This is a genomic window from Enterococcus sp. UD-01 (genome assembly GCF_044909655.1).
Classification (GTDB): Bacteria; Bacillota; Bacilli; order Lactobacillales; family Enterococcaceae; genus Enterococcus_L.
Window position 1 is genome coordinate 173,014 of sequence record NZ_JBIYEU010000002.1, and the last position, 57,671, is coordinate 230,684.

55 protein-coding genes (2 of these 55 only partly in view) are annotated in these 57,671 nt (G+C 37.4%); 43 read left to right on the forward strand and 12 right to left on the reverse strand.

The annotated features are described in order from the left end of the window. A protein-coding gene (locus ABH902_RS03190; protein ID WP_404589149.1) for an SNF2 helicase associated domain-containing protein crosses the window boundary here: on the forward strand, window positions 1–594 show its 3' portion. It extends 2,598 nt beyond the left edge of the window; 594 of the gene's 3,192 nt are visible here — the last part of the coding sequence; its start codon lies off the left edge, out of view; it ends in the stop codon at window positions 592–594. 111 nt (window positions 595–705) lie between these two features. On the opposite strand, the gene ABH902_RS03195 is transcribed toward ABH902_RS03190, so the two are convergent. Continuing rightward, a complete protein-coding gene (locus ABH902_RS03195) occupies window positions 706–1,416 on the reverse strand; it encodes an HAD family hydrolase (RefSeq protein WP_404589150.1) in 711 nt (236 codons plus the stop codon). A 217-nt stretch (window positions 1,417–1,633) separates the two neighbouring features. Beyond that, a complete protein-coding gene (locus ABH902_RS03200; RefSeq protein WP_154778400.1) occupies window positions 1,634–1,843 on the reverse strand; it encodes a DUF378 domain-containing protein in 210 nt (69 codons plus the stop codon). A 747-nt stretch (window positions 1,844–2,590) separates the two neighbouring features. Here ABH902_RS03200 and ABH902_RS03205 point away from each other — a divergent pair. Beyond that, a complete protein-coding gene (locus ABH902_RS03205) occupies window positions 2,591–4,306 on the forward strand; it encodes an ABC transporter ATP-binding protein (protein WP_404589151.1) in 1,716 nt (571 codons plus the stop codon). Between the two features lie 53 nt (window positions 4,307–4,359). Here the strand turns inward: ABH902_RS03205 and trpS are convergent, their stop codons facing one another. Further along, entirely contained in the window at window positions 4,360–5,370 is a 1,011-nt protein-coding gene (gene trpS, locus ABH902_RS03210; protein ID WP_404589152.1) for a tryptophan--tRNA ligase, read from the reverse strand. Window positions 5,371–5,734: 364 nt separating this feature from the next. On the opposite strand from trpS, the gene spxA reads away from it, so the two are divergent. The 4 genes from spxA (at window position 5,735) to pepF (ending at window position 10,149) form a co-directional block, all read left to right on the forward strand. Further along, the gene (gene spxA, locus ABH902_RS03215; RefSeq protein ID WP_010760718.1) at window positions 5,735–6,133 is read left to right on the forward strand and encodes a transcriptional regulator SpxA; all 399 of its coding nucleotides are present in this window, start codon (window positions 5,735–5,737) and stop codon (window positions 6,131–6,133) included. A 226-nt stretch (window positions 6,134–6,359) separates the two neighbouring features. Then, window positions 6,360–7,010 (forward strand): adaptor protein MecA, encoded by a 651-nt coding sequence (locus ABH902_RS03220; RefSeq protein WP_404589153.1) that lies wholly within the window; start codon window positions 6,360–6,362, stop codon window positions 7,008–7,010. Between the two features lie 110 nt (window positions 7,011–7,120). Further along, entirely contained in the window at window positions 7,121–8,296 is a 1,176-nt protein-coding gene (locus ABH902_RS03225) for a competence protein CoiA (protein ID WP_404589154.1), read from the forward strand. 35 nt (window positions 8,297–8,331) lie between these two features. Then, window positions 8,332–10,149, forward strand: coding sequence for an oligoendopeptidase F (gene pepF / locus ABH902_RS03230; protein ID WP_404589155.1), 1,818 nt, complete (start codon window positions 8,332–8,334; stop codon window positions 10,147–10,149). A gap of 59 nt (window positions 10,150–10,208) precedes the next feature. On the opposite strand, the gene ABH902_RS03235 is transcribed toward pepF, so the two are convergent. Beyond that, window positions 10,209–10,859: a ClpXP adapter SpxH family protein gene (locus ABH902_RS03235; RefSeq protein WP_404589156.1), complete on the reverse strand. Its 651-nt coding sequence runs from the start codon at window positions 10,857–10,859 to the stop codon at window positions 10,209–10,211. Between the two features lie 109 nt (window positions 10,860–10,968). Next, window positions 10,969–11,562 carry a CYTH domain-containing protein gene (locus ABH902_RS03240; RefSeq protein WP_404589157.1) on the reverse strand — a complete coding sequence of 198 codons (594 nt, stop codon included), beginning with the start codon at window positions 11,560–11,562 and terminating at the stop codon, window positions 10,969–10,971. A 204-nt stretch (window positions 11,563–11,766) separates the two neighbouring features. Between ABH902_RS03240 and ABH902_RS03245 the strand changes: the two genes are divergently transcribed. Genes ABH902_RS03245 through mgtE form a run of 4 tightly spaced genes read left to right on the forward strand, consistent with a single transcriptional unit; the run spans window position 11,767 to window position 15,532 of the window. After that, window positions 11,767–12,453, forward strand: coding sequence for a GTP pyrophosphokinase family protein (locus tag ABH902_RS03245; protein ID WP_404589158.1), 687 nt, complete (start codon window positions 11,767–11,769; stop codon window positions 12,451–12,453). 1 nt (window position 12,454) lies between these two features. Further along, window positions 12,455–13,252 (forward strand): NAD kinase, encoded by a 798-nt coding sequence (locus ABH902_RS03250; protein ID WP_404589159.1) that lies wholly within the window; start codon window positions 12,455–12,457, stop codon window positions 13,250–13,252. A 6-nt stretch (window positions 13,253–13,258) separates the two neighbouring features. Then, a complete protein-coding gene (locus ABH902_RS03255) occupies window positions 13,259–14,146 on the forward strand; it encodes an RluA family pseudouridine synthase (RefSeq protein ID WP_404589160.1) in 888 nt (295 codons plus the stop codon). 24 nt (window positions 14,147–14,170) lie between these two features. Continuing rightward, window positions 14,171–15,532: a magnesium transporter gene (gene mgtE, locus ABH902_RS03260; RefSeq protein WP_404589161.1), complete on the forward strand. Its 1,362-nt coding sequence runs from the start codon at window positions 14,171–14,173 to the stop codon at window positions 15,530–15,532. 130 nt (window positions 15,533–15,662) lie between these two features. Here the strand turns inward: mgtE and ABH902_RS03265 are convergent, their stop codons facing one another. Further along, window positions 15,663–16,295: a copper homeostasis protein CutC gene (locus ABH902_RS03265; RefSeq protein WP_404589162.1), complete on the reverse strand. Its 633-nt coding sequence runs from the start codon at window positions 16,293–16,295 to the stop codon at window positions 15,663–15,665. Window positions 16,296–16,421: 126 nt separating this feature from the next. Here ABH902_RS03265 and ABH902_RS03270 point away from each other — a divergent pair, with 126 nt between their 5' ends. Then, complete coding sequence (locus ABH902_RS03270; protein WP_404589163.1) at window positions 16,422–17,279, forward strand: methyltransferase domain-containing protein; 858 nt, start codon at window positions 16,422–16,424, stop codon at window positions 17,277–17,279. Between the two features lie 234 nt (window positions 17,280–17,513). Further along, window positions 17,514–18,020 (forward strand): tRNA (uridine(34)/cytosine(34)/5-carboxymethylaminomethyluridine(34)-2'-O)-methyltransferase TrmL, encoded by a 507-nt coding sequence (gene trmL / locus ABH902_RS03275; protein WP_404589164.1) that lies wholly within the window; start codon window positions 17,514–17,516, stop codon window positions 18,018–18,020. 80 nt (window positions 18,021–18,100) lie between these two features. Here the strand turns inward: trmL and ABH902_RS03280 are convergent, their stop codons facing one another. Next, window positions 18,101–18,481, reverse strand: coding sequence for a VOC family protein (locus tag ABH902_RS03280; protein ID WP_404589165.1), 381 nt, complete (start codon window positions 18,479–18,481; stop codon window positions 18,101–18,103). A gap of 184 nt (window positions 18,482–18,665) precedes the next feature. Between ABH902_RS03280 and ABH902_RS03285 the strand changes: the two genes are divergently transcribed. From ABH902_RS03285 to ABH902_RS03300, 4 genes are all read left to right on the forward strand, one after another. Then, the gene (locus ABH902_RS03285; RefSeq protein ID WP_404589166.1) at window positions 18,666–19,295 is read left to right on the forward strand and encodes a histidine phosphatase family protein; all 630 of its coding nucleotides are present in this window, start codon (window positions 18,666–18,668) and stop codon (window positions 19,293–19,295) included. A 34-nt stretch (window positions 19,296–19,329) separates the two neighbouring features. Continuing rightward, complete coding sequence (locus ABH902_RS03290) at window positions 19,330–21,912, forward strand: ATP-dependent RecD-like DNA helicase (RefSeq protein ID WP_404589167.1); 2,583 nt, start codon at window positions 19,330–19,332, stop codon at window positions 21,910–21,912. Window positions 21,913–22,067: 155 nt separating this feature from the next. Continuing rightward, complete coding sequence (locus ABH902_RS03295; RefSeq protein WP_404589168.1) at window positions 22,068–22,829, forward strand: carbonic anhydrase; 762 nt, start codon at window positions 22,068–22,070, stop codon at window positions 22,827–22,829. 101 nt (window positions 22,830–22,930) lie between these two features. Further along, window positions 22,931–24,049: an aminotransferase class I/II-fold pyridoxal phosphate-dependent enzyme gene (locus ABH902_RS03300; RefSeq protein ID WP_404589169.1), complete on the forward strand. Its 1,119-nt coding sequence runs from the start codon at window positions 22,931–22,933 to the stop codon at window positions 24,047–24,049. Between the two features lie 55 nt (window positions 24,050–24,104). On the opposite strand, the gene ABH902_RS03305 is transcribed toward ABH902_RS03300, so the two are convergent. Then, on the reverse strand, window positions 24,105–25,064 hold the full coding sequence (locus tag ABH902_RS03305) for a diacylglycerol/lipid kinase family protein (protein ID WP_404589170.1): 960 nt from the start codon (window positions 25,062–25,064) through the stop codon (window positions 24,105–24,107). A 195-nt stretch (window positions 25,065–25,259) separates the two neighbouring features. Here ABH902_RS03305 and ABH902_RS03310 point away from each other — a divergent pair, with 195 nt between their 5' ends. Together ABH902_RS03310 and ABH902_RS03315 are read left to right on the forward strand one after the other, a co-directional pair. After that, the gene (locus ABH902_RS03310; RefSeq protein ID WP_404589171.1) at window positions 25,260–25,766 is read left to right on the forward strand and encodes a QueT transporter family protein; all 507 of its coding nucleotides are present in this window, start codon (window positions 25,260–25,262) and stop codon (window positions 25,764–25,766) included. 147 nt (window positions 25,767–25,913) lie between these two features. Continuing rightward, complete coding sequence (locus tag ABH902_RS03315; protein WP_404589172.1) at window positions 25,914–27,119, forward strand: aminoacyltransferase; 1,206 nt, start codon at window positions 25,914–25,916, stop codon at window positions 27,117–27,119. A gap of 104 nt (window positions 27,120–27,223) precedes the next feature. Here the strand turns inward: ABH902_RS03315 and ABH902_RS03320 are convergent, their stop codons facing one another. The 4 genes from ABH902_RS03320 to ABH902_RS03335 are packed head-to-tail and all read right to left on the reverse strand — an operon-like array spanning window position 27,224 to window position 30,203. Continuing rightward, the gene (locus ABH902_RS03320) at window positions 27,224–27,868 is read right to left on the reverse strand and encodes an ECF transporter S component (protein ID WP_404589173.1); all 645 of its coding nucleotides are present in this window, start codon (window positions 27,866–27,868) and stop codon (window positions 27,224–27,226) included. A 16-nt stretch (window positions 27,869–27,884) separates the two neighbouring features. Then, the gene (gene coaC / locus ABH902_RS03325) at window positions 27,885–28,427 is read right to left on the reverse strand and encodes a phosphopantothenoylcysteine decarboxylase (RefSeq protein ID WP_404589174.1); all 543 of its coding nucleotides are present in this window, start codon (window positions 28,425–28,427) and stop codon (window positions 27,885–27,887) included. Next, window positions 28,424–29,194, reverse strand: coding sequence for a phosphopantothenate--cysteine ligase (gene coaB / locus ABH902_RS03330; RefSeq protein WP_404589175.1), 771 nt, complete (start codon window positions 29,192–29,194; stop codon window positions 28,424–28,426). The genes coaC and coaB overlap by 4 nt, the downstream gene beginning before the upstream one ends. 16 nt (window positions 29,195–29,210) lie before the next feature. Beyond that, window positions 29,211–30,203: an oxidoreductase gene (locus tag ABH902_RS03335; protein WP_404589176.1), complete on the reverse strand. Its 993-nt coding sequence runs from the start codon at window positions 30,201–30,203 to the stop codon at window positions 29,211–29,213. Window positions 30,204–30,412: 209 nt separating this feature from the next. Between ABH902_RS03335 and ABH902_RS03340 the strand changes: the two genes are divergently transcribed. The 25 genes from ABH902_RS03340 to ABH902_RS03460 all read left to right on the forward strand — a co-directional run. Then, window positions 30,413–30,907, forward strand: a complete 495-nt coding sequence (locus ABH902_RS03340; RefSeq protein ID WP_404589203.1) for an aromatic acid exporter family protein — start codon at window positions 30,413–30,415, stop codon at window positions 30,905–30,907. Between the two features lie 250 nt (window positions 30,908–31,157). After that, window positions 31,158–31,700, forward strand: coding sequence for a helix-turn-helix domain-containing protein (locus tag ABH902_RS03345; RefSeq protein ID WP_404589177.1), 543 nt, complete (start codon window positions 31,158–31,160; stop codon window positions 31,698–31,700). A gap of 15 nt (window positions 31,701–31,715) precedes the next feature. After that, on the forward strand, window positions 31,716–32,801 hold the full coding sequence (locus tag ABH902_RS03350) for an ABC transporter ATP-binding protein (protein ID WP_404589178.1): 1,086 nt from the start codon (window positions 31,716–31,718) through the stop codon (window positions 32,799–32,801). 11 nt (window positions 32,802–32,812) lie between these two features. Next, the gene (locus tag ABH902_RS03355; protein ID WP_404589179.1) at window positions 32,813–33,619 is read left to right on the forward strand and encodes an ABC transporter permease; all 807 of its coding nucleotides are present in this window, start codon (window positions 32,813–32,815) and stop codon (window positions 33,617–33,619) included. Continuing rightward, on the forward strand, window positions 33,616–34,452 hold the full coding sequence (locus tag ABH902_RS03360) for an ABC transporter permease (RefSeq protein ID WP_404589180.1): 837 nt from the start codon (window positions 33,616–33,618) through the stop codon (window positions 34,450–34,452). Before ABH902_RS03355 ends, ABH902_RS03360 begins: the two co-directional genes overlap by 4 nt. Then, window positions 34,449–35,522 carry a PotD/PotF family extracellular solute-binding protein gene (locus ABH902_RS03365; RefSeq protein ID WP_404589181.1) on the forward strand — a complete coding sequence of 358 codons (1,074 nt, stop codon included), beginning with the start codon at window positions 34,449–34,451 and terminating at the stop codon, window positions 35,520–35,522. The genes ABH902_RS03360 and ABH902_RS03365 overlap by 4 nt, the downstream gene beginning before the upstream one ends. Window positions 35,523–36,016: 494 nt before the next feature. Next, the gene (locus ABH902_RS03370) at window positions 36,017–37,000 is read left to right on the forward strand and encodes an ABC-three component system protein (protein WP_404589182.1); all 984 of its coding nucleotides are present in this window, start codon (window positions 36,017–36,019) and stop codon (window positions 36,998–37,000) included. Then, window positions 36,984–37,214: an ABC-three component system middle component 6 gene (locus ABH902_RS03375; RefSeq protein WP_379946660.1), complete on the forward strand. Its 231-nt coding sequence runs from the start codon at window positions 36,984–36,986 to the stop codon at window positions 37,212–37,214. Before ABH902_RS03370 ends, ABH902_RS03375 begins: the two co-directional genes overlap by 17 nt. After that, complete coding sequence (locus ABH902_RS03380) at window positions 37,205–38,938, forward strand: DUF2326 domain-containing protein (protein WP_404589183.1); 1,734 nt, start codon at window positions 37,205–37,207, stop codon at window positions 38,936–38,938. The genes ABH902_RS03375 and ABH902_RS03380 overlap by 10 nt, the downstream gene beginning before the upstream one ends. Before the next feature lie 208 nt (window positions 38,939–39,146). Further along, window positions 39,147–41,813 (forward strand): SpaA isopeptide-forming pilin-related protein, encoded by a 2,667-nt coding sequence (locus tag ABH902_RS03385; protein ID WP_404589184.1) that lies wholly within the window; start codon window positions 39,147–39,149, stop codon window positions 41,811–41,813. A 21-nt stretch (window positions 41,814–41,834) separates the two neighbouring features. Continuing rightward, window positions 41,835–42,155, forward strand: coding sequence for a hypothetical protein (locus ABH902_RS03390; protein ID WP_369964530.1), 321 nt, complete (start codon window positions 41,835–41,837; stop codon window positions 42,153–42,155). Between the two features lie 16 nt (window positions 42,156–42,171). Further along, entirely contained in the window at window positions 42,172–42,576 is a 405-nt protein-coding gene (locus ABH902_RS03395; protein WP_369964531.1) for a DUF961 family protein, read from the forward strand. An 81-nt stretch (window positions 42,577–42,657) separates the two neighbouring features. Next, window positions 42,658–44,004: an FtsK/SpoIIIE domain-containing protein gene (locus ABH902_RS03400; RefSeq protein WP_379946910.1), complete on the forward strand. Its 1,347-nt coding sequence runs from the start codon at window positions 42,658–42,660 to the stop codon at window positions 44,002–44,004. Window positions 44,005–44,433: 429 nt separating this feature from the next. Next, window positions 44,434–45,735, forward strand: a complete 1,302-nt coding sequence (locus ABH902_RS03405; protein WP_369964533.1) for a replication initiation factor domain-containing protein — start codon at window positions 44,434–44,436, stop codon at window positions 45,733–45,735. A 12-nt stretch (window positions 45,736–45,747) separates the two neighbouring features. After that, a complete protein-coding gene (locus ABH902_RS03410; protein ID WP_369964534.1) occupies window positions 45,748–46,233 on the forward strand; it encodes an antirestriction protein ArdA in 486 nt (161 codons plus the stop codon). Beyond that, window positions 46,230–46,592 carry a hypothetical protein gene (locus ABH902_RS03415; RefSeq protein WP_369964535.1) on the forward strand — a complete coding sequence of 121 codons (363 nt, stop codon included), beginning with the start codon at window positions 46,230–46,232 and terminating at the stop codon, window positions 46,590–46,592. The genes ABH902_RS03410 and ABH902_RS03415 overlap by 4 nt, the downstream gene beginning before the upstream one ends. A 19-nt stretch (window positions 46,593–46,611) precedes the next feature. Continuing rightward, window positions 46,612–47,631, forward strand: coding sequence for a conjugal transfer protein (locus ABH902_RS03420; RefSeq protein WP_369964536.1), 1,020 nt, complete (start codon window positions 46,612–46,614; stop codon window positions 47,629–47,631). After that, window positions 47,632–47,955 (forward strand): TcpD family membrane protein, encoded by a 324-nt coding sequence (locus tag ABH902_RS03425; protein ID WP_369964537.1) that lies wholly within the window; start codon window positions 47,632–47,634, stop codon window positions 47,953–47,955. It abuts the gene before it with no gap. A 2-nt stretch (window positions 47,956–47,957) separates the two neighbouring features. Then, a complete protein-coding gene (locus tag ABH902_RS03430; RefSeq protein ID WP_369964538.1) occupies window positions 47,958–48,644 on the forward strand; it encodes a TcpE family conjugal transfer membrane protein in 687 nt (228 codons plus the stop codon). Window positions 48,645–48,657: 13 nt separating this feature from the next. Then, the gene (locus tag ABH902_RS03435) at window positions 48,658–51,180 is read left to right on the forward strand and encodes an ATP-binding protein (RefSeq protein WP_369964539.1); all 2,523 of its coding nucleotides are present in this window, start codon (window positions 48,658–48,660) and stop codon (window positions 51,178–51,180) included. Window positions 51,181–51,195: 15 nt separating this feature from the next. After that, entirely contained in the window at window positions 51,196–52,977 is a 1,782-nt protein-coding gene (locus ABH902_RS03440) for a CD3337/EF1877 family mobilome membrane protein (RefSeq protein WP_369964540.1), read from the forward strand. Next, window positions 52,964–53,992 (forward strand): lysozyme family protein, encoded by a 1,029-nt coding sequence (locus ABH902_RS03445; protein WP_369964541.1) that lies wholly within the window; start codon window positions 52,964–52,966, stop codon window positions 53,990–53,992. Before ABH902_RS03440 ends, ABH902_RS03445 begins: the two co-directional genes overlap by 14 nt. A 233-nt stretch (window positions 53,993–54,225) precedes the next feature. Continuing rightward, entirely contained in the window at window positions 54,226–55,059 is an 834-nt protein-coding gene (gene licT / locus ABH902_RS03450; protein WP_404589185.1) for a BglG family transcription antiterminator LicT, read from the forward strand. Between the two features lie 122 nt (window positions 55,060–55,181). Then, a complete protein-coding gene (locus ABH902_RS03455; RefSeq protein WP_261998620.1) occupies window positions 55,182–57,140 on the forward strand; it encodes a beta-glucoside-specific PTS transporter subunit IIABC in 1,959 nt (652 codons plus the stop codon). Next, window positions 57,137–57,671 carry the 5' portion of an ADP-ribosylglycohydrolase family protein gene (locus tag ABH902_RS03460; protein WP_369964544.1) on the forward strand. 473 nt of this gene lie beyond the right edge of the window, so 535 of the gene's 1,008 nt are visible here — the first part of the coding sequence; its start codon is at window positions 57,137–57,139; the stop codon falls past the right edge of the window. The genes ABH902_RS03455 and ABH902_RS03460 overlap by 4 nt, the downstream gene beginning before the upstream one ends.

The following is a 57,671-nucleotide window of genomic DNA, read 5'->3' on the forward strand; positions in this document are numbered from 1 at the left end:
ATTTTAGCGGGACTGACTCGCTTGAGACAAATCTGTTGTGATCCGCGGCTGTTTGTGGAAGATTATACTGGAGGCTCCGGAAAGCTGGAGCAAGTGAAGGATTTGCTAGTCGCAGCCAAAGAGAACAAGCGGCGAGTGTTGCTGTTTTCACAGTTTACCAGTATGTTGTCGCTGATTGAAACAGAATTACATGAGCTTGGCTTGGAAACCTTTTATTTGAGAGGCAGTACCAAACCTAAGGAACGCATGGCAATGGCGGATGCATTCAATAATGGCGAAAAGGATGTCTTTTTAATTTCGCTGAAAGCTGGCGGAACTGGATTGAATTTGACCGGGGCGGATACCGTAATTTTATATGATCTTTGGTGGAATCCGGCAGTGGAAGAGCAAGCGGCCGGACGTGCACATCGAATCGGTCAAAAGAATGTGGTCGAGGTTTGGCGCATGATTGCTGAAGGAACGGTTGAAGAAAAAATGGATTCTTTACAGCAGGAAAAACGTGAGCTTTTCCAGAAGGTAATTCAGGGAAGCGAAGAACAACTGGCTAAATTAACAGAAGACGATATTCGGACTATTTTAAGTATTGGAGAATAAAAAGCGAGTGGGCGGGACAAAACTGTTTTTAGTTTTGTCCCGCCCACTACTTGTGAATAACCGGTGGCTGAGGAACCTAAACGACTTTCGGCTCAATCTCCTATTAAATTTTTATGAAAGCAGATTTTGAATGGCTGGCAATAATCCGTCAAAAGAGCGTACTTCTTTTAAATGACAGGCAGTTTCATTTTCCGGCATTTTTCTTAGGCGATGATTAAACCATAGAGATTTCCAGCCGCCATTTCTAGCTCCGACAATATCATTTTCAAAGCTGTCGCCTACATAAAGAGTATGTTGAGCGTCCATATTGAATTCCTTAGCAGCAAGCTCAAAAATTTCTTTTTCCGGCTTTTGGAAGCCAGTGCTTTGGGAAATAATAATATTGTTCGTAGGGATCCAATCCTCTAAACGAAGCTGTTTAACTTTCTTATATTGATGATCGGTAGGACCATTTGTAATAATGCCCATAGGTATTTTTTGTTCTTTTAAAAAGTTCAAGACTTTTTTCACTTCAGAGTGCATGGTGATATTATCCAATTCATGCTCGTAAATTTTTTGAAAAATTAAGCCGTCCTCTTGTGAAACAGTTGAATAATTTAAGTCCTTTAAGGATTCATCGATCCGGTAGTAACGCATATATTCCAGTGTCCATTCATTAGCCATCACTTTTGGAAACGTGACATCGCTATGATGACGAAAACGAATATAAAGCTGATGCATATCTTCATTTTTCACACAAGGAAAGACTTGATTTACTGCATTTTTAAACGGTTGTTGCTGGTCATAAATAGTATCATCCACATCAAAAACAATTGTTTTCATTTAACAAACTGCACTCCTTAGTAATTTTCACAAAAATTTTCTACATCCGTTTCCATTGTAGCGAATTATTTCACAAATGAACAGAAAGAAAATTTTAATGTAAATTAGAAAGACTACTCTCTTAACGAGCTGAAAGTATTGCAGAGCAACCTCACTTGTGATGAATTAAACAGAATAATCCAAAAAAAAAGACTCTTTGCAGAGTCTTTTCAGGTTTTTAAGCTTGATCACGATGAGAAATAAGAGTGAAAAATTTCAAGCAATATACTGCGGCGATACCTACAAGAATGTAGATAATTTTAGCTAAAATAGAGGTTGAACCGCCGGCAATTGTAGCTACTAAATCAAATTCGAATAAACCGACTAGCAACCAATTTAAACCACCAACTATTAACAATATCAATGCAACTGAATCTAATGCTTTCATCATTGTTTCCTCCTTTCAAAAGTAGAATTAAGTATAAAATGGATAATAAATAAAAGCAAAAATTTAGATTCTTTTTGTTAGAAAATACAAATATTAGTTGATAATATTTGCATTTTTCGGATAAGCTAGACATAGAATCATATGGATGTAAAAAGGGTTTATCAGAAAACTATATAATTAAAATTACAATTTAAATAATATTTTTTTACCATATTATTTGTAGTTTTGAGTAAAATAGTGTAGATTAAAGGTAGTTAATTTCATGAATATTTTAAATAAGCATTTTTATAAAGTGTAAGCGAAAGATAAAAAATAGTTTTGATTTGAGTCATTTATCGTTTTTTTTTTGTATAGTCTATTTAATAACTATTATTATCTTCAAAAAAGTGTTATCGAATGTAGTTTTTTGAAGTAGCAAAAAAATACTACATTTAGTATAATAAAAAAAGAAACACCGACAAAGCCTATCTTCCCCAAGAACTAAGCTAGATATCGGTGTTTTTATGATGTACATGTATATATATAATTTAGCAAAATAGGAAATTGTTTTCAAGTAAATGCCCTTTTTTTTATAGGTATTTAACTAAGTTGTTTTTGAAAATTTAGAAATGTTTTATATAATTCATATTTGTATATATAATTATGACCAGTTGACTGTTTGCAACGGTTTTTTTGTTTTTCAGTAAGCTTTACAGCAACTTATTTTTTTGCTTATAATGTAGGAAGTATGCATTAGAGGGGGAAACTATGTTAAAACGTTTTTTTAGTTATTATCGTCCGTATAAGCACTTATTTATTTTAGATTTTGGTTGTGCGGTTATAGCCGGATTATTAGAGCTGGCTTTTCCAATTGTGGTCAATCAAGTGATTGACAAAATCATGCCAAAAGGTAATTTTCGTTTGATTGCTTTAGCATGTGTCGGCTTGCTTTTTTTCTATGTATTGAATACTATTTTACAGTATATTGTGGTCTTTTTTGGGCATAAGCTAGGCGTAAATATTGAAACAGATATGCGACGGGAGTTGTATGGACATTTACAGACGCAGCCCTTTGAATATTATGATAATCAAAAAACAGGGAAGCTGATGAGTCGCTTAACAACTGATTTATTTGAAATTTCTGAGGTGGCTCACCATGGTCCGGAAGATGTTTTTATTACTGTGATGACTTTAGTTGGATCGTTTCTTTTGATGCTGCGGATTCACGTGAAATTAGCATTGGCAACCTTTGTTTTACTGCCGTTTATCACAGTTGCACTGGTCTTTTTTAATAAAAAGATGACTAAAGTAAATACGAAAATTTATGATAATCTCGGTGAATTTAATGCGGGGGTAGAAGCCTCTGTCAGTGGAATTCGTGTGACGCAATCTTTTGCCAATGAAGCGTTTGAACGGAGACGGTTTGAAGGGCTGAATCAAGCGTATCGACAATCAAAGATTCTTTTTTATAAAGTCATGGGGATTAGTTCTGCTTATAATTATTTTTTGATTCGTTTGATTAATTTGTTTACCTTAATTTTCGGCGCGTATTATACGATGAAAGGTGAAATCACCAACGGCGATTTTGTTGGGTTTATATTGTTGGCCAATGTTTTTGTACGACCAATCGAAAAGGTAAATAATATGATTGAAAGCTATCCAAAAGGAATTGCCGGCTTTAAACGCTTTACAGAAGAAATTGATAAAAAGCCTGCTATTCAGGATAAGCCTAATGCGGTGACAGTGGAGCATTTGACCGGAGCAATTCACTACAAGGATGTATCCTTCGCCTATGCGGATTCTACGAAGGTGTTAAATCACATTGACTTGCAAATTGTTCCTGGCGAAACAGTGGCTTTTGTCGGGCAAAGCGGTTCCGGAAAAACCACCTTATGTAATTTACTGCCGCGGTTTTATGAAGTATCCAACGGAGAAATTACAATTGATGGGATCAATATTCAAGACATGACATTAGCTTCTTTAAGAAGTCAAATTGGGATTGTGCAACAGGATGTGTTCTTATTTCCGGGCACGATCCGGGAAAATATTGCATACGGTAAACTGGATGCTACTGAAGCTGAAGTTCAACAAGCTGTGAAGCTGGCTCACTTAGAAAAAGTGATCGAACAAATGTCTGACGGTCTGGATACAATGATCGGAGAGCGAGGAGTGAAGCTTTCCGGAGGGCAAAAGCAGCGCGTGGCGATCGCACGGATGTTTTTAAAAAATCCGCCGATTTTAATTTTAGATGAGGCAACGTCTGCCTTGGACACTGAAACGGAACAAGTGATCCAAGAATCTTTAAATTCATTAGCTAAAGGTAGAACTACGATGATCATTGCCCATCGTCTAGCAACGATCAAGCATGCGACTCGGATCATAGTAGTCAGCGACAAAGGCATTTTAGAAGAAGGCACGCATGAAGAATTACTTGCAAAGGGCGGGCATTACCGGCGTCTGCATGATGCACAATTTAGAGATTAAAAAAAGCAAGGATCGAATAAAAGTCAGCTGACTTTTATTCAATCCCTGCTTTTTTATCTGCGTTTTTTGCGACCTAGTCCAACTGCATTTTTCATGCGTTGTAAGGTTTTGTTTGCTACTAAACGAGCTTGTTCTGCGCCGTTGTCAAGAATGTCATCTAATTCATCAGAGTTAAGCAGCTGATTGTAGCGTTCTTGAATCGGTGCCAATAATGCCACCACTGCTTCAGCTAAATCGCCTTTAAAATCACCATAGCCTTTTCCTTCATAAGCTGTGACCAATTCATCAATCGAACGCTCGGTTACTGCTGAAAAAATACTTAACAGATTTGAAATTCCCGGTTTGTTTTCCGGGTCATATTCAATAATTCCGGTAGAATCCGTGACCGCTGACTTGATTTTTTTACGAATAACGGCGGGTTCGTCCAGCATTGAAATAAAGCCTTTCGGATTACTATCGGACTTGCTCATTTTACTTGTCGGATCTTGCAAGCTCATTACCCGTCCGCCTTGTTCGGGAATTTTAACCTCAGGCATTACTAGAATCTCCTGATTTTTTTGCGCATAGCGTTTATTAAAACGTTCAACAAAGTCTCTGGTTAATTCTAGATGTTGCTTTTGATCATCGCCGACAGGTACTAAGTTTGCGTTGTATAAGATAATATCACCAACCATTAAAGGAGGGTAAGTCAAAAGACCGGCGCTGACCCCTGTGCGGCCGTTTTTTTGTGATTTATCTTTGAATTGAGTCATGCGCTCCAATTCGCCGATTGTCGTATTACATTGAATAATCCAAGCTGCTTCAGCATGTGCTGATACTTCAGATTGAATGAAAATGGTTGCTTTTTTTGGATCAAGTCCGACTGCTAGATACAGAGCCGCTAATCCGCGAATCTGTTGTCTTAATTTTTGAGGATCCTGTGGCACAGTGATAGCGTGTTCATCAACGATACAAAAATAACAGGTATACTGATTTTGTAAAGCTACAAATTGTTTCATTGCGCCGATATAGTTGCCAATTGTTGGTATCCCGCTTGGCTGTATGCCAGAAAAAATAGTTTCCATAAGTAGACCACCTTAAATATTTAATAAAAGTCATTGTTACTATTATACAGCTAAAAATAAAAAAAAACAGACTTATGCTGAAAAAAACTAAAATGTCAGAATTTTTGAACTAGTACAGATGGCCCTTTTGTGCATATCTGTATTATTTTTTTATTATGAATTATAATTGTTAGTAAATGAATAGAAAAGCGTTCTGTCTCTTTTTTATCTAAAAAAAAACAAGTACAATTACCAAAAACTATGAAATATTTTAAAAAAGAGCTAGTATTTTTAATCAAAATTGGTTATACTTAGAACAGATAGGAAAACAGTTCGTTTTCCTGTTTCAAAAAAGTGATGAAAATCACACAAAGGAGTGATGCACATGTTGACACTTTATACTTCCCCAAGTTGTACGTCTTGCCGCAAGGCTCGTGCGTGGTTGCAAGAACATGAAATACCTTTTAAAGAAAGGAATATTTTTTCAGAACCACTAAATATTTCTGAATTGAAAGCGATCTTGCGAATGACAGAAGATGGAACTGAGGAGATCATTTCTACTCGTTCTAAGGTTTTCCAAAAACTTAATATGGATTTGGATGAACTTCCACTGCAAGACTTGTTAGAGTTAGTAAAAGAGAATCCTGGATTGTTGCGTCGACCAATAATGATTGATGAAAAAAGATTACAGGTTGGTTTTAATGAGGATGAAATTCGTCGTTTCTTGCCTCGTGGTGTTCGGCAGTTGGAATTGCGTCAAGCACAATTGATGGCGGGTTTATGAAATTGAACATGTAGAACCTTTGTCTTTGTGACAAAGGTTCTCTTTTTTCTTTAAATAAAAGTAGCAGCAAGCAAGAAAGTAGGCAGTAAAAGCAGGTGGTTATGAATTAATTAAGAGCCGATTTTATTTGCAAATATTATTACTTTTTCCTTTACATTTGGTGTGATTCCGCTACAATGTACGTAAGAATAAGTTTCCTGATAGAGCAAAAGTGAGGTGTAGCGACATGGAAATGGAACATATCAATGAAAATACCATACGAGTACTGATTGGCAATGAAGACTTAGCTGACAGAGGAATTACTTTTTTAGATCTGCTTGGCAATCACAAAGAGGTAGAGAACTTTTTCTACAGTATTTTGGAAGAAGTTGATGTGGAGGATGAATTTCAGGGCAGTGAAGCTGTTACCTTTCAGGTTCTGCCAAAAAGTGACGGGTTAGAACTATTTATCAGTAAAAATGCATCGATGGAAGATGTGTCAAATTTTGAAGGATTCAATGACTTAAATGCTGAAGAAGTGAGTAATTTAATCCGTAGACAAATCGAAGATGATTTTGCTGATGAACCGCAGGAGCTTTCTGATACTTCAGTGAAGAACTTAGTTTTTGAGTTAAATGACTTCGAAGCGATGGTTCAACTGGCAAATCAAGTAAATTTACAGTCTGTAATAGCAAATCTATATACATTTAAAGGCAAGTATTATTTGCAAACTATCTTTTTAATGGATGAGCTCGGTAAAAACACAGTAGAAAATGAATTAGCACAGTTATTAGAATTTGCTGATTTATCTACAGTTACACCGGAAACGTTGAATGAGTATGGTACTTGTATTATGGAACGCAACGCATTGGAACTAACACAGTATTACTTTGATTAAGCCTCTAAATATAAAAAGCATCAGTCTGAGATAAACAAATTTTTGTTTATCTCAGACTTTTTTAATGTTTTTTTGTAAAGAATGCGTAGCTTATTAATGAGGTGAGAAAAATGTTGAATGCTTATTCAAGTAATAAAAATAGCGTTACTCTTTTGGCTATGCCTTCTGAAGCTATAGAAGCATTAAAGAAAGACAAATACTTTTGCCCAGCCTGCAAGCAGCCGGTATACATAAAGAATGGTCGTATCAAGCTGCCGCATTTTGCTCATTTTGCGGAAAGTAGCTGTAGCTTTTATACAGAAGCTGAAACCCAAGAACACTTAGCTTTGAAGCTGATGTTTGCTAACTGGTGTGAGCAGCAGCAGCTTCCTTATGAGGTAGAAAAATTTTTGCCGGCGTTAAATCAGCGGCCGGATCTTTTAATAGGGAATTTAGCCATTGAAATTCAATGCAGTCCGCTAAGTATACAGCGTTTGATTGAGCGGACCAAATGCTATCAAGAACATGGCTATCAGCCGCTTTGGATTTGTGGAAAAAAATTAAGTGTCACTTACAATAAATTAAGTGAACTTACGAAAAATCTTTGTTATTATAGCGAAAAATTAGGTTTTTATTTATGGACGGCAGATGTTGAAGAGAAAGAATTGATTCTTTTTTATCATTTGGAAGAGGACTGGTCAAAAAAGCTGTATGCAGCTAAAAAGACATGGAAGTTTTATCAAAAAGACCTTTTGGCTATTTTTAATTATCCATCACGTGCGATGCTGCACCTGCAGAGAAAACATGAGAGTGGTCATTTAGTTAAAGCCTATTACGGTGAACTTGAAAAAAGACTGATTCGTAGAGATGAAAGAGTTAGAAGTGTACAGTCGGTATTATATAACAAGCAGCTCCATATTTTAAATTTGCCTTATTGGTTTTATGCGCCCGGACTGAATGTTTTTTGCTGCAGGCATTCCGATCTTTTGTTTAAGTACAGAATTTGGACAGTTGTCCGGTTTTTTGATCAGAATGTTGTTTGCGCCGCAGAGCTTTTAGCGGCTTTGAGAAGTGAAATTCAGCAGGCACAGGAATTATTCTATCCTTTGCCGAATATAACAGCTGAACAGCTGCAGGAGTACTGTCTGCACTATTTAATAAAAAGCCTGATTACCTGTGGTCATTTAAAAAGGCAGACACAGGATTGGATTGTCACAATATCAAGTGATACAAAGCTTTTAGATCAGGTGGAAAGATTCATAAATAAGTGTGTAATCAGTGCTACTCCAATAAAAAATGTGATATGATAAACTATAAAAGAAAATATAAAGGAGCGGGTGTAATGAGCGAAGCAAAACAATTACCAGAACGTTCGAGTTTACCAAGAGAAATGACTTGGGATTTAACTAAAATATTTAAAGACGATGAAGCTTTTAATGATGCTTATCAAGTACTGGCGGATGAACTGAAAGAAGTCAATAGCTTTAAGGGGACTTTAGCCAAAGGAAGCGCTGCTTTTTTACGTAGTATTGAAATGCTTTTAGATGTGTACCGCAAAATTGAAGTGATTTATGTCTATGCCCATTTGAAAAATGATCAGGATACTTCTAATCCTGATTACCAAGCCTTATATGCACGGGCAAGCACGTTATTATCGCAAGCAAGTGAAGCTGTTTCGTGGTTTGAACCGGAAGTTCTTTCGTTAAGCGATGAAACCGTTTGGGGGTATTTTGAAGAGAATCAGCAGCTTGAAGTATACCGTCACTTCATCGAAAATATTTTAAGTGAGCGTCCGCATATTTTGTCTGCTGAACAAGAATCGTTGTTGGCCGGTGCAAGTGAAATCTTTGAGGCATCCAGCAATACGTTTTCAGTCTTGAATAATGCAGATTTAAAATTCCCGGTAATTAAGGATGAAAAAGGCGAAAGCATTCAGTTAACTCATGGTGTTTACGGTCAATTAATGGAAAGTACCGATCGGTCTGTCCGAGAAGCAGCATTTAAGGGCTTGTACTCTGTTTATGAGCAATTCAAAAATACTTTTGCCCAAACCTTAAGCTCGCATGTGAAAGCTCATAATTATAAAGCAAAAGTACGTCATTATGATTCAGCTAGAGCGGCGGCTTTAAGTGGCAATCATATTCCTGAAAGCGTATATGATACATTGGTGGAGGTCGTGAATAAAAATTTGCCGTTGCTGCATCGTTATGTGACGCTTAGAAAACGATTGCTGAAGGTAGAAGAGCTGCATATGTATGATATGTATACGCCGATTTTAGGAGAAGCCTCTATAAAATATTCTTATGAAGAAGCGCAGGAAAAAGCTCTGGCGGCTCTACAGCCGATGGGTGAGGAATATCTAAAGGTTGTCAAAACCGCCTTTAATGATCGCTGGATTGATGTTATTGAAAATCAAGGCAAACGCAGCGGTGCCTATTCTTCTGGTGCTTACGATACTGCCCCTTATATTCTGATGAACTGGCATGACAGCTTGGATCAGCTCTTTACGTTAGTCCATGAAATGGGGCATAGTGTTCATAGTTATTTTACGCGCAATAATCAGCCATATGTTTACGGTGATTATTCAATTTTCCTTGCAGAAATTGCCTCCACGACAAATGAAAATATTTTAACTGAGTATTTATTGGAAACGGAAAAGGATCCGCGCGTCCGTGCGTATATTTTGAATCATTATCTTGATGGCTTTAAGGGAACGATTTTCCGCCAAACGCAATTTGCGGAATTTGAACATTTTATCCACACTGAAGATGCTAAGGGAATCCCATTGACGAGTGAATATTTAAATGAACAATATGGTCAATTAAACGAAAAATATTATGGTCCAGAAGTTTCAAAGGATCCTGAAATTACGTTGGAATGGTCACGTATTCCACATTTTTATTATAATTATTATGTTTACCAATATGCAACAGGCTTTTCAGCTGCTTCTGCTTTAGCCAAAAATATTTTAGCTGGGGAACCGGATGCCTTAACGAATTATTTGACGTATTTAAAATCCGGCAGCAGTGATTTTCCAATTGAAGTAATGAGAAAAGCCGGTGTAGATATGACGCAACCAGAGTATATCGAAGATGCTATGGCTGTTTTCGAAGCTCGATTGCAAGAATTAGAAGAATTAGTTGCAACCTTAGAAGGTTAAACAAAAACACACTCAAAACATTCAGTTTTGAGTGTGTTTTTAATATTCGCTTTATCATCTTAAAGTAGATGTAAATGACCATGGGGGACACGTTGTTCCTTAAGATGGTTTCTTTTAAATTCCTTGTGAAAATATTGAAGGCTTTCTTCAGAGGTTTCACAAAGCTGTTTTATTTCATCCATTGATTCGCAATCTTCAACTAAAACGCCGAAGTCCCGATCACAAGTATAGTTAAAAACTACTGCGGAAGGATGTGTTACGATATTCATCTCTCGAGCAATTTGTTGATCGGTTTGAAAAGATTCTTTGACAAATTCAGATTGACGATCTGCGATGAACATATCTAAATCTCCACCAGCTTCAACAACAAGCTGTTCTGCTAAGTCAGAGGAGTAAGGAATTTTGTCAATTGCTACTGCTTGTTGCAGGCCTAGCAAAAGATGACGTCCTTTTTTCTTTCCTTGTAATTGCGCTGCTTTGTAATCTAAAGCGGCAGAGTAGACATCTTCGAACAATTGGTTGCGTTGTTTAATATCGTTAGCTGGTATATTAAAACGTTTAAGCAAATGGTTAATCGTTTGCATATTGACCAATGGAATAAAACGAAACTGAATCTTTTTGTTTTCAGTTTCAACTAATTTTAAAATATCCTTTTCTACGTTGAGACAAATGCCCCCTAAAGGATTAACGAACAGATAGATTTCAATCATTCATACTTCCTCCAATTTGACTCTGGTTACGACTAGACATCATTTCCTCAACTAAGTGTTCCTAATTTAGCAGAAAAACTTGTAAAAATGAAATGATTTGTTTTTTACATTATAATTTCTTAATGTTTTCATTTGAGCTTAGCATCATTCGCTGGATTTTGTTTGGAGACGGAGTTTCTTTGATGTTCAAAGTATCTAATAAAAAGAGAAATTCCTTTCTACCAACAATGGCGTCAGCCACTTCTAATTCCAGCTCAAAATCATGCTCTTGATTGTACCAACTTTCATCTAGCGCGAGTAAACCTTGGGGAAGTTTTTTTTCTGCTCGTTTCGTTGTCAAGCTGCCAATTAAATGTAAATTATCTTTATCGATACCTAGACTTTTCAGCTTACCGTATACATTGCCATGATCCAAAAGTGTCTGAGTTGCAACGATTTGCTGTGCTGTTTCAACGGACAATGAATCATTAATTTCCAACAGGCCATCTGCAGCCGGAATCTTTAAAGTAATTTCAGCATTATTTGCTAGTGTTCGAACTCTTAAGCCAAAACGCTTTTCTCTCAACTGGAAGTCAGCTGAATCGAAATAGTAATTGTTTTGGGTGAAAAAATCTGTTTCTTTTAAATGAAAGTAGCTCACAGCATGCGAAAATTCAGTCGCAGTTAATAACGTCTTAAATTCGATCTCTAAATTCTCGCTCACTGATTTTGGACCCACTTTCTTTAATTTAATTCAATTTTTACATACTTTACCCAATTACGTCAAGAAAAGTGAACTGGAGGTTAAAAAATGCCAATTGTTGCAAAAAATGCAACAATTTTGCAAATTGCCCTATATTGCCCTATTTTTCCCTGCTCTATGGTAAAATAAGCTGTGAATCAAATTCAAAGAAATAGAGGGATAAGGATGGAGAAAGAGTGGGAGCTTTTTCTGGCACCGTATGAACAGGCTGTTGGAGAAATGAAAGTTAAATTGCGCGGTATCCGCAAGCAGTTTCGAGAACAAAACAAGCATACGCCTATTGAGTTTGTAACTGGACGTGTGAAACCGGTTGACAGCATTCTAACCAAAGCGGCATTACGGAATATTCCTATTGAGCGTTTGGAAGAAGAGATGCAGGATATTGCTGGACTTCGAATTATGTGTCAGTTTGTGGAAGATATTCACCAAGTCGTAACGATTATTCGTAATCGAAAAGATTTGCAGATTATTCAAGAACGTGACTATATTACTAATAAAAAAGAAAGCGGCTATCGTTCCTATCATTTAGTTATCGAATACCCGGTTCAATTGATTTCCGGAGAAAAGAAAATTCTTGCGGAAATTCAAATTCGGACGTTGGCGATGAATTTTTGGGCAACGATAGAGCATTCGTTAAATTACAAATATCAGGGTGTTTTTCCTGAAGAAATGAAAGAACGGCTGCAGCGTGCTGCAGAAGCGGCCTATCTTTTAGATGAAGAAATGTCTACGATTCGTGAAGAAATCCAAGAAGCACAGCATCTTTTTTCTCACGGCCGCGGCAAATCTAAGGATAATTATTATCAGAAGATAACGGATAAGAATGAATGGTCAGAGGAACGGGAGGAGTAAAATGAAGGTTGCAATTGTTCATAATCATGAACGAAAATCAAATGAGGTTACAAAACATTTACTCCAGCTTTTAGAAGCCAATAATATTGAAGTCAATGAACAAAATCCTGAATTAGTCATTTCAGTCGGCGGAGATGGCACTTTGTTATCTGCGTTTCATCGTTTTAGCCACCGCTTGGATCAAGTAAGCTTTTTAGGTGTACATACTGGACATTTAGGTTTTTACACGGATTGGCGGGATTATGAACTGGAAGAGCTGGTACAGAGTTTGTTGATTCATCAAGAAAAAAGCATCAGTTATCCACTGTTGGATGTAAAAATCAGCTTTCGTGATAATAAGCCGGACAAGCATTTTTTGGCATTGAATGAATCGACGATTAAGCGTGCGAATCGGACAATGGTTGCGGATGTTTTCATAAAGGATGAGCTATTTGAACGCTTTCGGGGAGATGGTCTTTCGGTATCAACGCCGACAGGTTCAACGGCTTACAATAAAAGTATTGGCGGCGCGGTGATTCATCCTAGTATTAATGCGTTTCAATTAGCAGAAATTGCGTCTTTGAATAATCGGGTTTTCCGAACGCTCGGCTCACCGATTGTGATTGCTCATACTGAGTGGGTGGAAATCAAGCTGCAGGCAAGTAATGATTACTTAATTACGGTAGATCAGCTGGATATTTATCAAGATGATATTGATTCTATTTATTATCGGATTGCGGATGACCGTATTCATTTTGCCTCCTATCGACATATGCATTTTTGGCATCGGGTGAAAGATGCCTTTATAAGTGAGGATTAAAATTTCATGGAATTTAGTTGGACTGTGGCTGAAAAAGAAGCACAGCAGGTGAAGTATTTTTTAAAAGAGCAGGGCATCTCCAAAGGACTTTTAGCGAAAATTAAATTTCAGGGCGGACGGATTGAAGTCAACGACCAGAAAGAAAATGTATTGTATAAAGTCAAAGCTGGCGATCGGGTGACGATTACCATACCGGATGAAGGAGAGCATGAAACACTTTTAGTGGATGATCAGCCGCTCGATATTGTGTTTGAAGACGAACATTATTTAGTGGTAAATAAGCCGGCTGGAGTGGCATCTATTCCAGCGCAATATCATCCGAATGGAACGATGGCCAATCGAGTAAAGGCCTATTACAAAGCCCAAAACTACCGTAATCAGGTGATTCACATTGTGACGCGTCTGGATCGTGATACAACCGGCTTGATGCTGTTTGCTAAGCATGGCTTTGCTCATGCACTGTTGGATCAGGAGCTGCGTAAAAAAGCGGTGACAAAGATGTATCAGGCAATTGTGGGCGGCGCCATTCATAAATTGCAAGCGCACGGTGAGATCAATGGTCCTATCGGCCGAGATGAAACCTCTTTGTTAAAGCGGACTGTTTTAGCCAGCGGTAAAGAAGCTAAAACAGAGTACTGGCTGCTGCAAGCAAAAGCGGATCGGGCGCTTGTGAATATACGCTTACATACTGGAAGAACTCATCAGATTCGTGTGCATTTTGAAGCGTTGGGTTGTCCGTTGTTTGGCGATGAGCTGTATGGTGGCACACTGGAGCGGGGGATTGAAAGGCAGGCACTGCATTGCTGGCAGTTGAATTTTACACACCCGTTTACCAAAAAGAGCGTGCATTTAACTTCTCCTTTAGCACAGGATATGCAACAGATAATGGACTAATACGAATAGAAAGGAGAGGTACTAGTGAATGAAGGACAGGAAATGGAAGAGCATTTCGCTTTGCTGCTGGAAAAATTAAAAGAGCAGCAAATGACTGAATTTCGTGAATTATTTTTGGCGCTTCATATTTATGAACAAGGGCAATTTTATCAATCAGTTGGTGAGTTTGATAGAAAACAAATTTATAGTTACCTTTCTCCGAAAGAGCTGGCAGATATGTTTGACGTCATCGAAGAAGACAATGAAAACATGAAGGATTATCTGGCAGAAATGCGTCCAAGTTATGCGGCGGAAATGCTGTCGGAAATGTATACCGATAACGCGGTTGACTTATTGAACATGCTGGATAAAAGTCAAAAGGCTAAATATTTAAGCTTGATGAGTTCTGAAGATGCAGGTGAGATTAAAGAACTGCTGCATTATGAGGATGATACTGCAGGAGCGATTATGACGACGGAATTTGTTTCCATCGTTGCTAATCAAACGGTTCGTTCCGCCATGTATGTGTTAAAAAATCAGGCGGATGTCGCTGAAACAATTTATTATGTATATGTAGTGGATCAGGAAAATCACTTGGTCGGCGTTATTTCTTTAAGAGACTTGATTGTCAATGATGATGACACGATGATTTCTGATGTTTTGAGTGAACGGGTTATTTCCGTTCATGTGGGCGATGATCAGGAAGATGTTGCGCAAACGATTCGTGATTATGATTTCTTGGCAGTGCCGGTAACAGATTATGATGATCATCTTTTAGGAATTGTTACCGTTGATGATATCATTGATGTTATTGACGATGAAGCAGCAAGTGATTATTCTGGGCTTGCCGGGGTTAACGTGGAAGAGGTCAGTGAGAATCCGATTAAGGCGGCATCCAAGCGTTTACCCTGGCTGATTACGTTATTGTTTTTGGGCATGTCGACAGCAACCTTAATTAGTCATTATGAGGAGCTGGTTAGTCAAGCGAGTATTTTGGCTGTGTTTATTTCTTTGATTACCGGAACAGCAGGTAATGCTGGTACCCAGTCATTGGCTGTGGCGGTTAGGCGTCTAGCTGTTTCTGATGAGAAGGATAATAGCTTTACTCGATTAATTTTGAGTGAAGTCTTAACTGGTCTAGTGACTGGAGCAATAACTGGGCTAGCGATTTTTATCGTAGTTGGCGTTTGGCAACATAATTTTCCGTTGGGCTTTGTGATTGGTATGGCAATGCTTTGCGCGATTACGGTTGCCAACTTGGCAGGAAGTCTGATACCTATGCTGATGGATAAGCTGGGCTTTGATCCAGCCGTTGCCAGCGGCCCCTTCATTACGACCTTAAGCGATTTAACCAGCGTACTGATTTATTTTAATATCGCGGCTCTTTTTATGCAGTATTTTGTATAAAGGGCTGTGTTAACTGTGAAAAAAGGCTGAAGTAAAACTAAAATATAGTTTTGCCTCAGCCTTTAGTTGTAAATATGCAGTCATCAAAAGTCAGGGTTTTGGTAAATTTATGAAATCTATCAACGTTTGTTTACCCAACAATTTTCGTGCCGTGTACTTCATTAACCCCTAATGCTTGAACAACAGCGTCGAGATTTTGGTCAGAAATACCGCCGCCGGGTAAAATAGTAATACGTCCGGCTGCGTAGTCGATGAGCTGTTTTAAATGCTCGAAATTATTTTCAATTGGTGTGCCGGCAGGTCCGCCATGAGTTAGAATCCGTTGTACATCATGGGCAACCAGCCAGTCGATTGCCTTAAATTGCTGTTCCTTTGCTAATACATCAAAAGCCATATGGAAGGTGATCTGTAAGCCTTCAGCAGTTTCGATAAGCAGTTCCAGAGCTTCTTCATCCAACCAGTTATCTTTAGTTAAGCAGCCTAAAACCACGCCGTCTGTTCCTATTTTTTTTGCTTCAATCAGATCGGTATGCATGATTTTTAGTTCAATATCATTGTAAACAAAATCTCCGCCACGCGGTCGGATGATTGTCATAACCGGTACAGACTTTTCGTTCGCATAAGCAATGACTTCCTCAATTACACCTGTACTGGGGGTAGTTCCGCCAACGGCTAAATTATCGCATAATTCGATCCGATTAGCACCATTACGAATAGCTTTGGGAATATCTGTAAAATTTTCGGCGCAAAATTCTTTAATCATGGTGTTCACTCCTCGTTTTTACTTCACAGGCATTGTATCATATTTCTGCTAGTTGCCAAAGTACAGATAACAAGGTAAGATGAAAAACGACGAGATATTTAACGATCAAAGGTAGGAAGTGTCGCTATGCTAAAAAAAATTGATACAGCTCAACAATTTATTCAACACCATGCAGCTCTCTTTCAATGTCCAGTTTGTAAAGGTGCTTGCCATGTAGAACAATATAGCCTAATTTGTGTCCAGAATCATCGGTTTGATTTATCCAAAAAAGGAACGATTTATTTTTTAACACACAGTATTCAAACAGAATACAATAAAAAAATGCTGCAGCATCGTGGAAAAATGATTCAAAGCGGCATGTATCAGCCACTGTTGGAAGAATTGATTTCCGAGCTTGATGTAACTGGTCGAACGTTGGATGTTGGCTGCGGCGAAGGCAGCTTTTTGAAGGAATTATCAAGTTTAGGCTTAAAAGGAAGTAGCATCGGGTTTGACATTTCCAAGGAAGGCATTTATTTAGCGAGTAATCAGCCGCTTGAGGCTTTTTGGTGTGTTGCTGATTTGACCAATTTGCCATTTGCCGATCATTCCATGGATACGATTTTGAATATTTTTTCGCCTTCGCATTATCAGGAATTTCAGCGTGTGCTAAAAGAATCTGGCACTGTGCTAAAGGTGGTGCCCGAAGCTGGTTATTTAAAAGAACTGCGGGCAGCATTTTATCCGGAAGATGTGTCCAAACAAGTATATTCCAACGAAAAAGTTGTAGCCAAGTTTGCTGAAGAAATGACGTGCATCGCAGATGAACGGGTGACATATACTTTTGCTATTCCGGAAGAAAATCGCTTGGATCTTTTAGAAATGTCACCGCTTGAGTGGGGCGTTTCAGAGCAGGTAAAAGCGGCTGTACAGGAAAATCCATTATCAGAAATCACAATTGACGTTCGTGTGTTAAAAGGAAAGGTAAAAAAGCGCTTACATTAAGTTAATTTACTAAAAAGTATTGCAAAGCTGCGGTATTGGTGTTATATTACATACAAGTTGTTTTTTCATTGGTTTTTATCAGGTTCCTGTTCTGATAAAAGTTAGTGAAAAGAGCTTCACTAACGTAACGGCTCGCTGTGCTTGACACCGAGTTGATACGTTTTTTTTATGCGAATTTTAAATAAACTAAAATGAAAATAACAGAACCTATTCAATCGAAAGGAACCTGCCGTCATGACGAATCATATTGTATTATTTGAACCGCAAATCCCAGCTAATACTGGTAATATTGCCAGAACGTGTGCTGCGACTAATTCGCCACTACATCTCATCGAGCCGTTAGGTTTTCAAACGGATGACAAGCACTTGAAACGTGCGGGCTTAGATTACTGGAATAATGTAAACATTACTTACCACAAGGATTTAGCTGCATTTTTGACGCATTTAGGGAACAACCAGCTGCATTTGATTACAAAATTTGCCAATCAAACCTACAGTGAAGTAAATTATGCTGATGGCAAAGATCATTATTTTATGTTTGGCAAAGAAACAACCGGTCTGCCTGAGGAATTTATGCGGGAAAATGAGGAAAAGTGTTTGCGTATTCCTATGGATGATACCCATGTTCGTTCGTTGAATTTGTCTAATACAGTAGCACTGATAGTGTATGAAGCCTTGCGTCAGCAGGATTTTCCGTCTTTGGAATTGGCTCATCACTACGACAATGATAAATTAGACTAAAAAGATTTGGGCGGTTAACCAATTGTCGGTTAACCGTCCATTTTTTTTAACGCTTTAAGTGATTCTATATAGAAAGAAACTTATTCATGCAATTCTAAGGGCAAACCGTCCGGATCAAAGAAAAAGGTCATCTTTTCACCCGTAAACTCATCGGTTCTAATCGGTTCACAAGGGATTTCCCGCTGAGCCAAATAATGAACAGCTGCCTCGATATTCTCTACCTTAAAAGCTAAATGACGTAAGCCCAAAGCCTCTGGATAAGAGGGTCTTTCCGGAAAAACCTTCGCAATAAAAAGCTCCAGCTCATAAGCACCCAGCTGTAAATCTAATTTTATATCCTTTTTTTCCGGACGCTGATTTTCCCGAATTACTTGAAAGCCTAGCTTCTCAACGTAGAATTCCTTCGCTTTTTGATAATCAGAACAGTTAATAGCAATATGATGAATTTGTTGAAAAAACAATGGAGTTCCTCCTCATTAAAAATAATTGGCTGTTTCATTATAGCGCATTGCTGGTTTCCTTCAAAAGAAAGTGCTGGTCGATTAAAGTCAAATGGCAATTTTTACGTGGAAATGATAAACTAGACTGGATAGTGAATCAAGACTTCTGGATACTGATTCATAAGCTAGAACTAAGGAGAATTTCATGAAACTATATTTTACGCGCCACGGCAAAACTCAATGGAATCAAGAATTACGGTTTCAAGGGATGAGTGGCGATTCACCACTATTACCAAGCAGTTATGAGGAAATTAAATTATTGGGGCAAACGATTAAGGATGTTCCTTTTGCTAAAATATACGCCAGTACCTCAAAGCGTGCGCGTACGACTGCGGAGCACATCAATCAGGAATTGGTACAGCCAGCGGAGATCATTTATACGGATCAGCTGAAGGAACTAGGGCTGGGTAAATTAGAAGGCCAGCTCATTCATGAAATGCGTGGGAAATACAGCACTGAGCTGGATCATATGCGTTATCAGCTGGATAAGTACAATCCTGAGCGCTTTAACGGTGAGCCTATTGAAGAGGCGATTGCACGGATTTCAGCAGTTGTAGAGCAGGCTGTAACAGCAGGTGAGGGACCTTATCTTTTTGTGGGGCACGGGGCTTCATTAACGGCTGCAATTCAGGCCATGTCAGGCAAAAGCCTGGCGGAGCTGCGGAGTATGGGCGGACTTAAAAATAATAGCTTGTCCATTTTAGAAACTGAAGCACCGCAGCACAAACCGCCTTATCAATTAACGCTGTGGAATGATGATTCATTTTTACAATAAAAAAGCCAGTTTACGGATAGTGAGGTGAAATTTAGTGGACACACTTTTTCAATCAGAGGAAGAAAAGCAGTATATTGTCGGTCACGTCCAAGCGATCTTTTTTCAAAATCCCAGCAATTTTTATAAAGTACTGTTAATAAAAATCACGGATACGAATACAGATTATTTGGAAAAGGAGATTGTTACAACCGGCAGCTTTGGCCAGATTCAGGAGGAAGAGCTATACCGATTTTATGGGAAATTTGTGGATCATCCGCGCTATGGCCGTCAATTTCAGGTTGACAGCTATCAGCAAGAACGACCGACTTCTGCCAATGGAGTGGTTAACTATCTTTCCAGTGAAAAATTTCCCGGTATTGGGAAACGGACGGCTGAAAAAATTGTCGAAATTATTGGCGAAAACGCAATTGATCAAATTATTGCAAATCCGGCTGTACTGGAAGAAGTTCCGCAGCTCAATGAAAAAAAACGCCAAACGATTATTGACACGATTCGCTTGAATCATGGAATGGAGCAGGTCATTGTCGGATTAAATCAATATGGCTTCGGCAGTCAGCTGTCATTTTCCATTTACCAGACATACAAAGAAGAAACACTGGATATCATTCATGAAAATCCGTACCAGCTGGTGGAAGACATTGAAGGGATTGGGTTTAAGCGTGCCGATAATATTGCCGAACAACTAGGGATTAGTGCAGATTCAGATAAACGAGTGCGCGCAGCGATTACGCATGAAATTTTCCAGCATTCGATTCGTTCCGGTAATACCTATGTTGAAGCAGAGCTGCTGCTTAATGAAACCATTCGAACCTTAGAAACAAGTCGGCCGGTGGAAATACTACCGAATCAGGTAGCGGAGCAGATTATTCATTTGGTTGAGGAAGGGAAAATTCAACAGGAAGGAACTAAGCTTTTTGAAAATAGTTTATATTTTTCTGAGTGGGGCATTGGCACCTCGATTCAACGACTCCTTTCCCGCAAGAAGCAAATTAAATACGAAAAAAAGGATATTCAAAAAAATATTCGAATGATCGAAAAACGCTTGGGAATTGTCTATGGCGATTCACAGCAGGCCGCGATCGAAGAAGCGATCAAAGCGCCGTTATTTATTTTAACAGGTGGGCCGGGAACAGGAAAAACAACCGTAATTAATGGGATTGTGTCGGTATTTGCTGAGCTGAATGGCTTGTCTTTAGACGTAAAAGATTATACTCAGGACATGTTTCCTATTCTCTTGGCGGCACCAACTGGCAGAGCAGCGAAACGAATGAACGAAACGACTGGTTTGCCGTCCAGCACGATTCACCGGTTGCTGGGGCTAACTGGGCGTGAAAAAAATCCCAGTGTCTCGGCAAAAGAATTAGAAGGCGGCTTATTGATTGTGGATGAAATGTCCATGGTGGATACGTGGCTGGCGAACACTTTATTTAAAGCCATCCCTACAAACATGCAAGTTATTTTCGTAGGGGATAAGGATCAGCTACCGTCTGTGGGACCTGGTCAGGTACTGCATGATCTGCTGGAAATTCAAGAGATTCCTCAGCGTGAGCTGACAGAGATTTATCGGCAGGAAAATGGCTCCAGTATTATTCCGTTAGCTCATGAAATTAAACAAGGAAAGCTACCACAGGATTTTACCGTAAATCAAAAGGACCGCTCCTTTTTTCCAAGTGATGTCTATCATATCGAAAGCTATGTTCGTCAAATTGTGGAAAAAGCCAAAGCGAAGGGCTTTACTGCTCAGGATATTCAATTATTGGCACCGATGTATCGAGGTGCAGCCGGCATCGATGCGCTGAACAAGATGATGCAGGAAATTTTTAATCCGAATGACGGTACGAAAAAAGAAGTGAAGTGGAATGAATCGGTTTATCGAATTGGCGATAAAGTGCTGCATTTGGTGAATACACCGGAATTAAATGTGTTTAATGGCGACATGGGTGAGGTTGTCGGTATTGTGCTGGCAAAGGATTCTGAAGATAAGGTGGACGAACTGATTCTCCAATTTGATAATAATGAGGTTAGTTATAAGCGGAATGAATGGAATAAAATCACACTTTCCTACTGCTGCTCGATTCACAAGGCACAGGGTAGTGAATTTAAAATGGTCATTTTGCCGATGGTACATCAATATCATCGTATGCTACAGCGGAATTTGCTGTATACAGCCGTGACAAGAAGTAAAGAGCTGCTGATTTTACTGGGAGAGGTACAGGCGTTCTCAACATGTGTCACGCATGAATCGGCGAGTCGCTTGACGATGCTGAAGGAACGCATCACGAATGCAGAAGAAATATCTTTAACTACTCGCTTGCAGCTGGAAGCGTATGAAGAAGGTTTAAATCAGGAATCGCCTTTTTCAGAAACAAGTGATCCGGTATCTCGTGAAAGTGAGCAGCAGGAAAAACGGATACCGTCACAAGGGCAAGAATCAGAGGACAAGGTTGCATCAGAAACACAGGAAATGTCACTATTTAGTGAAGCTTCTGAAGAGCTGATTGAAGAAGAGGTCGCAGCTGAAATGCAGCGTCTGCTAACGCCAGAGCTGATTCGGCAAAATACTGTTGATCCTATGATCGGCATGGGACAAACAACACCGTATGACTTTATGCCATAGAAGTAACCAAAATACACCAAAGAAAGCGAACTCTTCGTTCCACTTTCTTTGGTGTATTTTGTGTTTGGGGAGTTGTCAGAAGATAAAATTGATAGTATAGTTAATTTTATAATATGTAATATATATATATATATAATAAAAAAGAGGGCGAAAAAATGAAAAAAAAGCAACTATGGTTTTGGCTTTTCATCGCTTTTGGTAGTTTGGTTATAGCGGGCTGCTCTACGCAGGATTTAACAAACGAATCTACGGCAGCGACAAAACACGATGATCATTTTGATTATGCGGACCAGAAAAGCTGGGTGCCGGTTTCTGGAAAAATGCAGTCACCGATCAATATTCAAACAAACAAAATTCAAAAGCTGACCCCTGATGTCGGTGAGATCAGTCTAAATTACCAAAAAGAACAGTTGAGGATTGAGGATAATGGACACAGCATACAAGTTCAAGGAAGCGGTCATGCGCAAATCAATCAACGCCATTTCGAGCTGACTCAATTTCATTTTCATGCGCCAAGTGAGCATACGATTGATCAGCGGCATTTTCCTTTGGAGGCGCATTTTGTTCATTTGGCTCAGAATGGACGCATAGCAGTGATTGGGGTGTTCTTTGAAGTGGGTAAGGAAAATGCTGGTTTTAAAGAAATATTAAGGAACGTTGAAAATGAGGAGCAGGTGACTTTAACGAAGCTGGCTGATTTACTGCCTGACAATCAAAGCTATTATCATTATTTAGGTTCTTTGACAACGCCGCCGCTCACTGAAAATGTTGAATGGTATATAATGAAAACACCGGTAGAGCTTTCTGAAGGGCAAATCAAAGCGTTTGAACAGTTGTATTCAGAGAATAACCGTAATGTTCAGCCGCTGAATGAACGTGTGGTTCTGTTTCATGAAGAAGCGTCTGCAGGCGAATAAGTACTTGCGTTCAAATTTGATTGATGTATATAATAAACCACAACGAAGTTACAGAATTCGTTGAATAAGGTTCGTTATTTTGGTAGAAATGAGGGGATGGAATGCAGAATAAGGCAACAAATTCGGGAAATGTTCATACAGACACTTTTTTAGCGCAGATTGGTAATCATCAAAACCCAGTGACAGGCTCTATTAACACGCCGATTTATTTTTCGACGACATACGAGCATCCGACATTGGGCGAGTCGACGGGCTATGATTATACAAGAACCAAAAATCCGACGAGAGAAGTTTTAGAGCAGGCATTAGCTGAGCTTGAACATGGAGCGGTTGGATTAGCGACAAGCTCAGGAATGAGCGCCCTGCAGCTGATTTTTAGTCAATTTCCAGCCGGCAGTCAGATTGTGGCTTCCAGAGATTTGTATGGTGGGAGCTATCGCTATTTCAATGAATTAGAAAAGCTAGGGATGTATCAGTTTACTTATGCGGCAACTGAAGCCGATTTTGAACAGCTGATTTCAACAGAAACAGCGGCGGTTTTTATTGAAACACCGACAAATCCTTTGATGACAGAAGTATCCATTGAAAGAATTGCGGCATGGACAAAAAAGCACCATGCGCAGTTAATCGTGGATAATACCTTTTATACGCCGCTCATTCAACGGCCGTTGGATTTAGGTGCGGATGTAGTTTTACACAGTGCAACGAAATATCTGGGTGGCCACAATGATTTACTGGCAGGTGCAGTTATTGCTAGATCACAAGAGGTCGGCGATAAATTATCCTATCAGTTAAATACGACAGGTGCAGTCTTAGCGCCCTTTGATTGTTGGCTATTGATTAGGGGACTAAAAACCTTATCGCTGCGGATGACCAGACATGAAGCGAATGCACGAGAAGTGGTACAGTTCTTAAAGGAAAGTCCACTTGTAAAAGAAGTGTTGTATCCGGGACGCGGCGGCATGCTAAGCTTTAAAATAAAAGATCAACGCTTGATTAAGGATTTCCTGCGTCAATTAAAAACCTTTACCTTTGCAGAAAGCTTAGGCGGTGTGGAAAGCTTAATCACTTATCCCACGACGCAAACCCATGCAGATATTCCGGAAGCTTTACGAGAGGCCTATGGATTAACAGCTGATCTTTTAAGAATTTCTACTGGGATCGAAGCAGGAGCCGATCTAGTGGCGGACTTAAAACAAGCATTTGAGTATATAAAATAAAAATCAATCAAAAAATGAGCGCGGTGTTTTTCACCACACTCATTTTTAGTTTTTATCAAAACCAAAAGCTTCTGCTGACAACATTAAAGGAAAAATCGGTACTTCTATTACCTAAAATTTCGCCATCAGCATGTACATACTCCGGCACAGTAGAAACGATTCGAATCTTACTGGATTGAAAATGGTGAAAATACTTGGAGCTCATGTGCTTTTTCTGAATCAATAAAATAATCAGCCAAAAAATTTTAAATAAATTGATTCGTTCAACTAAAACAAAATCCAACAGCGGCTTTCGTACATCAGCAGCTGGAGCGATAGCCACACCGCCGCCAAAATAGGGATGGTTGGTTACTGTACATAAAAAAGCCCGATCGAACTCGTAACTTTTTCCGTTCATCTCCACTAAAACTGGAAAACCCTTTTGCGTAAAAAGAACTTTTAGAATTGAGAAGATGTAAGCGAAAGAACCCAAGTTAAATTTATTTAAAGCAAATTTAGATTTAGAAGTATTCGCTGCATGAACAATAGCGGCATCTAAACCAATTCCCACATTATTAGTGGCAAGTCCTTGTTCTTCCTGAATTGCCTCGGTGTACGTTATTAACTGAATTTCCTGCGGTTTTTCTGCTTGAAGCAGCTGTAAAAAGGCTTTTTCTGTTTGTCTATCGATACCCGCGCCGCGAGCGAAATCATTTCCCGAGCCACAGGGAATATAGCCTAAAGGAATGGCTGCATCAAAGTCTGCCAAAGCATTCACTACACTATGCAGCGTGCCGTCTCCACCGAGAACGACCAGCAAAGGAAACGACTCTACAGTCATTTCTTCTGACCAAGGAATGAGGGTTTCTGCAGCTAATTTTTGCGTAAGCTCAATTTCGTGACCGGCATATCCTGTATAAAAAATTGTATAATCAATATTTAACAACGTAAGCTGTTTGATGATTTTTTTCGCAGCCTTGCCGCCTGTACCGCTGCCGGCATTTTTGTTCACGACAAGATAAAAATGTTTCTTCATGACTGTCCTCCCCGTACGAGTTATTATTATAGCAGATATTGACAGTTTTAAGAATGCTGAATGCTTAGGTTCATTTAGATGTTGTCTTAACAAGAAAAATAAGCTATAATGCCTTAGTATCAAATTTGAGGACTTTCCTCAACAAGGTTCATCAACCATCCCTTGTAAAAAAACTCGGAGAAAGAAGGAGATTATATGCAACACACTGTTTTGAAGGACAGTAAAGTACGGACAGTGACGATGAATGCTATCGTCATGGCGTTGTATCTGGGGCTGACTATCTTAGTCGCACCCGTATCATCAGGACCGATTCAATTTAGGATTTCTGAAAGCTTGAATCATTTAGTTGTTTTTAACCGTAAATTAATGTGGGGGATTTTAGGCGGAGTCATTGTCTTTAATTTCTTTTGGGGCTTTGGCGCCATGGATGCCTTTTTTGGCGGGATGCAAACCTTTATATCACTTGGCTTGACCGCTTTATTGCAAAAAAGAGTGAGAAGCGTGGTCGCTCGTTTAGCCTTAAACACGTTGTTTTTTACTGCGACGATGGGCATTATCGCTTATATGCTGTCACCAAATGGTGGAGCCGCTTTTTGGGGAAATTATGCTTCACTAGCTTTAAGTGAATTTGTTACAATGGCAATCGCAGCACCATTAATGTATTGGATTGACAAGTCTGTTCATTTTGAAAACAGATTATAAATAATAGAAACAAAGGATGTAGAAAAATGTATGACATTTTCCTGCATCCTTTGTTTTTTGCTATTGTAGTGAAAAACTTTACTGTTCCTCCTGCATAAATTATGATATGGTAATACAGAAGCATAAAAGTAGAGGAGTTTTTAAGCAATGTTTGAATTTAAAATTGGTGTCACAGCCAACGAGCATGATAAATTTGTACAAAACCATCCCTTATGTAATTTGCTGCAGTCATCATCGTGGGCAAAGGTCAAGGATAATTGGGGTTCAGAAATCGTTGGTGTGTACGAAGACGGAATCTTGATCGCATCAAGCTTAGTGCTGATCCGACCATTGCCGCTAAAATTTTCCATGTTATATACCCCAAGAGGACCCGTTATGGACTATACAAATAAAGAGCTGGTCGCTTTTTTCTTAAAAGAGTTGAAAAAATTCGGTAAAAAACACAGAGCACTGTTTGTGAAAATGGATCCAACCATTCATTATAATGACTTCCATTTAGGCGAAGAAAAAACCCTGAATCCGCAGGCGCAGATGATTATTGATAGCTTAGCTGCCAGCGGTGCTAAGCATCAAGGGTTGACTATGGCGATGGATGCGACGATTCAACCGCGTTTTCAAGCGAATATTTACAAAGAAGATTTTAGTGACGAGCTATTACCGAAAAGCACAAAAAAAATGATGAAGCAAGCACAGAAAAAAGGTGTTACGGTCAAGATGGGCCATACCGAATTAGTGGATGATTTTGCCAAAGTGATTGAACTGACGACAGAACGACAAAATATTTCTTTAAGAAATAGTGAGTATTTTAAAAAATTATTGAATATTTATCCGGACTCATCCTTTATCATGCTGGCGGAAGTAAATTTGAAGGAACGTTATGAAGAAACGCTGCAGCGTTATGAAAAAAATAAAGCAGATTTGGCAAATCTGAAAGAAAATCAAGTGAAGAAACGCCATAATTTAGAAGAATTGGATTTTTCGCTTACTCGTGAAAAAAATGAGCTTGAAGAAAATATCGCCCGTTCAGGTGACGTAGCCGTGGTAGCAGGCGCTTTAGCCATTACCTTTGGTTCGACAAGTGAAATTCTTTATGCGGGAATGGACGAGCGCTACAAGCGCTATATGCCAGCCTATCTAACTTGGTATGATGCGATTAATGAATGCTTTGTACGCGGCTGCGACTCTTGTAATATGGGCGGCTTGGAGGGCAGCTTGAATGATGGCTTAATTAAGTTCAAGTCAAACTTTAATCCAACCATCAATGAATTTATCGGTGAATTTGATTTACCGGTGAACGGTTTACTGTTCAAAGCTAGTGAATATGCGTATAAATTAAGAAAACAAAAAAAATAAAAAAGCGGGCGGTACAAAACTAAAAAAACAGTTTTGTACCGCCCACTACTTACGAATAAATGGTGGCCGAAGAACCTAAATGACTTTTGGCTCAACCTCATTTTCTACAATTTTTGGGTTGCATTTGTTTTAATCAGCTTGAAAAGGACGGTCGTTACAGCAACTGTTGCAATTGCAGCAACGAGCGCCTCGACTACTCCGCTACTGAAAATCACGGTTAAAATAGCGCCGTAAATCGCCGAACCGCTGGCACCAATCGTTTGAGCGTAGTCATTTTTGAAAAGAAAATAAATCAGGTTCATAACCAAAATAGTATTAGTAGCCGAACCGATAAAACCAGCGACAAAGAGATTGATTGATTGCGACGTTGGTTTGTTTTTAGTTAGTTTTTTTAAACCAGTATAGACAAAATAAGGAATCACGCCAATTAAAATTCGCGGAATTAAGGCGACGATGATGGCTTTTAAGCTCCCGTGAGTAGTTCCGATAACTGGAATAAACGGAGAGAAAACAAAAGAGAGCGGCGTAACAATAATCGTACTGCGAATCATACTAATGACACCGAACACACCGCCTAAAAAACCGCCAATTCTAGGGCCTAACAAAATCGAGGCAATAATCACCGGAATATGCATGGTTGTCGCGTTGATTGGACCGATCGGAATGAAGCCCAAAAAAGGCACGGCGGACAAAAGTATCAGAATCGCTAAAAACATCGCGGTAAGAGTAAAGGTTTTTGTATTTTTCATGAGTAACTCCTAATAGTTATTTCAGTAAAGCATCATTAATGGTTGTCACGATTTCTTCAACAGTTGCTAACGCACCTCTGCCAAAATCACCGCATGCCAATAAAGCTTCTCTGGGTTGAATTTCGTTGTAGCCATAATTTTTCAAGGTTGCTAAATTGCGTTGTGTAATCGGATTTTGATACATGTAAGTATTCATAGCCGGCGCAATAAATTTCGGTACCTCTTCTTTTAATGCTAAAGCCACCGTAGAAAGCATGTCATCTGCGATGCCGTTTGCCAACTTTGCCAAAATGTTGGCAGAAGCCGGTGCCACTAAAAAGAGGTCGGCTTTTTTGGCTAATTCAATATGATTGATTTTATCCGGCGTTATTTCTTCCATAACATTTGTATGCACCGGATTTTTGGATAATGACTGCAGGGTTAACGGAGTAATGAATTTGGTACTGTTAGTGGTCATGATTACTTCAACATTATAGCCTAGTTTAGTGAACTGGCTGGTAAGATCAGCTGCTTTATAGGCGGAGATGCTGCCAGATACACCTAATAGAATGGTTTTCATCTATTATTCCTCCATTTTTCTTCTATATTTTTCCTAATCAGCTGAGCGATCTCGGCTTTCGTGTGTGCTTTTTGCAGGTTGCCGTCTGCAGCAATTAGCAGGCCGTCATGTTGGTCCTGCGTAATCTTTGTCAGATCATTGGCTAAAACGAAGTCACAGTGATTTTTTTCAAGTATTCCTTGACCGACAGTGATTAGCTCTTCTTCAGAAACAGCAACAAGTAATTTAAAACCAACGATGATAGCTTGTGGTTGTTTTTCGCGAAGCATTGCAATTATTTTAGGATTTTTTTTCAAAAAAAGCAATAAGCGATCTGTATTTGAAGGGATTTTTTTTTGATTTTGGCTAGTTTGTCCAACCTCATTCATGACTGTTTTTAGGGTTTGCTCCAAATCAGACATACTAGTTGAAGAATCAATCATTAATTTTTCTGCTAGCTGTTGGATAAACTGCTCCTCTGAAAAAGCTGTTTCTGTTGTAAAATCGCTGACAGCCATACTGTGAATAATGGCATCATAATTTTTTTCTTCAAAAAGCCTGATTAAGGTTGATTCTAAATCCTTGGTTGTTTCAATTTCTAGCAGAGTCAAAGCTTGCTGCTCATTCGGGCGCACCGCTTGCGCTGTTGTAACGTAGGTCACATGATGACCCTGCGCTAAAAAGGCTTCGCCAATTATTTTTCCTAGACGGCCTGTTGAATGATTAGTGATAGAGCGGACGTTGTCAATTTTTTCTGAGGTGCCGCCGGCGGTAATTAGAATATCCATGAGAGTGAAGGCTCCTTTATTTCAATTTTACGATCGTTCTGCCGATATGGGTGCCAGCTTGAAGCTGTGCCAATGTTGCGGGCAGTTCTGCTAAAGTTGTTTCGTTTGTGAGTGCTTGTTGACAAATGTTTAAATCAGTAGCTAAACGTGACCAGATCTGCAGTCGCTCTTCCATTGAAACATTGACTGAATCAATGCCCAGTAAATGAACGCCGCGTAAAATAAACGGTAAGACGGTAGTGTTTAATGTAACGCCGGCTGCATTGCCGCTAAGTGCAATACTGCCGCCATAGCGAAGCTGAGCTAGCAGAGCGCTCGTTACTTCACCACCCGTCGCATCAATGGCAAAATCAATGGTTTGCTTAGCAAGCGGCTTACTTTTTTCCGGTAAAAAATCTTCCAGCAATAGCACTTGGCTGGCACCTAATTGTTTTAACTGCTCGCTGGCTGCTTTTTTACGACTTAAAGCAATAATATTTTTATAGCCCAGCTGGCTCAGCATGGCAATGGCTAAGCTGCCTACACCACCTGAAGCACCAGTTACACAAATCACAGCTTCTTTGTTTTTAACTAAACCATGCTTTTCTAACTGATCAATGGACAGAGCAGCTGTGAAACCCGCAGTTCCGATAATCATAGCCTCTTTTAAATCCAGTCCCTGAGGCAGCGGTACCAGCCAATCTGCAGGAATACGTGCATATTCAGCGAAACCGCCTGTATGAGAAACGCCTGTACCGTAACCTGTGACCAGTACCTCTTGTCCAACAGCAAACCGCTCATCTGTAGATGAAACAATTGTTCCGCTTAGATCGATACCGGGAATCATCGGATATTGACGAATCACGCCGCCATTGGCTTTCACTGCCAAGGAATCCTTAAAATTGACTGAAGAGTAGGCGACTTCAATCAGTACCTCGCCGGGTGAAAGTTGATCGACAGTCAAGGGTTCGACTGTGTAAGTGACTGTATCTTCTTGTTTATTTACGACTAATCCAGAAAATTTTTCCATAATTGCTCTCCTTGTACTATTGTATATTATGTTTACTATCATAACATATTCTCTTTTTTTCTTTAGGAAATTCTTCTTAAAGAGCTCTTCATTATCTAAGAAAAATAAGGTAGAATGAATAATGTAAGCATTTTAGACAAGATGAAACAAAAAAATTGTAGATAATGAACAAACTGAAAGGATTTTCGCAGTTGAAATTTAAGATTGGTATGAGAACATTTAAAACAGGGCTCAGCGTTTTTTTCTGTATTTTACTGAGCATTCTTTTAAAAAGAGATACTTATGTGGTTGCAGCCATTACAACGGTGTTTACCTTAAGAGAAGATTTGGAGAATACAGTGAAATATGGTAAGCATCGGATTATCGGCAATGTCTTGGGTGCGATTATGTCGCTAGCAGTCATTACGGTCTTTGATCTTTTGGGTCGCAGCGAGGTGGTACAGCTGTTGTTTATGCCCTTAATTATCATGGTGATGATCGCGATTCTGGCTGGTTTGGGCTATCATGAAGGCACGGTGGGAGCCTGTGCTACACTTTTAACCATTGTCTTTATGATTCCGGCACATCAAACCTATGGCTATGCCTTTGATCGGGTTATCGACAGCTTTATGGGAATGGGCGTTGCTTTGTTAGTTAACTTTGCTATTCCGTTAAGACAACGAAAAGCCGTACCCGTTTCAAAAGAAAAATCAATAAATCCTTAAAGAGGTTGAGCCAAAAGTCGTTTAGGTTCTTCGGTCACCGTTTATTCGTAAGTAGTGGGCAGGACAAAACTGTTTTTTAGTTTTGTTTCGTCCACTTTTTTTATTGGAAGAAAAAAAGTCGCATTTTTTGATAAAAATCGGTTGCTATTTTTTGAAAAGTTCGTATACTAGAAAAGGTGAAACTAAACTGTAAGTTTAGTATTAGAAAACTTTTGCAGAAGTTTCGAAAAATTTGTTGAGAGGTGTTAGTATGGAGATTGGTGAGAAGCTGCGCAATTTACGCATTCAAAAAAATTTAACGCAGGAAGAATTGGGCGAACGAACAGATTTGACAAAAGGCTATATTTCGCAGTTGGAACGTGACTTAAGTTCTCCATCCATGGAAACCTTTTTCAATATTTTAGAGGTGCTAGGGATTACCCCGGAGCAGTTTTTTAGTGAACAGACCTCTGAACAAAAAGTGGTGTATAAAGATGAAGATAGTACGCTTTATTATGATGAAGAAAATGGCTATGAGCTAAAATGGCTGATTCCGGAATCAAATGAGAAAGAAATGGAACCGATTGTTTTAACCTTTGATAAAAACGGTGAGTATAAAATGTTTGAGCCTTCTTTATCTGAAACCTTTGTCTATGTCATTGACGGCTCTGTTTCGTTGCTATTGGGTGAAACTGTTTATTCAGCTAAAAAAGGGGAGTCCATGTATTATCAGGCCACAGAGCCGCATCAGCTGGTGAATCATGCCAAAGGCAAGAGCCGGGTGCTGATTGTCGCGACAGAATCTTATTTATAATGGAGGCATTGAGCATTGAAAAAAAATATTATTTCATTTGAAAATGTTGTAAAAGTATATGACGATGAAAAAGTACTGAAAAAGGTCAGCTTTGAGATAGAACAAGGGAAATTTTATACCTTATTAGGCCCGTCCGGTTGCGGTAAAACAACGATTTTACGTATTTTGGCCGGTTTTGCGGATGCGACGGAAGGCGATATTTATTTTGACGGTCAACGAATAAATGAGATTCCTGCGAACAAACGACAAGTTAATACGGTTTTTCAAGATTATGCCTTATTTCCGCATATGAATGTATTTGATAATGTTGCGTTTGGCTTAAAGATAAAAAAATTACCTAAAAAAGAAATTGAAAAAAAAGTTAAAGATGCGTTGAGAATGGTTCAGCTTCCAGGTTATGAAACAAGAGAAATCAGTGAAATGTCCGGCGGTCAAAGACAACGGGTGGCGATTGCCAGAGCGATTATTAATGAGCCAAAGGTTTTGCTTTTGGATGAGCCGCTGTCCGCATTGGACTTGAAGCTGCGTACAGACATGCAGTATGAGCTGCGTGATTTACAGCAGCGTTTAGGAATTACCTTTATTTTTGTCACCCACGATCAGGAAGAAGCATTGGCGATGAGCGATGAAATTTTCGTCATGAACAAGGGTTATATTGTACAAAGCGGTACGCCGGTAGATATTTACGATGAGCCGATTAATCATTTTGTGGCGGACTTCGTGGGAGAAAGCAATATTGTCAACGGGACGATGCTTGAGGATAATCTGGTGGAATTTGTCGGCAAGCAGTTTGAATGTGTGGACGGTGGCATGAAAAAAAATGAATCCGTCGAAGTTGTGTTGCGTCCAGAGGATCTCACTATCACAACGGCAGATCGCGGCAAGCTGGTGGTGACTGTAGATACACAGCTATTTCGTGGTGTTCATTATGAAATTATTTGTCATGATGAGGATCATAATGAATGGATCGTTCATTCTACTAGAAAAGCGCAGGAGGGTGCGAAGGTCGGTTTATTCTTTGAACCGGAGGATATTCATGTTATGCGCTTTAATGAATCAGAAGAAGACTTTGATGCTCGTTTAGAGAGCTACGAAGAATAGGAGGAACAACGATGAAAACAATGCGGCGAATTTACTCCGTTCCTTATGTTATGTGGCTGCTTTTATTCGTGATTGCTCCTGTTTTGATGATTATTTATCAGTCATTTTTTGATATGAACGGACAGTTTACTTTCGCGAATTACCGAACCTATTTTACTTCTGGGACGTACTTAAGCATGACCATTAATTCGGTCTGGTATGCGTTTTTAATTACTTTGTTTACGCTTTTGGTCAGTTACCCGACGGCTTATTTTTTGACGAAATTAAAGCACAAGCAATTGTGGCTAATGCTGGTTATTTTACCGACGTGGGTGAATTTATTATTGAAAGCTTATGCATTTATTGGGATTTTTAGTATTCACGGTAATGTCAATCAATTTTTGAATTTTTTAGGGATCGGTTCACAGCAAATTCTTTTTACCGATTTTAGTTTCCTGTTTGTTGCCACGTATATTGAAATTCCGTTTATGATTTTACCGATTTTTAATGCCTTAGAAGAGCTGAATCCTTCCTTAATCAGCGCTAGTCGTGATTTGGGCGCAAATAGTATGGAGACCTTCCTGCGTGTGGTTTTCCCGCTATCCTTAAACGGTGTGAAAAGTGGCGTGCAGGCTGTCTTCATTCCTTCACTTTCCTTATTCATGCTAACACGCTTGATTGGCGGTAATCGGGTCATTACGTTGGGGACTGCGATTGAAGAGCATTTCTTAGTGACACAAAATTGGGGCATGGGCTCAACCATTGGCGTCATTTTGATTGTAGCGATGTTTATCGTCATGCTGCTAACCGGTGAAAAGAAGAAAGGACGGGGACAATGACAAAGAAAAAATTTAAGTGGTCGTATCTATACTTGATCTTTATTTTTGCTTTATTGTATGCGCCGATCTTTTATTTGATTTTTTACTCGTTCAACGATAGCGATACAATGAATCAGTTTACCGGCTTTACCTTGGCTAATTATACGGCTGTTTTTGAAGATACTCGTCTGCTGATTATTGTGTTAAATACATTTCTGCTGGCTTTTTTGTCTGCGTTGATTGCCACAATTATTGGAACCTTTGGAGCAATGGGCATTTATTACACGAAAAAACGGAAAACAAGAACGACTTTGCTAAGCTTTAATAATATTTTGCTCGTGTCACCAGACGTTATTATTGGTGCTAGCTTTCTGATCTTTTTTACAGCGGTCGGTTTTATCAGCTTGGGCTTTACCAGTGTTTTGCTCTCACATATCGCTTTTAGTATTCCAATCGTTGTACTCATGGTACTGCCAAAGCTGCAGGAAATGAACGATTCTATGGTTGATGCTGCTCGTGATTTGGGTGCCAATAATCTCCAAGTAATTAAAAACATTATTTTGCCTTTCTTGTCTCCGGGCATTATCGCCGGTTACTTTATGGCATTTACTTATTCCTTAGATGATTTTGCGGTTACTTTCTTTGTAACTGGCAATGGTTTTTCAACACTTTCTGTAGAAATTTATTCGCGGGCCAGACAAGGTATCAGTTTGGAAATTAATGCCTTGAGTGCCTTAGTGTTCATTTTCTCTATGATTTTGGTGATTGGCTATTACTTCATTAGTCAGGATAATAACTCAAGAGCAGCGAAACGCTTACGACAGCAGCAAAGCGAGGTGGCAAAGCTAAAATGAAAAAACTACAATCTTTGTTTTTAGGAATTTTTGCCATTATTTTGATTCTCTTTTTAGGTGTCCGTCAGCTGGAAAAAGCCAGCGGTATGGCTGGTGCAGATACGCTGACGATTTATAATTGGGGCGATTACATTGACCCAGCGTTAATTAAAAAGTTCGAAAAGGAATCTGGCTACAAAGTGAATTATGAAACTTTCGATTCCAACGAAGCGATGTTTACCAAGATTCAACAAGGCGGTACAGCTTATGATATTACGATTCCTTCAGAATATATGATTCAAAAAATGATGAAAAAAAATATGCTGCTGCCGATCGATCATAAGAAGCTAACAGGATTGAACAATATCGACGAACGCTTTTTAAACTTGGATTTCGATCCGCAAAATAAATATTCCATTCCTTATTTTTGGGGAACCTTAGGCATTATTTATAACGATAAATTTATTGATGAAGATCAAATGAAGCATTGGGATGATCTGTTTAGACCGGAGCTAAAAGACAATGTGATGCTGATTGACGGAGCTCGAGAAGTGATGGGCTTATCTTTAAACAGTCTAGGCTATTCATTGAACAGCAAAAATGATCAACAACTGCGTCAGGCAACCGATAAGCTGAACACACTTACAAGTAATGTTAAGGCGATTGTCGCTGATGAGATCAAAATGTATATGATTAACGAAGAAAGTGCGGCTGCTGTAACTTTTTCCGGTGAAGCTTCAGAAATGCTTGATGGCAATGAGCATCTACATTACGTGATTCCTTCAGAAGGCTCTAATTTGTGGTTTGATAACATTGTGATTCCTAAAACTGCTAAAAATATTCAAGGCTCCTACGACTTTATTAATTTCATGCTTAAACCGGAAAACGCAGCTCAAAACGCGGAATATATTGGGTATTCCACACCGAATAAAGCCGCAAAAAAACTACTGCCAAAAGAAATTTCAAGTGATGAACAATTTTATCCAAGTGACGAGGTCATTAAGCATCTGGAAGTCTACAAGGATTTAGGAGCGGAATATTTGGGAATTTATAACGACCTGTTTTTGGAATTTAAGATGTATCGGAAATAACATGAAAACTCAGCTAAAATGGCGATAAATCAATCAAAAAATAGAGAAATGAGCCACCATTTTAGCTGTCAGTTTTCCAATTTTCTACCAAAAGCGACGAAATTGTCGCTTTTTTTGCGTTTTCTACCACAGTTTTCTACCAGAGAAAAAAATGTTGTAAGCCTTGATAAATATAGCTTATATAGATGTATGGCAAAAAAGATAAAAAATGATAAATTCTTGTGCTAGCTATTTTTGGTAGAAAAATAGTCTTTTTAGGAGGGAAAAATATAGTTCAATTAATGAATAAAGCGTGGAATAAGTTTTTAGTTGGCCGTTCTCAAAGTTTCTAATAAAAGCACCCTGTTAATGTTTTCAATCAGAGTTTTTCCTAGAGAAATTTAACTAGAAAGTAGGAATCAAATTAACTAAAAATTTATTTATTAGCATCTTGAAAAATGTTATGATTAATGCTAGTAGATCGTTAAATTCTATTTATAGAAAGGAAGAAAAAATTGAATTCTCAACGATATTTTAATAATATTTCAGAGTGGCTAGAAGTTTTAGCTCAACGAATAAAAACAAATGGTAAGTTGAATATATTAGATTTAAACATTCATGCTGAAACATTTTATCGAGATTTAATTAATATTGTTTATAAATATGAATTGCAATCTGCTAATGTTTTAGTAGCTAATTTTGAGGCAATTGACCTAATTGATGAAACCAATAAAATTATTGTACAGGTTTCTTCTACTGCTACAAAACAAAAAATTGAATCAACTTTAAAAAAAGAGTCAATCAAGGGGTATGCGGAAGAGGGATATGGACTCCAATTTATGTTTATTGCAGATGAAGCTAGCTCTTTACGAACAAAAAAAATTGCTAATCCTCATAATATTAAATTTTGTGCTGCGGACGATATATATGATAAAGTTGTTTTACTGAACAGTATCTCTCAACTAGAAATTGGTAGAAAAACTATAGTAAATGACTTGTTTGAAAAAGAATTTGGTCAAAAACCAGACTCTGTAAAAATTAATAATAATCTAACTACTATAATACAGTTGCTCGCTAAAGAAAATTTAAGTACGACTTCCAATCCGACTAATTTAGATTATTTCAATATCGATGAAAAAGTAACTTTCAATGATTTAAATTTGATAAAAGAAACTACAATCGATGAATATAAAGTGTACTATAATAAAGTAGACTCAATATACAAAATTTTTGATCATGAAGGCCAAAATAAGAGGATTTCAGTTTTAAGGAAAGTCACTTCTTTTTACGAAAAAGAAATAATTAAACCAATTGAAAACGTTGAGCGTTTCTTTAATGTCGTAAATTCTATAAAAGATTATATTTTGGAGAGTAATAACATTGAGGAAATTGAAGAAGATATTTTAGAAATGTGTGTAAGAATAATAGTTGTAGATGCTTTTATTAGATGTAAAATATTTAGAAATCCAAAGGAGTATAGTCATGTTATTACCAAGTGAAATTAAACCTGAAACAAGTGTTTATTATTATTCTGCTATACTTCTGAAAACATTAAAAAGTAGTTCTGATCCATATAATATTATTGATTTATACAATGTTTTAAAAGAGAAACTGCAAATTTCCTTACGAAATTATGCGTATTGTTTAGATTGGCTGTTCCTTATAGATGCAGTTATAATAAATGATGAAGGAAGTGTGGTTTTATGTACCTAAGAGAATTGACTATCTCTTCAGATTCTCAGATTATTCGTAGAATTCCATTTCATTATGGCTCTAATTTAATTGTAGATGAGACTGTGGGAATAACCGATCTAGAAACAGGAAATAATATTGGTAAAACAACAGTGCTTGCTTTAATTGATTACTGTCTTGGTGGAGACGCTGAAACTATTTATAAGGATTCAGAAACTAAAAAGGATATCGTTTATGTGAAAAAATTCTTAATTGATAAAAAAGTTATGGTATCTTTATCAATTAAAGAAGATTTGGATATTGTTGATTCAAAGGAAATTATTATAAATCGCAATTTTCTTAGTCGAAACAAAAAAGTAATGTCAATCAATGGTATTAATTATACAAAAAATAAAGGAAAAGATTTCGAAAAAGAATTGAACATTTTAATTTATGGTGAAAGAGAATCAGAAAAACCTTCTTTTAGACAGCTTATTGCTCATAATATAAGGTATAAAGATAGAGAAATTGAAAATACTTTGAAATACTTGAACAATTTCACTACTTTAATTGAGTATGAGACTTTATTTTTATTTATGCTTGGATTACCAGTTTTGGATAGATCCCAGTTAAATAAAAAAATTAAACTTGAAAAAGAATACAAGAAGCGATTAGAAAAAGAACATTCTGGAACTGAAATAAAATTTCAAATTGAAATAGTTAAAAGAACAATTAGAAATCTAGAATCAAGAAAAAGTAAACTGAATATTAATGAAAACTATGAACAAGAATTAGATGAGTTAAATCAGTTGAAATTAAGAATTGCTTCAATTAGTTCGAAAATAAGTGACCTAAATTTGAGAAAACAATTATTAGTTGAGACGGAAGACGAGTTACAAAATGAAGTATCGACTTTAGATGTCAATGAATTAAGAGAGATTTATTCTACTGCTAAAAAAGATATTAGTGGTATTCAATCGACATTTGAAATGATGGTTCAATATCATAATAAAATGATTATAGAAAAAATTCGGTTTATCACTCAAGACTTGCCAAAACTAGAAGAAGAATTAAATATTTATAACGCTAGTTTAAAAGAATTGTTAGCTCAAGAAAAATTGCTGGTTCAAAGTATTTCTGGTAGTGACACTTTTCAAGATCTGGAAAAGATTATAAGTGAGTTAACTCATGAGTACGAGTATTTAGGTGAACTTTCTAATTCATTAAAGCAAATAAATGATTCAGAGAAAGTGATTTCTAATTTAGGCGATGAGATAGAACTACTGGATGGTGGTCGTTTTTCAGATGAATTCAAAAATGAATTGACAGAAAAACTTTTGGATTTTAATGAAATTTTTGCATCTGTTTCTACTGAATTATATGGTGAACAATATGGGATTACTTATGAAGTTAGGGAAGACAGTAAAACTAAACAAAATTTTTATTATTTTGAATGTTTTAATGCAAATACAAGTTCTGGTAAAAAACAAGGTGAAATCATTTGCTTTGATATAGCCTATATTCTTTTTGCAAGAAAAAATGGTATACCCCACTTGGATTTTCTTTTAAATGATAAGAAAGAATTGATGCATGGAAACCAATTAAAAAGAGTAAGTAATTTTGCGAAAACTAATAAAATACAATTGATTTTTTCAATTTTAAAAGATAAACTTCCAACTGAATTGAATAACAAAGATCATATTGTACTTACCTTATCAGATGAGGATAAACTATTTAGAATTGAAGAGGATAACTCTGAATTGTAGACATTTTAATTTTAGTAAACTTAGTAAGTTAATCTTAGTATTGAATAGAGTAAGATTGACTATGGTCATATGAAAAGAGCATTTTTAAGAAATGCTTTCATATGGCTTTTTTTTGTGTAATTTTTTATGGTAGGAGGGATTATATTTAAAATAAGGAGTCCAACAACAAAACAAATTAAATGAAATTTACAAACAAAGGAGAAAACAAATGAATAAGAAAAAACGTCAAGCAATCTCGCTAGTGGGTGTATTCACAGTGATGATTGCTCTTTTTATTACTCCGATTACAGCTCTTGCGGCAACTGTTAATTATGAAAAAATAGGAGATTACATCTCAACTTGGCATATTGCATCTTTAGGTGGTTTACACTGGACAGACAATGGTGTGCATATGATCAAAGCAGATAATCAACCTGCTTTTTGTATTGAACATGGTGTTCTATTGGATGGTGGTTCAGGATTTGAACCATCTGAATTAAACGGTACTGAGAAAGAACGTCTATCCTTGATTTCCTATTACGGCTATCAAATTAACCCGACAATGGAAAATTATGGAATTACCCAAAACATCATCTGGGAAGAATTTGGTGATACTTTATTAACCACTCAACTTCCAAACTATGAAACTCGCAAAAATGAAATTCTAACAAACGTAGCTAATCATAAAATTAAGCCAAGTTTTGCGAATCAGAACATAACATTAAATGTAGGGGATTCTGTTACGCTCATAGATACAAATAATGTCTTATCAAAATATGACAATCTTTTAGAAAACTCCGCAAACCTACAAGTTGAAAAAAATGGAAATAAACTGAAATTAACCGCTACGGCTGATTCTAAAGAGTCTGGTAAGTTGCAATACAGTATGGTGCCAAAAGATCAAGTGGGTCAAAGTTTCGTCTACAAGAAACCTGGTGAACAGACTGTCGCCACATTTAAATTATCCAATGCTGGAGAAATGAATCTGAATATTAAAGTGAATCTAAATGGTAATGTCAAACTGAAAAAAGTAGATGAAGATACTGGAAAAGCTGTACCTAATACCAAAATGAAATTTGAATATAACGGACAAACAAAAGAGATTGTCACTGATACGAACGGTTTGGCGCATATTGATGGAGTAAAAGCAGGCACAAAAATAAAAATTACGGAGGTCACTGCTAGTAATGGGTTTGTGAATAAAGGTGAATTAAAGGAAATCACGATTGAACCAAACAAAACAATCGAAGTGATTTTTGGAAATAAAGCCCAACAAGGGTTATTAAAATTAAAAAAGACAGGTCAGAAAGCTACTACTGTTACTACTACTGACTCTGATTATGGGAAGCTACATGACATCATCTTTGATTATGTTCCTTTAGCTGATGTGACATTTACTATTAAAGCTCGTGAAGATATTAAAGTAGGTGATCATGTTCATGTTAAAAAAGGAAGTGTTGTAGCGACTGTTAAAACAGATGCGAATGGCGAACTAATCAGTATGCCTAAGCTATATCTAGGGAAATATGAAGCCATTGAAACAGCAACACCTGCTGGATACCTGATGAATACAACACCTTTACCTTTTGAATTTACCTATGAAGGACAAAATGTGGAGCTGGTTTCTCAATCACTTGAAGCAAAGAATGACTTTCAACAGCTAAAGATCACTGTTCATAAAAATGAAGAACAAATTCAGGGCTGGAAGGCAAATATGCCAGTACTAGAAGAGGTGAAAGCGAATGACAAAGTATTTGGCTTATTTACGGACCAAGAATATCCAATGACCGATAAAACGACTGTGCCAGCTGATGCTTTATTAGCGTTTGGAACAGTTAATGAAGGGGAACTTGTTTTTCCTAATCTACAACTAATGGAAGGAACGTACTACATTCGAGAATTGGATGCTGGAGAAAACCATGATATTGATTTGACCCATCATGAATTTGAGTTTAAAGCAACGGATCATGAGACAGAAAAAGTCATTGAACTCTATGCACCTAAAGACAATCAAGAGGATGAATCACTGCCGCTGTTAAATAAACTTCATTTTAATCAGTTTTCATTAAAGAAAATAAATGAAGAAGCAACGTTAGAAGAAAAAAGCGGCTATGATTTTACCTTAACTGGAAATGGCGAGGGTGCTATTTTCACCATAGAGACGGAAGACAAAGAAGTGATTCAAACAGTCACAGTCAATAAGGATTCTTTGGCTACGTTCACGAATGTACCTGTCGGAACGTTCTATTTGAAAGAGAAGCAACCATCTTCTGAGAATTACGTAGGTTCTTCTGAAACCTATAAAATTATCTCTACACTAAAAGGCGTTCAAGCCTATGATAGTAAAGGTCAACTTCTTGGTGAAACAATGAATGAAGAAACAAGTGAAGAAGAGGAAAGTATCGAGCAGACCGAAGAATCAGATTCTAAGAAACCTACCACAGATGAGCCGATCATATTACTAGAGCTAAAAAACCATTTGGTTAAAGGGAATGCAGAGTTAACGAAAAAAGATATATCGAATGGAAAAACTCTGCCAAATACTGGTATCCGTATTCTTGACAAAGATAAAAAAGTAGTGATTGAAGGAAAAACAGATACCCAAGGTCAATTCACCTTTGAAAAATTACCAAAAGGCACATACTATTTCCAAGAATTTGAAGCCCCTACTGGTTATCAATTAGACGAAACACCGATTCAATTTGAAATCAAAGAAGATGGCGAGGTAGTCAAATGTACCATGACCAATCAACTTACTCCAACTGAAAAAGGAAATTTGCCACAAACAGGTGAAAAAACATCCATTTTAGGAATCGCGCTGGGAAGTTTGTTACTGGTTGGTATTGCTAGCTATTACTTTTATGAAAAGAAAAAACAGGGAAATAAAACAAAATAAGAATGAAAGAAGGAATCAATTATGTCAAATCGTGTCACGAGTATTGCTTTAAAGGAACAACAACTTGGTACTAAAATCAAAGCTACAGTGAAAGAAGAACGAGAAATTTATATCGAAGGAAAACGAGTACCTTGTCGCATTTTTACTGCTTCATCTGCACTGCATCCAGATTTTGAAATCATCGTGCCAAATCTAAGAAACTCACAGCGCTTTGATGGAAGAAAAGAAGTGGAGTTGAAGGATGCTACGTTAGTTCCTAGTGCCAAACGAAATAATATTGGAACTGCCAGTCGATCGTTAGAATTACAAGTTTTTGCCAAGCAATTAATCACACTAAACTAGAAAAGAGGAAAAATAAATGAGTTTAAAATTTGAAGAAAACACGATTAAGGATTTTGATATTAAGAAAACATTTGGAACCTGTTATTATTTAAGCACTCAATCGATCTATGAAAATGATAGTGAAGGGAACCGAACAGAAATGGTAAGAGAGCAGCGAGTGACAGTTTATTCCGAAGCAAAAAATGACCAAATTGATATTGCATTGCCAGAAACAACGGATTTAGCTTCTTTTTCTTATGATGATGAAATTGAACTAACAGGTGAAGTGACTGCGTTAGCGTGGCTCTCTTCTTACGCTGGGTACAATGATTCCATTCAATCAGAACAAGCCTTTAAAATTCGAGCAGGTGGGATTAAAAAGGTAGCGGCACTTCATAAGAAACCTGAAAAGCAAAAGCCTACAGGCACTTCACAAGGATGATAACGGATGAAATTTCTAAACTATAGAGGTATCAGAATCCGTCCGTATCACTTGAATCTGTACCGTTATTACTTGTTGGGTATGTGGTCTCCAGCGCTTTTTGCTAGTGCTGCATATGGCTATTTCAAACTATACCCATTTGTAACTAAATTTTCTGAAAAACAATCAATAGATTATGCTGCTCTCCTTCTTCCAATTGGAGGGCTTTTTTTATTGCTCATACTCCCATTGTTTATCTGTTTATGGGGGAGAAGGCATTCTTTTCTTAAAGGAGGCTTCTTTTATCGAGCTTATCAACGTCAGATGTTAGCACGGATGTTAAAAAGTAATGGCTTGTATGATAAAAAAAAACGAAAATCAAACCAAAGAACCACAGAAAAGATGATTTTCCCTAAAGTCTATTATCGGAATACCAAGGAAATTCTTTATTTAACCGTTCCAACAGATGGAATGAAGTGGCATGATCGTTTTGAAAAAATTGCGAAAACTTTTGAAGAAATGTATATTGCTGATTTTATCAATGTACAGAAAGAAATGGGCTTTACAACCTATTCCTTGATGATTGATGTCATTAGTAAACGAATTAACATTTCAGATTGTGTTGTCACAAATGGTCAAGTCAAATTGATGGATGGTGTGGTTTGGGATTATGCAGAAGTGCCACATATGTTGATTACAGGAGGCACAGGTGGGGGCAAGACCTACCTGATTTTGACATTGATTCAGGCGTTAGTAAAGGTGGGAACCGTTGATATTTGCGATCCAAAAGAAGCCGATTTAAAGGATTTACAAGACCTTAAATTATTCAAGGGGCATATCTTTACTGGCACAAAATGGATCACTCGTTGTTTAAAAAATGCTGTGGCAGAAATGAATCGCCGTTATGTTTACATGAAACTTCTTCCAACCTATACAACAGGTAAGAACTTTGCTTATTATGATATTCCACCTTATTTCATTATCGTTGATGAGTGGGCGGCGTTTTTTGGAACCTTAAATTATAAAGAACAAGATGAAATTTTAGGGTATGTAAAAGAATTAGTATTGAAAGCTCGTCAAGCAGGTATCTTCTTAATTCTTGCAACACAACGACCTGATGCAGAGAACTTTGGTGGAGGGATTCGAGATAATATTCTATTTCGAGTGAGTGTTGGAAAGCTTCAAGAACAAGGCTATTATATGACTTTTGGATCGGATCAAAAAAATAAGGCGTTCATCAATAAGGCAATAAAAGGAAGAGGATATGTGGATGATGGTTCAGCTGTCCCAAGAGAATTCTATGCTCCATTTGTTCCTAAAGGCTATAACTTTTTAAAAGAATTTGAAAAGATTGAATCGATGAAACTATTAGATACCAGAGAGGTTGATCCGACTGAGGAGGAGATTGAAGAAGCGCAAGAATCCTTTGAGGTAAAGAACTCAGAGTAACTACCTAAAAGTATATTGAGAAACAGTAACTAATAAAGTATATGGGAAACCAACACATTTCAATGAAAAAAGGGAAAGGAAAAGAAGTGTGTTTCGTTTTCCTTTTTTCGTTGCCTCAGCGGATGGAAGGAGCTGATATGGACTACTTCGTCTATGAACAAGGTTTCCTTGTGAAAGCCACTCGTCTTAACGGGTGGCGGTAGAACGAAAAGGAACAGGCAGGTGTCCTGTCTGTGACTGTGTAGCGGTTAGGGCGAGCAGCGCTCGCTCTAACTTGTTACCCCCGCTTAATAACATGGGGGTAACTTTTTAAAAATGAGAACTCAGAATCGTCAGAAATCCTTATATCTCCTAGCTTGAATAGACATTTAAACGTGTGAACGATTTGGATTGATTTTGTGAACATATAAGAAAGGTAAGAGGCTAAAAATGACCAATCAAGAAATTAGACAATTACGCAATCGACTAGGGTTATCCCAACAGCAATTTGCAGACAAGATTCACTGGAGTAAATCTTATTTATCTATGATTGAAACAGGGAAACGCACCATCACCAAAACTGCTATTGAACGAATCAACCAAACATTTTGTTTAGAAGGTGGGATTCTTCCAATGCAGGCGAAAATTGATTTTCTTCGGATTCGATTTAAGATTCATGCCCCAGATCAAGTCATTGAAAAGGTATTACGAATGAATCCAGATGTATTTATTTATAAAAATTATGGGTTTAACTACTATACAGAAACCTATTGTTTTAGTGAAATATTTGTGTTCGCTAATCCTGAAAACTTAGACATGGGTGTCATGATTGAATTACGAGGTCGAGGGTGTCGTGAGTATGAGCTAGTGTTGGAAGAGCAACAAGAAACATGGACAGAGTTCTTTTGGCGACTATATGAAACGAATCTTTTTGATAATCATCGGATGATTGATACAAAAATCACTAGAATAGATTTGGCACTGGATGAGCAGGTTTCGTTGCTATATCCAAGCTATGATTTATTTGAACTGAAAGAAAAATACGAGCAGGGATTAGTTGACACAACGTTTCGTAATTTTGATTTTACTGGCGGAATTGTTGTGAAAAATGGGCAATGTTTAAATAAAGGTCTATCTCTATATTTTGGATCACGTCAGTCACCATTCTACTTAAATTTCTATCAAAAAGATTACGAACTAGCGAAAAAAGAAGAAATATCTGTCGAGATGGCTCGCCAAAAGTATGGCATTAAGAATCGTTATGAGATTCGATTAGCAGATGAAAAAGCTTATCTCTTTGTCGAATATTTATTATCTACTGGTGAAACATTAGAGTGGGTAGTCAAAGAACTAATTGATACTGCAATCAAAGTTTACGACTGTGATGAAGCTGGGTTGCGTACTCAATACAGCGCCAACTGGCGAATGGTCATTGAAAGTATGCAAGAACTGAAACTGACCATGAAAGGAGAGAAGCCGAGTTATGAAAAGTCATTACGTTGGCTCTCCAATTATCTTGCCCCAACGTTAAAGAAAATTTGGATTATGGATCAAACGTTTGGCACGGATGAATTAATGACTCGGATTAAACAAGCAGAATTGAAAGAAAAAGACCAAGAGGAGTTGGCAAAGCTAACCACAACGATTAAAGAGTTATTAGTACAAGAAGAGGAAGAGGCAGTATCTTCTAAAACTGTATCCGTTACACAACAAGAAGTGGAACAGCTACTAGCCCAATTTTTATTTGAATAAGAGGTGAATGAAATGATTGAATTATATATTGAAAATCTTCACGCCAATAAAGGACGGTGGTTTGAATTACCCATTGACTGGGAAGAAGTGAAAGAGAAAATCGGTTTAGATGATGGGCAAGAACACTTAATAACAGACTATATGGCACCCTTCACCCTTTCTCATTATGAAAATTTTAACGAAATGAATGAAGTCGCCGAACAACTAGATGAACATAATGGGCACCCTGCAATTAACTATTTAGGTGAACTTGTTGACTATGGATTTTTCAATGATATTTTAGATGCTTTTGAACAGATTGATGAAATTCAAATCTACTCTGATTGTTATTCTTACAAAGACTATGCCGAACAGCTAATGGATGATCTTGGCTATCTCTCTGGTGTACCAGATATTATCAAATGGAATATTGACTATGAAGGGATCGGAGAGGAGTTACGTCAGGACGGGAGGCTCTATCAAGCAAGTGACAATACCATTATTGAGGTTATGACATGAACCAGAAGCAATTAGCTGAGGAATTGAAACGTTATGGATTTATTTGCTTGGAAGGGGAAATCCCTGAGCGACAAGTCCGACAATTTCTTACCGTTAAGAAATTGACGCAACGAGAGAATTTAGTGTTTCAGCCTAAAAGGGAGCTTTGCTTTGAACGAATGTTGTCAAAGAATACGAGTCTCTATATTGAAGGACTAGAGCGCTTTAGTGAGACTGGTTTACATCGTGGTTTTTCCTACGATTTTTACAAAGCAACCTATTTATTTAGCTCCCAGCCCAGCCGTTTAAAAATTTATGGGACGCAGCTTTCTACGAGAGAACTTCTTTATTTATTAAAGGGGTTCTCTTTTTTACATTAAAAAAACAAGGAGTGACACCGTGAACTTTATAAAAGATAGAAAACAACCAAAACCAGTTGTTCCAAAAGAAGAAAAAGCAGCGAGTATCCGTACCGTTCGTCTAAGTGTTCTGATCCTGACACTTTTTTTAATAGTAAGTGGTCCAATTGCGTTGTTTCAGTCTTCCAAGATGCAAGGAAGGATAAAAAATGAACAAGCAGCATTATCACAAACCATTCAAGAAGAACTGTCGAAAAATACGAGTACGCCTGTTGCATCTGAATTATACAAGCAGTTCTTACATCCATTTATCACTACCTATATCTCGATTCCATCAGATCAAAAAGCTTTTGAGGAGAGGCTTAATACGTTACAAAACACCTATTTCAACTTTGAGCTGGAAGAAGAGAAAAATACTGGGCTTGAGAGGAAATTACTATCTGCTGATTTTTATGATTTGGTGAGTGAACAGGGACAAATGATCGCAAAATACAGGATTACTTACGAAATTACCACACCTGTCACAAAAGAACGAGAAGTGAAGAAAAAAGAAGGAGACAACGTAGTAAACGTCAAAGAAAAATACATCGATTATGAGAAAAGTGAAGTAAAAACGTTACTCAATATTCCTTTTGTTCAATTAGACAATCAATCATTTAAAGTCACTGCGTATCCCTATTTTTCAATGGAGCCTTCGTTAACATCTGGAAAAGCACTTCAACCAACAATCGATCGTTCTCAGTACCAGCGACTAGAGAACAAAGAGGAAAAGGCGATTACTAGTTTTGTACAAGCCTTTCTTGAAAAGTATGTTTCAGATTCGATAGAGGACATGAGCTTTTTGATGAAAGAACCAGAGTTATTGACTGGCGATTATCAAATTGGAGACGTGACGATTGAACCCTTAATAAAAGAAAAGCAGATTGTCGTCTTTATTACGTTCAAACTAGTGGATGGACAGACAAAAAGTAGCCATATAGAAACGATGACATTAGGACTGAAACACCGAGATAACACCTATTTTATTGAAAAACTACAACATTATCTAGGAGGAATTTAAATGAATCAACTCTATTCTAAAAAGCAGCTTCTAACAATGAAACTCTCCGTTATTTGTAATGCGATTTTCTTATTCTTTTCAATTTCGCCCTCGGCTTATGCCGATGCGAATGCAAAAGAAGCCAGCAATTACATTTTAAATGATTGGATTGCACCGATTTTCGGTGTCGTTGTTGTCTATTTAGTCATTAAAGAATTTATGAATTCAAAGTGGATACAAGGCTTTGCGATTCTGTTTTTTGGTGGCATTATTTATGCCGTGATTAAAGACCCAGCCAGTGTTCTAAATTCATTGTCTAATCTAAAAAGTTATTTTGGGTTATAGCCATGAACAGAGAAAAACAGATTTTGGATTATCGTGAGCCGTTTAATGCCCCATATATGATTCGAGAAATTGCGAAAAATGTCAATTTACCGTTCGTGGTCTATGCGCAAGATTTTACTGTCGCTACTGTTAGTTTTGCGCTGGTTTTCAGCTGCTTATTACTTTTGTTTGGAATGAACCAGTTGGTGATTATGGTCTCTATTGCGATTCCTTATGGGCTGGTTCAATTGTTTAATCGTGTAGAACCAGATGGCAAACGAGCCGATATCTTCTTAAAAGATTACATGAGCTATTTGGTGACGTATGTCATGAAGCATCAGGTATTATACCATGAGCAGTTTCAAACAATGAAACGAGAAAAAGTTATTTATCACCGTTGTATGGTGAGCCAATTGATGATAAAGGAGGAAAAGATACCAATGAGTACCTTAACCGTTGATCAAGTGAAACAGGAGATAAAAGAAGCCATTGTTCCAGAACTCATCCATGAATTTGAGTCGATACAGACTAGAGAAGAAGGATTCTATGAATTATTTGAAACAGATGATGAGGTATTGCTTATGAAAAAGACCCTTCATCGGCACTATACAGATGGATTGCTTCCACTGACGGAGGTGCCTAAGTTGAAAGACCAATACCAACCATTAATCAAACAGTCCATACGGAAACGCATTACTCGATTATTATAAAAGGAGGAAAAGTATGAGATTAAAACAACCCTTTCATAAAGTGTACCGCAATGTGTTGATTACGACAGAAAATGAAGTGTGGGCATATTTTACATGTCCAAGTGAGTATGTCATTGGTCAAAACAAAGAGGTGCAAGAAAAACATAAGCGAAAATGGCAGCAGTTTCTTCAAAGTTTGCGGCGTTTTGAAGATTTTGAGTTATTTCTCAATCCTCATTCATATAATCTCAATGAACGATTGTCTGCTTTTTCTAAAAGCTTTGATGAACAAGCCAAAGAAATGGGTGATACCTTAATTGATCGCACTTTGTCTGAATTAGAAAGTCAGCTGCGAGTGATTACAACGGAGAAATTTTATATTGGTGTGAAATTGTCTAGTCTGTCGTCTGCTACGTCTCTTAAAGGTAAAGCAATGGAGCTGGTGGATTATTATGCAGGTAAACTGTTAGCGATTACGCAGTACCACATGACTGTTGATGAGGATTTTTGGGCACGCTATCGCATCATTGAAGCGGAAGCTTTTCAGCTAGTCGGGGCGATCAATGGTCGAAGATTAACTGAAAAAGAAGTGTTACAAGTCTGTCGCTATCCGTATGTTCGTGGAATGGAGACTTCTTTTGATAGTGATTTTATTGAAAGAGAGGGGTATTCACTAACTGATACGATTCTTGATCCTACGGAAGAACAAGGCTTGTTGAAGTTACGAAGTTTAGAAGGAAGCAGCTACATTGCGCTATTGCCAATTCATAAATTTGCGCCGAATTTGGCATTTAATCATGTGGCAGAGCTCGTTCAAAGCCTTCCTTTTCCAGTAGAGTTCCGATTGAAAGCACATTTTGAGCCTTTGAAAGGAGGCAAAGGATTAAAAGGAAAATCTTCTAGGGCATCCAAACGCTTAAAAAATAGTGCCAAAGAAACCCTATCCATGGGGGATGCTGAAATGAAATCCAGTCGATTCAATCGGTATGCTCTGACTGATTTAAATAATAAAATTGATTTACGAGTCCCGGTCGTTAAATGGTTGGGGCTTTTTGGTGTCTTTGGACAAACGCCAGAAGAGTGTCGCAGCCGAATTCGTACAGTACTTTCTCTCTGTCAGTCTCGTAATGTGGATATTGTCAAAGGACTGGCTGACCAAGTCTTTCTATTTCACCAATTTTTGTCTGGAAATAAATTAGGACCCGAAAAAAATTGGATTCATTATACCACAGTAGAGGGGATTAGTGAATTAATGTTAGGAGTAGAAAATAGAATTGGTGACAATGTAGGTATCCCAATTGGCATGATTTCAGAATTGAAAAACACACGAAATTTAACGCCTAAAGAAATTGCGAAAACCAGTCGAAAGCCAGTATTCTTTAATCCTTCTATTGGCAATCAAAGTGATATTACTGATAAGAAGGCGAATAGTCCGCACATTGCCATTACAGGACCCACAGGAAATGGAAAATCTTATTTGGCTAAGTTTGTGTTCTTTCTCTCTGTATTGATGAAAGGAAAAGGACTCTATGTTGACCCAAAATCTGAATTCTTTGATTGGATCATGGAAGTGATCAATGACCCAGTGTACCAGAAAAAGTATCCTGAAACGTGTACCTTTGTTCAGAAGCATTTCCATCAAGTCCGACTTGATCCAGATAAAGAGAGTAATAAAGGCGTTCTTGATCCTATTTGTTTTATTCCTAATCGAGTTGCGGCAAAAGATATGGCACAAGACTTATTTGAAGAACTGTACGACTTTACTAGTGCCAGAGAGAAAAAATCTCGTCTAGCTATGTTAGAAGGCATCGAAGTCGTCTTAAAGAAACGAGATCATGGAGAACGAGTCGGGCTTCTTGATGTGGTTGATTTCATGTTAGAAAATACCAATGAGGAAGTCCGAGATACGGCTAATTTGATTAAAAAATCTGTTCAAGGGTCTATTTTAGAATTGGCATTTAGTTATGGTGAAAATGAGGGATTGAACTTGCATAACAAAGTGACTGTACTTGAAGTGTTAGGACTAGAAATGCCGAGAGCAGAAACCTTAAGTAGTGATTACAGTGCCACCCAAAGAAAATCAATCATGTTAATGATGTGTATTGGAAAGTTCTGTGAGCTGTTTGGTTTGCGAGACCGAGAAGAAAGCACCGTGGTACTTTTTGATGAAAGCTGGATTTTTAACATGTCAAAAAATGGGCGAGCGATTATTAAAGCTATGCGCCGAGTCGGTCGAAGCTTTAACAATACCTTGATTATTGTGACACAGTCTGTAAAAGACACCGCAGAAGAAGACGACACAGGGAACTTTGGGCGTATCTTTGCTTATGATGATAAGGATGAACGAGAAGAGATTCTTCGTCATTTAGGGTTAGAAGTAAGTGAGGAGAACATCGAGTGGTTGAAGAGTTTACCTAAGTACCATTGTCTTTATTTAGATTTAAGAGGACGTGTTGGGAAAATGTTGGTCTATTGTCCCTATGAAGAATTGCATCAAATGTTACAAACCGTGAAGAAAAATTCAAGTGCAGACGTGGAAACTGCCTTTAGTGCATAGAAGGGAGCGAGTCTATTGTTAAAAGATGTATTTGATATTGATTCCTTCCAGTCTTTCTTTGAAAAAGGCGGCTGGTTTAGTATTAACGAGAATTTACAAAGTGTTCTAAACGCTTTAATTAACCTTGCTTTTGGGCTGATTAAGTACATGGTTCTTGCGCTTGATTATGTCATTGATAAATTGTTTAGTTTAAATCTTTTGGAAGGAATACTGCCAGATTTATTTTCTACAGCTGGTTCTATCTATAACCAATTATTTAGCGTGCTAGGTATCTTACTTTTCACCTTTGTGATTGTTATATCAGTGAAGGACTTTTTTGAAAAAGGGATTAGTAAAGCCTTGATTCGATTTGGTGTCTTTACATTGATTTATGCTGGAAGCATGGCATTCTTTTCAGACGGTGCAGCCAAAGTGCAAGAGGTCAATACGATTTCACAGAACGTTCAAGGGCAATTAGTAGACTTAACGAGCGGTAGCCTAAACAGCAGTAATCAAAGTACGACAGAAAAACTGATTGGTGGTGGACAGCAACTAGATGGTATCAGCAATATTCGTAATCTGATTTTTGATGAATTTATAATTATGCCTTATGCATTAATCAATTTTGGAAAAACTGACATTACAAAGGAACAATTTGAGCTGTATTTAGTCAAAAAAGGAGAAGCCTTTGATAAAGCGAAAACGAAAGAAATTGAGAAAAAAATCAAACAAGATTCTGATAAAAACTCTTACCTCACTTCGGATCGTATGACGGAAAAAGTCGCTGTATTATTGAATACCTTTGTGATGCTACTCGTGATAGGGATTGCGGTATTACTAATAGGTGTGGCCAATATTTTGATTCAACTATTGATTTACGGGATTATTTTTCTCTTTCCATCCCTACTCTTTTTGGCATTGATTCCTAATATGCATCATTTGTTAAAAAATGGATTTATGATGCTGGGGACATTGTTTGCCTCAAAGGTTGGGATAGGGTTTGGTTTTGGGTTGCTCTTTTCCATTATTAACCTATTGGATTCTTTTTTTGTCGTGACAAATATTATTACCATGTTAGTGGGGCTATTTGTCAAAGTTTTACTGGGTCTATTTATCTGGAAAAATAAAGGACAGATTGTTCGTTCTTTGACAAAAGGGAAAACAGATTTACGAGATTTTACTTTTCCTAAAAGTATTGCTAGTAAACGGCAACGAGAGAGAAAACAACAAGAAGATCAACAGGATCGATTGGCAGAACAAGTGTATAAGACCCAAACTGCAGAAAATGATTATCTTCGTTCAGGAGTAGAGTTAGATCGTGCATACCGACAGAATGATTTCCAAGATAACTTATTGGTTCAATCAGGAAATGAAGCTTCTTCTCCTGAATCAGTTTCATTTGATACAGAAGCGACAGAACCTATATCTGAATCAGTGAACGACCCAATTAATACAAGAGAATCAAGTAATCCTGATAGTGAAGAAGAGGTACTTTCTTATAGTGAATCCGAATTCGAGACGGTGTCAATGTCACCAAGTGAAAAGCAAGAAGCGTTCTTACCAGTGGAGGAAATGGATAATGGGCTTCTTTACCAGCAACCTAGTTCTGAGGAAGCCGAGCAGTATCGGATAGACCAAACCGAAGAAAATAGAGATGATCAAATTGAACCGTCTCGTTTTACTTCTGAATCTCAGCACCAACCAGTACCTATAGAACCAGAAGAAGCCAAGCAATTAGCAAAAGAAATGGGTGATCTCAGACAAGAAAACTATGAGGACGTAGAAGTCAGTGAGGAAGCAGCCTATGAAGTTATCTAAGAGTATGCCGCTATTTTTACTTGGCTTCTTTTTTGTTTTTATTTTATTGATTGGTGGAGCAAATTCATCGACTAGTGGTACTGGTACGAAAGAGGAACAAAATCTTCCAGAAGCGGTGCTTCGTTGGAAAGAAAAAGTAACAAAAGAAGCGGTTAAAAATGAGATACCCGAAGCTGTGCCTTATCTATTAGGCATTATCATGGTAGAATCAGGTGGGAATTCTGAAAAGTATCCCGATATCATGCAGTGTAGTGAAAGCCAAGGAAGACCACCAAATTCCATAACAGACCCCGATGAATCAATAGAAGTCGGGGTTAAATATTTTGCGGAGATGTGGAAAGGACATCGGGAGTATGATGTTTTAAACATTGTGCAGGCATACAATTTCGGAGGTGGCTTTTTGGGTCATTCTGGCAAAAACTATTCATTGGAGAGTGCCATCCAGTTTTCCAAGAATCAAGCACACGGACAGACAGTTACCTATACAAATCCAGTGGCAGTTGGCTTAGGGTATGATTATCGCTATGCGTATGGCAACATGTTTTATAGTCAAATTGTGAAGCAATATATCTTTTCTAATTCTAGTAATACTGGCACTGGTGGAAATTCCGAGATTGCGAAAATTGCATCAGATGAACTAGGAGAAGGCATTCATGAAGGTGGCGAAAAATATTGGAGCTGGTATGGTTTTAACAGTCGTGTGGAATGGTGTGCCACCTTTGTTTCTTATGTAGCTGAAAAAGCAAATGTAAAGATGGAACGATTTGCCTATTGTCCAACTGGAATAAACAATTTTAAAGCGAATAACCAATGGCAAAATGGCGGTGTAGAACCGGGAAGTGGAGCCATTATTTTCTTTGATTGGGATGGTGATGGGGTCAGTGATCATGTTGGGATTGTGGAGAAGTTTGAAAATAATACTGTCCATACAATTGAGGGGAATTCTGGAGATATTATTGCTAAGAGAACTTATGAGAAGGATAGTCGCTATATCTGGGGCTATGGAACTCCATAGGTATTCTAAAAGCTCATTTATTTAGTGATTTTTCAAAAACCAAGATTATTTTTTTAAACGACCATTGACAACTAAGCGCTTCCAATATATACTTAAGTCATAGAAAATGAAATATCTTTAGGATTGTAACTGTTCAGCAGGCAAGACCTATAATACAAAGAAGAACACTTTTGTGGTTTCTGCTCTGTATTATATTGGTCTTTTTTCTTTTCCCTAAAAGGAGGTGCTAATTGTTGAAAATAAAGAAAATATACAATAACAATATTATTTTGGCAGAAGATGTGGGACAGCTAGAGCATATCGTTTTAGGTAAAGGAATTGCTTTTAATAAAAAAAGAGGTGATGTGATAGAAAAAGCGAAAATAGAGAAATTATTTGTAATTAAATCCGATCAAACGATGAATCAGTTTATACAGTTATTAAATGAAGTTCCTGTTAATCAACTTGAACTAACAAATAAAATTGTTAATTCTGCTGAAAAAGAATTACAAACAAAATTTAATGATATTATTTATATTGGTTTAACAGATCATATTAATTATGCCATTGATAGATTTAAAAATTCTGTTCCAGTTAATAATGCCCTGCTATGGGAAATTAAAAGATTTTATCCCAAAGAATTTCAAGCCGCCATGCATTCACTTGAACTAATCAAATATTATGAAAACATCCTGCTTCCTGAAGATGAAGCTGGATTCATAGCTCTTCACTTTGTTAATGCTCAGTATGACAATGAGGAAATGACACGTACAATTTTCACAACAGAGTTTATACAGGATACTGTAGAGATACTTGAATCCCATTTTAAAATCCAAATTGAAACAAATTCATTAAACTTCGGAAGGTTTCTTACCCATTTAAAATTTTTTATAAACAGAATTTTAGATAATGAGTTAGAAGAAGAAAGTGATGACCCATATATATATGAACAAGTAAAGAAAAAATATTCAGAAGTTAGTAGTTGTGTCGATGATATCGCTGAGTATACTCAAAAAAAATTTCATCAGCCTGTTACTGTTGACGAAAAAATGTATCTTACATTACACATACAACGACTAATAAAATAGCATAACTTATACAGGATTGTAACTGTTCAGCAGGCAACACCTGAATCAAGATGGTAAGGTAGAAATCTACATCATTGCCACTGATTTGGTGTTGTTTTTTTATATGAAAGGAGAACTCTCTAATGGGAAAATACAAAGAACTATCAGAATTCATTATTAAAAATGTTGGCGGAAAGAAAAATATTAATAAGTTAACACATTGTGTCACTCGATTAAGATTTAACTTAAATGATAACTCTCTTATTAATGAAGAAGCATTACTGAAACATTCTGGTATCGTCACAGTTCAAAATGCTGGTGGGAAATTTCAAGTCGTAGTTGGAACGCATGTAGCTGATGTTTACAGCGAAATACTGGAATTAACAGGTATTTCTAACAACAATGAAGAGGACAATGAAGAAAAAAAAGGTGGACTCAATAAACTTATTGATATCATCACAAAAGTTATTACCCCAGTAATTAGTCTGTTGGTAGCCGGTGGATTAATTCAAGGAATCACTGCTATCTTGATTGCAAGTAATCTTTTATCACAAGAAGATGGTGCCTACTTTATATTAAGAGCTATGGGGCAAGCAGTCTTTTATTTCTTTCCAATTATTTTAGGTTATACCAGTGCAAAAACATTCAAAATGAGTCCTTTTGTAGGCATGATTTTAGGTGCTGCACTGGTTATGCCAGAATTATTACCAAATTTAACCGAAGGTGATTCCTTATATACCCTTTTTTCAGGTACTATCCTAGAGTCATCAATCTATAAAACATTCTTTGGTATTCCTATTATGTTCCCTGAACACGGATATACTACAACAGTTATTCCAATTATTTTTTCAACTTTCTTTGCTTCAAAAGTTGAACATTTCTTTAAAAAAAGAATCTCACCATTAATGGCTCATGATTTGGTTCCTTTTTTAACTATATTTATTTCAGTTCCTATAACTATATTAGTCATCGGTCCAATTACAAATATTGCCAGCCTACTTATTGAAACTGGAGTAACAGGATTAAATAACTTTTCTCCAATATTAACAGCCATTGTCGTGGCACTGATCTATCAACCATTAGTAGTCTTAGGTCTTCATTGGCCATTAATTACAATAGCTATTACAAATCTTGCGAACACTGGTAGTGATTATCTTATGGCAACTTGGTTCCCAGCTTCTTTTGCTCAAATGGCTGTAGTTCTAGCTGTCATGATACGAACAAAATCTCTCCAAAGAAAAGCTATGGGCGTTCCAGCATTGATCTCTTGTGTCTTTTGTATTATTGAGCCAGCTATTTATGGATTCACATTACCAATTGTTAAAAGGTTTGCTTATTCCATGATTGGAGCAACTATTGGTGGCGTGATTATAACCCTATTCTCTGCAGATATGTTTGCTTTCTCATTCGGATTTTTGGGTTTTGCTAGTTTCATTAATCCTAATAATGGAAATATTTCAGGAGTGTTTATCAGTCTAATAGCGGTAGCAATATCAATGTTAGTTTCATTTGCACTCACGTACTTTACTTTTAATGAAGATCCTGCCGATGAAAAAGAAATAATGGCTAAATCTACAAAAAATTATAAAGATTATGAAGTGAACTCTCCACTAAAAGGAACGGTATCATCATTAACTAATGCTATAGACGATGTATTTTCAAATGAGTCTATGGGAAAAGGCATATTAATTTATCCATCAGAAGGAAAAATCTACGCCCCTTTTAATGGTACTCTGACGACAATGTTCCCTACAGGTCATGCATTGGGAATCACCAGTTCTGACAAAAATATAGAATTATTAATCCATGTTGGTGTAGACACAGTGGAATTAGACGGTAAATACTTCCACCCCAAGTTCAAACAAGGAGATATTGTTAAGCAAGGAGATATTTTACTCGAATTTGATATAGATTTAATATCAAAAGCTGGATATCAAACGGAGACAGCAATTATTGTAACAAATTCATCCGATTACTTAGATGTTATAGAAACAGATAACTTAAGTGCCGATGAATTATCACCATTGTTAACTCTTATTCCTTTTAAAGAAAAAGGAAAAGAATTTATAAAAACCAATATCAGGGAGGAAATTGTTTCATGAAAAATTTAGAATTAGAAAAGAAAATTAGAGGATTATTAATAGGAGGTGCTGTCGGCGATGCAATGGGTATGCCAACTGAATGTTGGTCTCAAAACCAAATTAGAGCAGCATTCCCTAATGGTTTATCTACTTTTATTGATAGCGATGAGACTGATGTTCTGGGAAGAACAATGAAAGCTGGTTCTGTAACAGATGACACCATAAATACAGTAATGATTTTAAATTCTATTGTTGAACAAAATGGGCACTTAACAGCTGAACACTATGTTAATAAACTAAAAGAATGGAATGACCATTCAGGTGTTTCAGAATATGTTTCTGGTCCATCTACCTTAAAAGCACTTAAAAAAATTGAAAATGGGATTCCTTTAGAAAAAACAGGTAGAGAAGGTACTACAAATGGGGCATCAATGAGAATTGCACCGATTGGTATTGTATCTGACTACAAAAAAATGGATGAATTAGTAGAAAAAGTCTATCAAATTTGCCTACCCACACATAACACAACCATTGCTATATCTGGTGCAAGTG

What these genes read in the sequence shown, in the direction of transcription:
- ABH902_RS03195 (WP_404589150.1), bottom strand. Translation starts at nt 1,416, where the DNA reads ATGAAAACAATTGTTTTTGATGTGGATGATACTATTTATGACCAGCAA.
- ABH902_RS03200 (WP_154778400.1), bottom strand. Translation starts at nt 1,843, where the DNA reads ATGAAAGCATTAGATTCAGTTGCATTGATATTGTTAATAGTTGGTGGT.
- ABH902_RS03205 (WP_404589151.1), top strand. Translation starts at nt 2,591, where the DNA reads ATGTTAAAACGTTTTTTTAGTTATTATCGTCCGTATAAGCACTTATTT.
- trpS (WP_404589152.1), bottom strand. Translation starts at nt 5,370, where the DNA reads ATGGAAACTATTTTTTCTGGCATACAGCCAAGCGGGATACCAACAATT.
- spxA (WP_010760718.1), top strand. Translation starts at nt 5,735, where the DNA reads ATGTTGACACTTTATACTTCCCCAAGTTGTACGTCTTGCCGCAAGGCT.
- ABH902_RS03220 (WP_404589153.1), top strand. Translation starts at nt 6,360, where the DNA reads ATGGAAATGGAACATATCAATGAAAATACCATACGAGTACTGATTGGC.
- ABH902_RS03225 (WP_404589154.1), top strand. Translation starts at nt 7,121, where the DNA reads ATGTTGAATGCTTATTCAAGTAATAAAAATAGCGTTACTCTTTTGGCT.
- pepF (WP_404589155.1), top strand. Translation starts at nt 8,332, where the DNA reads ATGAGCGAAGCAAAACAATTACCAGAACGTTCGAGTTTACCAAGAGAA.
- ABH902_RS03235 (WP_404589156.1), bottom strand. Translation starts at nt 10,859, where the DNA reads ATGATTGAAATCTATCTGTTCGTTAATCCTTTAGGGGGCATTTGTCTC.
- ABH902_RS03245 (WP_404589158.1), top strand. Translation starts at nt 11,767, where the DNA reads ATGGAGAAAGAGTGGGAGCTTTTTCTGGCACCGTATGAACAGGCTGTT.
- ABH902_RS03250 (WP_404589159.1), top strand. Translation starts at nt 12,455, where the DNA reads ATGAAGGTTGCAATTGTTCATAATCATGAACGAAAATCAAATGAGGTT.
- ABH902_RS03255 (WP_404589160.1), top strand. Translation starts at nt 13,259, where the DNA reads ATGGAATTTAGTTGGACTGTGGCTGAAAAAGAAGCACAGCAGGTGAAG.
- ABH902_RS03265 (WP_404589162.1), bottom strand. Translation starts at nt 16,295, where the DNA reads ATGATTAAAGAATTTTGCGCCGAAAATTTTACAGATATTCCCAAAGCT.
- ABH902_RS03270 (WP_404589163.1), top strand. Translation starts at nt 16,422, where the DNA reads ATGCTAAAAAAAATTGATACAGCTCAACAATTTATTCAACACCATGCA.
- trmL (WP_404589164.1), top strand. Translation starts at nt 17,514, where the DNA reads ATGACGAATCATATTGTATTATTTGAACCGCAAATCCCAGCTAATACT.
- ABH902_RS03285 (WP_404589166.1), top strand. Translation starts at nt 18,666, where the DNA reads ATGAAACTATATTTTACGCGCCACGGCAAAACTCAATGGAATCAAGAA.
- ABH902_RS03295 (WP_404589168.1), top strand. Translation starts at nt 22,068, where the DNA reads ATGAAAAAAAAGCAACTATGGTTTTGGCTTTTCATCGCTTTTGGTAGT.
- ABH902_RS03300 (WP_404589169.1), top strand. Translation starts at nt 22,931, where the DNA reads ATGCAGAATAAGGCAACAAATTCGGGAAATGTTCATACAGACACTTTT.
- ABH902_RS03305 (WP_404589170.1), bottom strand. Translation starts at nt 25,064, where the DNA reads ATGAAGAAACATTTTTATCTTGTCGTGAACAAAAATGCCGGCAGCGGT.
- ABH902_RS03310 (WP_404589171.1), top strand. Translation starts at nt 25,260, where the DNA reads ATGCAACACACTGTTTTGAAGGACAGTAAAGTACGGACAGTGACGATG.
- ABH902_RS03315 (WP_404589172.1), top strand. Translation starts at nt 25,914, where the DNA reads ATGTTTGAATTTAAAATTGGTGTCACAGCCAACGAGCATGATAAATTT.
- ABH902_RS03320 (WP_404589173.1), bottom strand. Translation starts at nt 27,868, where the DNA reads ATGAAAAATACAAAAACCTTTACTCTTACCGCGATGTTTTTAGCGATT.
- coaC (WP_404589174.1), bottom strand. Translation starts at nt 28,427, where the DNA reads ATGAAAACCATTCTATTAGGTGTATCTGGCAGCATCTCCGCCTATAAA.
- coaB (WP_404589175.1), bottom strand. Translation starts at nt 29,194, where the DNA reads ATGGATATTCTAATTACCGCCGGCGGCACCTCAGAAAAAATTGACAAC.
- ABH902_RS03335 (WP_404589176.1), bottom strand. Translation starts at nt 30,203, where the DNA reads ATGGAAAAATTTTCTGGATTAGTCGTAAATAAACAAGAAGATACAGTC.
- ABH902_RS03340 (WP_404589203.1), top strand. Translation starts at nt 30,413, where the DNA reads ATGAGAACATTTAAAACAGGGCTCAGCGTTTTTTTCTGTATTTTACTG.
- ABH902_RS03345 (WP_404589177.1), top strand. Translation starts at nt 31,158, where the DNA reads ATGGAGATTGGTGAGAAGCTGCGCAATTTACGCATTCAAAAAAATTTA.
- ABH902_RS03355 (WP_404589179.1), top strand. Translation starts at nt 32,813, where the DNA reads ATGAAAACAATGCGGCGAATTTACTCCGTTCCTTATGTTATGTGGCTG.
- ABH902_RS03360 (WP_404589180.1), top strand. Translation starts at nt 33,616, where the DNA reads ATGACAAAGAAAAAATTTAAGTGGTCGTATCTATACTTGATCTTTATT.
- ABH902_RS03365 (WP_404589181.1), top strand. Translation starts at nt 34,449, where the DNA reads ATGAAAAAACTACAATCTTTGTTTTTAGGAATTTTTGCCATTATTTTG.
- ABH902_RS03375 (WP_379946660.1), top strand. Translation starts at nt 36,984, where the DNA reads ATGTTATTACCAAGTGAAATTAAACCTGAAACAAGTGTTTATTATTAT.
- ABH902_RS03380 (WP_404589183.1), top strand. Translation starts at nt 37,205, where the DNA reads ATGTACCTAAGAGAATTGACTATCTCTTCAGATTCTCAGATTATTCGT.
- ABH902_RS03385 (WP_404589184.1), top strand. Translation starts at nt 39,147, where the DNA reads ATGAATAAGAAAAAACGTCAAGCAATCTCGCTAGTGGGTGTATTCACA.
- ABH902_RS03390 (WP_369964530.1), top strand. Translation starts at nt 41,835, where the DNA reads ATGTCAAATCGTGTCACGAGTATTGCTTTAAAGGAACAACAACTTGGT.
- ABH902_RS03395 (WP_369964531.1), top strand. Translation starts at nt 42,172, where the DNA reads ATGAGTTTAAAATTTGAAGAAAACACGATTAAGGATTTTGATATTAAG.
- ABH902_RS03400 (WP_379946910.1), top strand. Translation starts at nt 42,658, where the DNA reads ATGTGGTCTCCAGCGCTTTTTGCTAGTGCTGCATATGGCTATTTCAAA.
- ABH902_RS03405 (WP_369964533.1), top strand. Translation starts at nt 44,434, where the DNA reads ATGACCAATCAAGAAATTAGACAATTACGCAATCGACTAGGGTTATCC.
- ABH902_RS03410 (WP_369964534.1), top strand. Translation starts at nt 45,748, where the DNA reads ATGATTGAATTATATATTGAAAATCTTCACGCCAATAAAGGACGGTGG.
- ABH902_RS03415 (WP_369964535.1), top strand. Translation starts at nt 46,230, where the DNA reads ATGAACCAGAAGCAATTAGCTGAGGAATTGAAACGTTATGGATTTATT.
- ABH902_RS03425 (WP_369964537.1), top strand. Translation starts at nt 47,632, where the DNA reads ATGAATCAACTCTATTCTAAAAAGCAGCTTCTAACAATGAAACTCTCC.
- ABH902_RS03430 (WP_369964538.1), top strand. Translation starts at nt 47,958, where the DNA reads ATGAACAGAGAAAAACAGATTTTGGATTATCGTGAGCCGTTTAATGCC.
- ABH902_RS03435 (WP_369964539.1), top strand. Translation starts at nt 48,658, where the DNA reads ATGAGATTAAAACAACCCTTTCATAAAGTGTACCGCAATGTGTTGATT.
- ABH902_RS03445 (WP_369964541.1), top strand. Translation starts at nt 52,964, where the DNA reads ATGAAGTTATCTAAGAGTATGCCGCTATTTTTACTTGGCTTCTTTTTT.
- ABH902_RS03455 (WP_261998620.1), top strand. Translation starts at nt 55,182, where the DNA reads ATGGGAAAATACAAAGAACTATCAGAATTCATTATTAAAAATGTTGGC.